Annotated in this window: 52 protein-coding genes and 1 pseudogene; 27 read left to right on the top strand and 26 right to left on the bottom strand. The window is 61.9% G+C overall.

What is annotated here, in order from left to right; genetic code table 11:
* Positions 1-35 precede the first annotated feature (35 nt).
* From rpsP to ffh, 3 genes are all read right to left on the bottom strand, one after another.
* Positions 36-392 (bottom strand): 30S ribosomal protein S16, encoded by a 357-nt coding sequence (gene rpsP, locus ABID16_RS18375; protein ID WP_354557820.1) that lies wholly within the window; start codon positions 390-392, stop codon positions 36-38.
* A gap of 127 nt (positions 393-519) precedes the next feature.
* Positions 520-825 (bottom strand): chorismate mutase, encoded by a 306-nt coding sequence (locus tag ABID16_RS18370; protein WP_354557819.1) that lies wholly within the window; start codon positions 823-825, stop codon positions 520-522.
* A 12-nt stretch (positions 826-837) separates the two neighbouring features.
* Positions 838-2,394: a signal recognition particle protein gene (gene ffh, locus ABID16_RS18365; protein ID WP_354557818.1), complete on the bottom strand. Its 1,557-nt coding sequence runs from the start codon at positions 2,392-2,394 to the stop codon at positions 838-840.
* A gap of 304 nt (positions 2,395-2,698) precedes the next feature.
* On the opposite strand from ffh, the gene ABID16_RS18360 reads away from it, so the two are divergent.
* The 8 genes from ABID16_RS18360 (at position 2,699) to ABID16_RS18325 (ending at position 9,628) form a co-directional block, all read left to right on the top strand.
* Complete coding sequence (locus tag ABID16_RS18360) at positions 2,699-2,944, top strand: type II toxin-antitoxin system VapB family antitoxin (protein ID WP_354557817.1); 246 nt, start codon at positions 2,699-2,701, stop codon at positions 2,942-2,944.
* A complete protein-coding gene (locus tag ABID16_RS18355) occupies positions 2,944-3,381 on the top strand; it encodes a type II toxin-antitoxin system VapC family toxin (protein WP_354557816.1) in 438 nt (145 codons plus the stop codon). The genes ABID16_RS18360 and ABID16_RS18355 overlap by 1 nt, the downstream gene beginning before the upstream one ends.
* Positions 3,382-3,509: 128 nt before the next feature.
* Positions 3,510-4,505: an MBL fold metallo-hydrolase gene (locus ABID16_RS18350; protein WP_354557815.1), complete on the top strand. Its 996-nt coding sequence runs from the start codon at positions 3,510-3,512 to the stop codon at positions 4,503-4,505.
* An 87-nt stretch (positions 4,506-4,592) separates the two neighbouring features.
* A complete protein-coding gene (dapF, locus tag ABID16_RS18345; RefSeq protein WP_354557814.1) occupies positions 4,593-5,486 on the top strand; it encodes a diaminopimelate epimerase in 894 nt (297 codons plus the stop codon).
* Positions 5,483-6,757 (top strand): tRNA (N(6)-L-threonylcarbamoyladenosine(37)-C(2))-methylthiotransferase MtaB, encoded by a 1,275-nt coding sequence (gene mtaB / locus ABID16_RS18340; RefSeq protein WP_354557813.1) that lies wholly within the window; start codon positions 5,483-5,485, stop codon positions 6,755-6,757. Before dapF ends, mtaB begins: the two co-directional genes overlap by 4 nt.
* A 16-nt stretch (positions 6,758-6,773) precedes the next feature.
* Positions 6,774-8,351, top strand: coding sequence for a signal recognition particle-docking protein FtsY (ftsY, locus tag ABID16_RS18335; RefSeq protein ID WP_354557812.1), 1,578 nt, complete (start codon positions 6,774-6,776; stop codon positions 8,349-8,351).
* Between the two features lie 27 nt (positions 8,352-8,378).
* Positions 8,379-9,038 carry a septation protein A gene (locus tag ABID16_RS18330; protein WP_354557811.1) on the top strand — a complete coding sequence of 220 codons (660 nt, stop codon included), beginning with the start codon at positions 8,379-8,381 and terminating at the stop codon, positions 9,036-9,038.
* An 8-nt stretch (positions 9,039-9,046) separates the two neighbouring features.
* Complete coding sequence (locus tag ABID16_RS18325) at positions 9,047-9,628, top strand: DUF2585 domain-containing protein (protein WP_354557967.1); 582 nt, start codon at positions 9,047-9,049, stop codon at positions 9,626-9,628.
* 34 nt (positions 9,629-9,662) lie between these two features.
* Here the strand turns inward: ABID16_RS18325 and ABID16_RS18320 are convergent, their stop codons facing one another.
* From ABID16_RS18320 to ccmA, 5 genes are all read right to left on the bottom strand, one after another.
* Positions 9,663-10,259, bottom strand: a complete 597-nt coding sequence (locus tag ABID16_RS18320) for a DsbE family thiol:disulfide interchange protein (RefSeq protein WP_354557810.1) — start codon at positions 10,257-10,259, stop codon at positions 9,663-9,665.
* The gene (ccmD, locus tag ABID16_RS18315) at positions 10,256-10,462 is read right to left on the bottom strand and encodes a heme exporter protein CcmD (RefSeq protein ID WP_354557809.1); all 207 of its coding nucleotides are present in this window, start codon (positions 10,460-10,462) and stop codon (positions 10,256-10,258) included. The genes ABID16_RS18320 and ccmD overlap by 4 nt, the downstream gene beginning before the upstream one ends.
* 4 nt (positions 10,463-10,466) lie before the next feature.
* On the bottom strand, positions 10,467-11,234 hold the full coding sequence (locus ABID16_RS18310) for a heme ABC transporter permease (RefSeq protein WP_354557808.1): 768 nt from the start codon (positions 11,232-11,234) through the stop codon (positions 10,467-10,469).
* Positions 11,235-11,298: 64 nt separating this feature from the next.
* Positions 11,299-11,958, bottom strand: coding sequence for a heme exporter protein CcmB (gene ccmB / locus ABID16_RS18305; protein ID WP_354557807.1), 660 nt, complete (start codon positions 11,956-11,958; stop codon positions 11,299-11,301).
* A complete protein-coding gene (gene ccmA / locus ABID16_RS18300; RefSeq protein WP_354557806.1) occupies positions 11,955-12,590 on the bottom strand; it encodes a heme ABC exporter ATP-binding protein CcmA in 636 nt (211 codons plus the stop codon). Before ccmA ends, ccmB begins: the two co-directional genes overlap by 4 nt.
* A 278-nt stretch (positions 12,591-12,868) precedes the next feature.
* Here ccmA and acnA point away from each other — a divergent pair, with 278 nt between their 5' ends.
* The 3 genes from acnA to ABID16_RS18280 all read left to right on the top strand — a co-directional run bounded on the left by acnA (position 12,869) and on the right by ABID16_RS18280 (position 19,345).
* Positions 12,869-15,556 carry an aconitate hydratase AcnA gene (gene acnA, locus ABID16_RS18295; RefSeq protein ID WP_354557805.1) on the top strand — a complete coding sequence of 896 codons (2,688 nt, stop codon included), beginning with the start codon at positions 12,869-12,871 and terminating at the stop codon, positions 15,554-15,556.
* 1,751 nt (positions 15,557-17,307) lie between these two features.
* On the top strand, positions 17,308-17,913 hold the full coding sequence (gene recR / locus ABID16_RS18285; protein ID WP_354557804.1) for a recombination mediator RecR: 606 nt from the start codon (positions 17,308-17,310) through the stop codon (positions 17,911-17,913).
* A 22-nt stretch (positions 17,914-17,935) separates the two neighbouring features.
* Entirely contained in the window at positions 17,936-19,345 is a 1,410-nt protein-coding gene (locus ABID16_RS18280) for a lytic murein transglycosylase (protein ID WP_354557803.1), read from the top strand.
* A gap of 56 nt (positions 19,346-19,401) precedes the next feature.
* Here the strand turns inward: ABID16_RS18280 and ABID16_RS18275 are convergent, their stop codons facing one another.
* Positions 19,402-19,839, bottom strand: coding sequence for a metallopeptidase family protein (locus ABID16_RS18275; protein WP_354557802.1), 438 nt, complete (start codon positions 19,837-19,839; stop codon positions 19,402-19,404).
* A gap of 165 nt (positions 19,840-20,004) precedes the next feature.
* On the opposite strand from ABID16_RS18275, the gene ABID16_RS18270 reads away from it, so the two are divergent.
* The 7 genes from ABID16_RS18270 (at position 20,005) to bfr (ending at position 28,818) form a co-directional block, all read left to right on the top strand.
* Positions 20,005-20,904 carry an ImuA family protein gene (locus ABID16_RS18270; protein WP_354557801.1) on the top strand — a complete coding sequence of 300 codons (900 nt, stop codon included), beginning with the start codon at positions 20,005-20,007 and terminating at the stop codon, positions 20,902-20,904.
* The gene (locus ABID16_RS18265; RefSeq protein ID WP_354557966.1) at positions 20,804-22,351 is read left to right on the top strand and encodes a Y-family DNA polymerase; all 1,548 of its coding nucleotides are present in this window, start codon (positions 20,804-20,806) and stop codon (positions 22,349-22,351) included. Before ABID16_RS18270 ends, ABID16_RS18265 begins: the two co-directional genes overlap by 101 nt.
* Entirely contained in the window at positions 22,348-25,740 is a 3,393-nt protein-coding gene (locus ABID16_RS18260) for an error-prone DNA polymerase (RefSeq protein ID WP_354557800.1), read from the top strand. Before ABID16_RS18265 ends, ABID16_RS18260 begins: the two co-directional genes overlap by 4 nt.
* Before the next feature lie 119 nt (positions 25,741-25,859).
* Positions 25,860-26,459 carry a bifunctional nicotinamidase/pyrazinamidase gene (gene pncA / locus ABID16_RS18255; protein WP_354557799.1) on the top strand — a complete coding sequence of 200 codons (600 nt, stop codon included), beginning with the start codon at positions 25,860-25,862 and terminating at the stop codon, positions 26,457-26,459.
* Positions 26,460-26,479: 20 nt separating this feature from the next.
* Positions 26,480-27,784 carry a nicotinate phosphoribosyltransferase gene (pncB, locus tag ABID16_RS18250; protein WP_354557798.1) on the top strand — a complete coding sequence of 435 codons (1,305 nt, stop codon included), beginning with the start codon at positions 26,480-26,482 and terminating at the stop codon, positions 27,782-27,784.
* Between the two features lie 143 nt (positions 27,785-27,927).
* The gene (locus ABID16_RS18245; RefSeq protein ID WP_354557797.1) at positions 27,928-28,233 is read left to right on the top strand and encodes a (2Fe-2S)-binding protein; all 306 of its coding nucleotides are present in this window, start codon (positions 27,928-27,930) and stop codon (positions 28,231-28,233) included.
* A gap of 99 nt (positions 28,234-28,332) precedes the next feature.
* Positions 28,333-28,818, top strand: coding sequence for a bacterioferritin (bfr, locus tag ABID16_RS18240; protein ID WP_354557796.1), 486 nt, complete (start codon positions 28,333-28,335; stop codon positions 28,816-28,818).
* A gap of 64 nt (positions 28,819-28,882) precedes the next feature.
* On the opposite strand, the gene ABID16_RS18235 is transcribed toward bfr, so the two are convergent.
* From ABID16_RS18235 to ABID16_RS18195, 9 genes are all read right to left on the bottom strand, one after another.
* Entirely contained in the window at positions 28,883-29,404 is a 522-nt protein-coding gene (locus ABID16_RS18235) for an RNA pyrophosphohydrolase (protein WP_354557795.1), read from the bottom strand.
* 8 nt (positions 29,405-29,412) lie between these two features.
* A complete protein-coding gene (locus tag ABID16_RS18230) occupies positions 29,413-30,603 on the bottom strand; it encodes a divergent polysaccharide deacetylase family protein (protein WP_354557794.1) in 1,191 nt (396 codons plus the stop codon).
* A gap of 66 nt (positions 30,604-30,669) precedes the next feature.
* Entirely contained in the window at positions 30,670-31,992 is a 1,323-nt protein-coding gene (locus ABID16_RS18225; protein ID WP_354557793.1) for a S41 family peptidase, read from the bottom strand.
* Complete coding sequence (locus ABID16_RS18220) at positions 31,982-33,397, bottom strand: murein hydrolase activator EnvC family protein (protein WP_354557792.1); 1,416 nt, start codon at positions 33,395-33,397, stop codon at positions 31,982-31,984. Before ABID16_RS18220 ends, ABID16_RS18225 begins: the two co-directional genes overlap by 11 nt.
* A gap of 96 nt (positions 33,398-33,493) precedes the next feature.
* Complete coding sequence (gene rlmH / locus ABID16_RS18215) at positions 33,494-33,976, bottom strand: 23S rRNA (pseudouridine(1915)-N(3))-methyltransferase RlmH (protein ID WP_112629711.1); 483 nt, start codon at positions 33,974-33,976, stop codon at positions 33,494-33,496.
* 57 nt (positions 33,977-34,033) lie between these two features.
* On the bottom strand, positions 34,034-34,447 hold the full coding sequence (rsfS, locus tag ABID16_RS18210; protein WP_354557965.1) for a ribosome silencing factor: 414 nt from the start codon (positions 34,445-34,447) through the stop codon (positions 34,034-34,036).
* Between the two features lie 146 nt (positions 34,448-34,593).
* Positions 34,594-36,213, bottom strand: a complete 1,620-nt coding sequence (locus ABID16_RS18205) for an ABC-F family ATP-binding cassette domain-containing protein (RefSeq protein ID WP_354557791.1) — start codon at positions 36,211-36,213, stop codon at positions 34,594-34,596.
* A gap of 140 nt (positions 36,214-36,353) precedes the next feature.
* Entirely contained in the window at positions 36,354-36,998 is a 645-nt protein-coding gene (locus ABID16_RS18200; RefSeq protein WP_354557790.1) for a TetR/AcrR family transcriptional regulator, read from the bottom strand.
* Positions 36,999-37,011: 13 nt separating this feature from the next.
* Positions 37,012-38,028 (bottom strand): LLM class flavin-dependent oxidoreductase, encoded by a 1,017-nt coding sequence (locus tag ABID16_RS18195; RefSeq protein WP_354557789.1) that lies wholly within the window; start codon positions 38,026-38,028, stop codon positions 37,012-37,014.
* A gap of 155 nt (positions 38,029-38,183) precedes the next feature.
* On the opposite strand from ABID16_RS18195, the gene ABID16_RS18190 reads away from it, so the two are divergent.
* Positions 38,184-39,530, top strand: coding sequence for an NtaA/DmoA family FMN-dependent monooxygenase (locus tag ABID16_RS18190; RefSeq protein WP_354557788.1), 1,347 nt, complete (start codon positions 38,184-38,186; stop codon positions 39,528-39,530).
* 81 nt (positions 39,531-39,611) lie between these two features.
* Here the strand turns inward: ABID16_RS18190 and ABID16_RS18185 are convergent, their stop codons facing one another.
* The 4 genes from ABID16_RS18185 to obgE are packed head-to-tail and all read right to left on the bottom strand — an operon-like array spanning position 39,612 to position 43,807.
* A complete protein-coding gene (locus ABID16_RS18185) occupies positions 39,612-40,199 on the bottom strand; it encodes a nicotinate-nucleotide adenylyltransferase (protein WP_354557964.1) in 588 nt (195 codons plus the stop codon).
* 42 nt (positions 40,200-40,241) lie between these two features.
* Complete coding sequence (locus ABID16_RS18180) at positions 40,242-41,528, bottom strand: glutamate-5-semialdehyde dehydrogenase (protein ID WP_354557787.1); 1,287 nt, start codon at positions 41,526-41,528, stop codon at positions 40,242-40,244.
* A 30-nt stretch (positions 41,529-41,558) separates the two neighbouring features.
* Positions 41,559-42,698 (bottom strand): glutamate 5-kinase, encoded by a 1,140-nt coding sequence (gene proB / locus ABID16_RS18175; protein WP_354557786.1) that lies wholly within the window; start codon positions 42,696-42,698, stop codon positions 41,559-41,561.
* Between the two features lie 8 nt (positions 42,699-42,706).
* The gene (gene obgE / locus ABID16_RS18170; protein ID WP_354557785.1) at positions 42,707-43,807 is read right to left on the bottom strand and encodes a GTPase ObgE; all 1,101 of its coding nucleotides are present in this window, start codon (positions 43,805-43,807) and stop codon (positions 42,707-42,709) included.
* A 273-nt stretch (positions 43,808-44,080) separates the two neighbouring features.
* On the opposite strand from obgE, the gene ABID16_RS18165 reads away from it, so the two are divergent.
* The 5 genes from ABID16_RS18165 (at position 44,081) to ABID16_RS18145 (ending at position 49,600) form a co-directional block, all read left to right on the top strand.
* Positions 44,081-45,676 carry an ABC transporter substrate-binding protein gene (locus ABID16_RS18165; RefSeq protein WP_354557784.1) on the top strand — a complete coding sequence of 532 codons (1,596 nt, stop codon included), beginning with the start codon at positions 44,081-44,083 and terminating at the stop codon, positions 45,674-45,676.
* A 74-nt stretch (positions 45,677-45,750) separates the two neighbouring features.
* Positions 45,751-46,755, top strand: coding sequence for an ABC transporter permease subunit (locus tag ABID16_RS18160; protein WP_354557783.1), 1,005 nt, complete (start codon positions 45,751-45,753; stop codon positions 46,753-46,755).
* A gap of 10 nt (positions 46,756-46,765) precedes the next feature.
* Positions 46,766-47,659, top strand: a complete 894-nt coding sequence (locus ABID16_RS18155; protein WP_354557782.1) for an ABC transporter permease subunit — start codon at positions 46,766-46,768, stop codon at positions 47,657-47,659.
* Position 47,660: 1 nt separating this feature from the next.
* Entirely contained in the window at positions 47,661-48,650 is a 990-nt protein-coding gene (locus ABID16_RS18150; protein ID WP_354557781.1) for an ABC transporter ATP-binding protein, read from the top strand.
* Positions 48,647-49,600 (top strand): peptide ABC transporter ATP-binding protein, encoded by a 954-nt coding sequence (locus tag ABID16_RS18145; protein WP_354557780.1) that lies wholly within the window; start codon positions 48,647-48,649, stop codon positions 49,598-49,600. The genes ABID16_RS18150 and ABID16_RS18145 overlap by 4 nt, the downstream gene beginning before the upstream one ends.
* Positions 49,601-49,814: 214 nt before the next feature.
* Here ABID16_RS18145 and ABID16_RS18140 read toward each other — a convergent pair whose 3' ends face one another.
* The 4 genes from ABID16_RS18140 to ABID16_RS18125 all read right to left on the bottom strand — a co-directional run bounded on the left by ABID16_RS18140 (position 49,815) and on the right by ABID16_RS18125 (position 54,275).
* Entirely contained in the window at positions 49,815-51,647 is a 1,833-nt protein-coding gene (locus ABID16_RS18140; protein ID WP_354557779.1) for an ABC transporter ATP-binding protein, read from the bottom strand.
* A 239-nt stretch (positions 51,648-51,886) separates the two neighbouring features.
* On the bottom strand, positions 51,887-52,315 hold the full coding sequence (locus tag ABID16_RS18135) for a hypothetical protein (RefSeq protein WP_354557778.1): 429 nt from the start codon (positions 52,313-52,315) through the stop codon (positions 51,887-51,889).
* Complete coding sequence (locus ABID16_RS18130; protein WP_354557777.1) at positions 52,312-52,566, bottom strand: hypothetical protein; 255 nt, start codon at positions 52,564-52,566, stop codon at positions 52,312-52,314. Before ABID16_RS18130 ends, ABID16_RS18135 begins: the two co-directional genes overlap by 4 nt.
* An 86-nt stretch (positions 52,567-52,652) precedes the next feature.
* Positions 52,653-54,275 (bottom strand): ABC-F family ATP-binding cassette domain-containing protein, encoded by a 1,623-nt coding sequence (locus tag ABID16_RS18125; RefSeq protein ID WP_354557776.1) that lies wholly within the window; start codon positions 54,273-54,275, stop codon positions 52,653-52,655.
* Positions 54,276-54,504: 229 nt separating this feature from the next.
* On the opposite strand from ABID16_RS18125, the gene ABID16_RS18120 reads away from it, so the two are divergent.
* From ABID16_RS18120 to ABID16_RS18110, 3 genes and pseudogenes are all read left to right on the top strand, one after another.
* Positions 54,505-54,906: a BA14K family protein gene (locus ABID16_RS18120; protein ID WP_354557775.1), complete on the top strand. Its 402-nt coding sequence runs from the start codon at positions 54,505-54,507 to the stop codon at positions 54,904-54,906.
* Positions 54,907-55,042: 136 nt separating this feature from the next.
* The gene (locus tag ABID16_RS18115; protein ID WP_354557774.1) at positions 55,043-55,855 is read left to right on the top strand and encodes a hydroxypyruvate isomerase family protein; all 813 of its coding nucleotides are present in this window, start codon (positions 55,043-55,045) and stop codon (positions 55,853-55,855) included.
* A 667-nt stretch (positions 55,856-56,522) separates the two neighbouring features.
* Positions 56,523-57,355: pseudogene (locus ABID16_RS18110) on the top strand (beta strand repeat-containing protein); the annotation flags it as partial.

The raw sequence follows: 57,355 nt of genomic DNA, 5'->3' as shown, positions 1-57,355 counted from the left end.
AGCCGCCCGTCGGATCAAGGTCAAGTCGCTGGAAATTATTCCGCAGCAGCGGCTTCAGCGGCCTTGGCTTCGCGTTCCTTGGCGCGCTCGACGGCCTTCTTGCCCGGCTTTGCCTTTTCCGGGTTGTTGCGGGCTTCGCGCTTGGCAAGGCCGGCATCGTTCAGGAAGCGCAGGACGCGGTCGGTCGGCTGTGCGCCGTTGTCGAGCCAATGCTGGATGCGCTCGTTGTTCAGAACGATGCGGCCTTCTGCGTCCTTGGCGATCATCGGGTTCCACGAACCGACCTTCTCCAGGAAGCGGCCATCGCGCGGCGAACGGGCGTCAGCGATGACGATCTGGTAATACGGACGCTTCTTGGAGCCACCGCGGGCGAGACGAATCTTCAGTGCCATTTCATTTCTCCTTCAGGCATTGATGTGCCGCTTTTGGCGGCGATTTCGTGACATGTCGTTTGCAGCGGGATGCTGCGTATTCTCTTCTCTGCGCATCGGATTTTTCAGACCGATGCGGCATTAGCCTTCACTTGCCGTTATGTTCGGCGGCGATGGCTTCATGATGCCGGATGACTTCCTTGATGATGAAGTTCAAGAACTTCTCAGCGAAATCCGGGTCCAGATTGGCCTCCTTCGCCAGTCGGCGAAGACGTTCGATCTGGTATTCCTCGCGCGCCGGATCAGACGGCGGCAATTCATGCGTGGCCTTCAAGACGCCGACTTCCTTGGTGCAGCGGAAGCGCTCGGCGAGCATGTGGACGAGAGCTGCGTCGATATTGTCGATCGACTGGCGATAGCCGGCGAGCCTGGTCTTGATTTCGGGATCGATCACGAAACGCGCTCCTTACTTCTTCTTCGGCAGGCCAGGCAGTCCGCCAAGACCCGGCAGCTTCATGCCGCCCAGACCCGGCAAGCCGCCCGGCAGCCCACCGGGAAGTCCGCCCATGCCCTTGGTGAGGCCGGAGGCTTCCGCCTGCTTGGCGAGTGCTTCCAGCTGCTTGGGGTCCATGCTGGAGAGGTCCGGCATGCCGCCGCCCATCATGCCGCCCAGCCCCATCTTGCCGGCAAGCCCGCCCATCATCTGCTTCATCATGCCACCCTTCTTGCCGCCCATCATTTTCATCATGTCGGCCATCTGGCGGTGCATTTTCAGGAGCTTGTTGATGTCGGAGGCGTCCGTGCCGGAGCCGCTCGCGATGCGCTTCTTGCGGGAATGCTTGAGAATATCGGGATTGGCGCGCTCTGCCTTGGTCATCGAGGAGATGATGGCGAGCTGGCGCTTGAAGATGCGGTCATCGAGACCGGCAGCAGACATCTTGTCCTTCATGCCGGCCATGCCGGGCATCATCCCCATGATGCCGCCCATGCCGCCGAGCTTTTCCATCTGGCGGATCTGGTCGGCCATGTCGTTGAGGTCGAACTTGCCCTTGGCCATGCGGGCAGCCATGGCGGCGGCCTTTTCGGCATCGATGTTCTCGGCGGCGCGTTCAACGAGCGAGACGATGTCGCCCATGCCGAGAATGCGGTCGGCGATGCGGCGGGGATGGAACTCGTCGAGTTCGTCCATCTTTTCGCCGACGCCGATGAGCTTGACCGGCTTGCCGGTGACGGCGCGCATCGAAAGCGCCGCGCCGCCACGGCCGTCGCCATCCATGCGGGTCAAGACGAGGCCGGTAATGCCGACGCGTTCATCGAAATTGCGGGCGAGATTGACGGCGTCCTGACCGGTCAGCGCATCGGCGACCAGCAGGATTTCATGCGGGGACGACTTCTTCTTGATGTCGGCCATTTCCACCATCAACGGCTCGTCGATGTGGGTGCGGCCGGCGGTGTCGAGGATGACGACGTCGTGACCGCCGAGCTTGGCCGCCTGCACGGCGCGCGCGGCGATATCGACCGGCGACTGGCCTTCAATGATCGGCAGCGTATCGACGCCGGTCTGGACGCCGAGCTGGCGAAGCTGCTCCTGCGCTGCCGGACGGCGCGTGTCGAGCGAGGCCATCAGGACCTTCTTGCGCTCGCGCGTCGTCAGCCGCTTGGCGATCTTGGCCGATGTCGTCGTCTTGCCCGAACCCTGGAGACCGACCATCATGATGACGACGGGGGCGGCGGCGTTCAGGCTGATGCCTTCGCCGTCGGTGCCGAGCATGTCGATGAGCTCGTCATGAACGATCTTGACGACCATCTGGCCGGGCTTGATCGACTTCAGGATCTCCGCGCCGACGGCCTTTTCACGGACGCGATCAGTAAAGGCGCGAACGACTTCGAGCGCAACGTCTGCTTCCAGAAGCGCACGGCGCACCTCACGCAGCGCCGCGGAAACGTCAGCTTCCGAAAGCGCGCCACGTCCGGTCAGCCCATTGAGAATGGAGCCAAGACGTTCCTGGAGGTTTTCAAACATCGTGTCGTCCTTTTCGTTTCGGGTGTCCGAAACGTCGGTATTGTCCGCCGAGAATGCAAGCGTAAAACACTTCAGCACAAAGCAGTGTGGCATCCGGGGGCGCATCGCGCTGCCGGATGTTGACCTCCGGGATCGACGCCCCGGTCAGTGGCTCAAGCTTGCCTTGAGACGGATTTTGTGGGGCTTAAACAGGAAAAGCGGCGGAAAGTCAAGGCGGGGCGCGGCGCGCGTCGTGGCGCGGCATTGTCCCCTCGGGATATTCCTTCTATATTGAGGAATATTCCATCTGCCGAAGGAAGCTGCCATGTCCCTTTATATTCGCGATCCGAGCGTAGATGCACTGGCGACCGAGTTGCAGCAGCGCATGGGTGTGAAGACGAAGACAGAGGCAGTCCGGACTGCGCTGGAAAAGGCCTTGGCCGAAGCGCCCGCGCCTGTGAGCCTTGAAGAGCGCATCCGGCCGATCCAGGACAGGATCAAGGCCATGATGGGGCCGCATAAGGCCGAGTTCGATGAAAAGGCCTTCATGGACGAGATGTGGGAAGTCTGATGTTTCTGAACGCGTCGGCCGCTGTGGCAATTCTCACGAACGAGCCCGTTGCTCAAAGGCTTTCTCGTGAGCTTGAGAATGCCGGGCGACCGGTGCTTTACTCATCCCTCGTTGTTTACGAGACCGTTGTCAGCATAGCGAAGAAGGTGACTGTGTTGCGCCTGGGCGACCACCAGCCGATACCGCCCGGTATATTTGACGAGGTGGAACGACAGGTTCTCGCATTTCTGGCCGAGGTTGGGGCAGTCGAGATGCCGCTCGACATGGGCCTTCATAAATTTGCCCTCAATGCTGCCCGCCGCTACGGGCGCGGGACCGGGCATCCGGCCCGGCTGAATTTCGGCGATTGCTTTTCCTATGCCTGCGCGAAAAGCGCTGGCGTGCCGCTTCTTTTCACGGGTGACGATTTCATCCACACGGATATTGATGTGGCTTGAAACCACCGGACTTTCAGCTTTTTTCAGAAACCACTCAATCTCGCGGGTTTAAATGCAACCAGCAATCACCTACTTGCGTTTATGTTGCAGAGCACAACCCATAGGCAAGCGGCACAGCGGCGTTGAGAATGAGTGGAAATCCCTATTACCAAGGCCCCGTCACGGATCACTTTGACGGAAAGCGTTTTTTCAATCCCGGCGGCGTCGAGCCGGGCGGGTTTTCCAAGGTGCTGCAATGGCGTTTCCGCGAGAAGCCGCAGCCGTGGCCACCTGCGGTGGCTTCAGCCTTTCTGCAGGCATGGCCTGATGCGCGGATCGAGGGCAACCGTTTGCGGGTGACCATGGTCGGTCACGCCTCCATGCTGATCCAGTCCCATGGCTTCTCGATCCTTACCGATCCGGTCTGGTCGGAGCGCGTGAGCCCGTTTTCCTTCGCGGGACCGAAGCGCGCCAATGAACCGGGTATACGCTTCGAGGACTTGCCGCCGATCGATGTCGTGATCGTTTCACACAATCACTACGACCATCTCGACATTGCAACGCTGAAACGGCTGGTGCGGGTTCATAATCCGCTCATCGTCACGCCGCTCGGCAACGATACAATTATCCGCCGTTCGATCGCCAATGCCCGCATCCAGACAATGGACTGGGGTGATCGTTTCGATTTCGGCCTTGGTCTCGTCTTTCATTGCGAGCCGGCGCATCACTGGTCTGCGCGCGGTGTCAACGATCGCCGCTTCGCGCTCTGGGCGGCCTTCGTCATCGAAACGCCCGGCGGGCTGATCTATCATGTCGGCGACACGGGGTTTCATGAGGGCATCAACTATCGGGCAGCGGGTGAGAAGTACGGCCGCTTCCGCCTCGCCATCCTGCCGATTGGCGCCTACGAGCCGCGCTGGTTCATGAAGGCGCAGCACCAGAATCCGGAAGAGGCGGTGGCGGGCATGAAGCTTTGCAATGCCGCCTATGCGGCTGGTCACCATTGGTTCACTTTCCAGCTTACCAACGAGAACATCCATCATCCGGAGCGGGAGCTGCATGCGGCCCTTGAGGCCGTCGGCATCTCGCGGGAACGGTTCCCGGCGCTACAACCGGGTGCCGTTTTCGACGTGCCGCAGGTGTGATAGGGTCGCCTCTGGAAATTGCCGGGTTTTTCCGCCATATAGACGGAAATCCGGCGATGGCCGAAACGGCGATGAGAAAGCAATACAATGTCTGAACGCGTCCCCTTTGCGAAGATGAACGGGCTTGGCAACAAGATTCTCGTCATCGATATGCGCGGCCGCAAGGACAAGGTGACGCCGCAGGCGGCCATCGCGCTCGATGCCGATCCGGCAACCAAGTTCGACCAGATCATGGCGGTTTACGATCCGAAGCTCGACGGCACGGACGCCTATATCGACATCTTGAACTGCGACGGAACGCGCGCGCAGGCCTGCGGCAACGGCACGCGCTGCGTGGTGCAGGCGCTGGCCGCCGAGACCGGCAAGCAGACCTTCACCTTCCAGACCATTGCCGGCATTCTCAATGCGAAGGAGCATGAGAACGGGCTGATCTCGGTCGACATGGGCGAACCCGTCTTCGACTGGGACCGCATTCCGCTGGCGGAAGAGTTTCACGATACGAGCCGGATCGAGCTGCAGATCGGGCCGATCGACAATCCTGTCCTGCATTCGCCGTCGGCCATGTCGATGGGCAATCCGCATGCGATCTTCTGGGTCGAAAACGATGTCTGGTCCTACGATCTGGAAAAGTTCGGGCCGCTTCTCGAAAACCATCCCATCTTTCCCGAGCGGTGCAACATCACCATTGCTCAGGTGACGTCGCCGACCTCGATGACGACGCGGACCTGGGAGCGCGGCGCTGGCCTGACGCTGGCATGTGGCTCTGCCGCCTGTTCTGCTGCCGTCAGTGGCGCTCGCACGGGGCGCACTGGCCGCAAGGTGACGGTGAACGTCGCCAGCGCCATTCCGCCCGGCTCGTTGGACCTGGAATGGCGGCTCGACAATCATGTTGTCATGACCGGCCCCGCCACTTGGGAATGGTCCGGCACGGTCGATCCCGCGACCGGCGATTGGCAGGCCGACGAGGCGGTTGCGGTTTGAGCGCTGTCGAAGTCATAACCTTCGGCTGCCGTCTCAATATCTACGAATCCGAAGTGATGAAGGCCGAGGCCGCCAAGGCCGGGCTGACGGATGCCATTCTCGTCAACACCTGCGCCGTCACCGGCGAGGCCGTCCGGCAGGCGCGCCAGGCGATCCGCCGGGCGCGGCGCGAAAATCCCGCGACCCGCATCGTCGTCACCGGCTGCGCCGCGCAGGTTGCCGCGCATGATTTCGCTGCCATGCCGGAAGTGGATGCGGTGATCGGCAATGACGATAAACTGAAAGCCGAGGCTTACAGAGCGCTGCCCGATTTCGGCGTCTCGGTCGAGGAAAAGGCCCGCGTCAACGACATCATGAGCGTGACAGAGACCGCGCCGCAGATGGTGCGCCTCATCGACGGCCATGTGCGCGCCTTCGTGCAGGTGCAGAACGGATGCGACCATCGCTGCACCTTCTGCATCATCCCTTACGGGCGGGGCAATTCGCGCTCGGTGCCGATGGGCGCGGTGGTCGATCAGGTACGCGAGCTTGCCGCCTCCGGCTATACCGAAGTGGTGCTGACCGGGGTAGACGCAACCTCTTACGGGGGCGATTTGCCGGGCAAGCCGACGCTGGGCCTGCTCGCCAAGACCATTTTGAAACAGGTTCCCGATATTCGCCGGCTCAGGCTTTCCTCCATCGATTCCATCGAGGCGGACCGGCATCTGATGGACCTGATTGCCGACGAGCCACGCTTCATGCCGCATCTGCATCTGTCGCTCCAGCATGGCGATGATCTGATCCTGAAGCGGATGAAGCGGCGGCATTCCCGCGCTGATGCGCTGGCTTTTTGCGCTGATGTTCGCCGGTTGCGGCCCGACATGGCCTTCGGTGCCGATATCATTGCCGGCTTTCCGACCGAGACGGAGGAGGCCTTTGCCAATTCGCTGCGGTTGGCCGAAGAGATCGGCATCGCGCATCTGCATGTCTTCCCCTTCAGCCCGCGCGAAGGGACTCCCGCTGCGCGCATGCCGCAGCTCGATCGGCGGCTGGTGAAGGAGCGGGCTGCGCGGCTGCGCGGACTTGGCGAGCAGCTGAGCCAGACCCATCTTTCCGCCATGGCCGGCACGCGCCAGATCGTACTTGCCGAACGCGGCGGCTTGGCGCATACCGAAAACTTCACGAGCGTCAGGACGCCCGACATGGCACCCGGAACCTTTGCCGAGGTCACGATTTCCGGTCATGACGGCAAGCATCTGATATTCGACACGATTGCCGCCCACGCGGCCTGAACCAGACGGACGAGAAATGGCGCTCGGTTTCATCAAGAAAGTCTTCTCCTTCGGCAAGAAGGACGACGAGACGGCCAAACCGTCCGAGGCGGCTCACTCCGGCCCGCTCTCCCCCCTTGAGGGGGAGATGTCGGCAAAGCCGACAGAGGGGGGTTCCCCAGTCGTTGACGTCCCCGTTGAAGCCCCCGCCGAAGTCCACGATGTCGACCTCAGCAAGGAAGAGGCTGTCGAGCGTACCGAATGGGACGCCGACCTTCCGGACCCCGCGCCCGCACCCGGTATTTCCGAAGAGACGGCGGAAGAATTTGCCGCCGAGCACACACCTGCGCCGGAACCGGCTCACGTTACCGACATAGACCACGAAGATGCCGAGGCTCTTGCCGACTGGGATGCCGGTGTGCCCGAGCCCGAGCCGGAAGCGCCGACGCCCCTCTCCCCCCTTGAGGGGGAGATGTCGGCGCAGCCGACAGAGGGGGGTGTCCCAGGCGATGCCGCCGCTGAAAAGCCAGCTGAAGCCGCGCCCGAATCCCCTGTTGAACCGTCGCCCCCCCATCCGACCCTTCGGGCCACCTTCTCCCCGAGGGGAGAAGAGGCAGGTTCCACACCCGCGCTTCCCAAGGGCTTTGCCTCTGCCGCCGATCGCAAGGTCGAGCCGGCGGCACCCGCCCCGCAGGTCAAGCAATCCTGGTTCCAGCGTCTCAAGGCCGGGCTCTTCCGCACCTCGTCGCAGCTGACGCAGCAGATTTCCTCGCTCTTCACCAAGCGCAAGCTCGATGACGACACGCTGGAGGAACTGGAAGAGCTGCTGATCCGGGCCGATCTCGGCGTCGAAACGGCCATGCGTGTCACCGGCGCGCTCTCCGCCGAGCGGTATGGCCGCGACGTGACGGGCGAGGATGTCAGCCGCATCATGGCGGGCGAAATCGAGAAGGTGCTGGCGCCTGTTGCCAAGCCACTCGAACTCGACCTCAATCACAAGCCGCATGTCATCTTGGTTGTCGGCGTCAACGGCACCGGCAAGACGACGACCATCGGCAAGCTCGCCGCCAAGCTTTCCGGCGCGGGGCTCAAGGTCATGCTGGCGGCGGGCGATACATTTCGCGCGGCGGCCATCGAGCAGCTGAAGATCTGGGCGGGTCGCACGGGCTCCGAATTCATCGGCACACAACTGGGCGCCGACGCCGCGGGGTTGGCTTACGACGCCTACAAAAAGGCGATCGAGAAGCGCTCCGACGTGCTGATCATCGACACGGCCGGGCGCCTGCAGAACAAGGCCGAGCTGATGGCGGAGCTGGAGAAGATTGTCCGCGTGCTCGGCAAGCTTGATCCGGACGCTCCGCATACCGTGCTGCAGACGTTGGATGCGACAACTGGCCAGAATGCTCTGCAGCAGGTGGAAATCTTCCGCAATATTGCGGGTGTCTCCGGCCTTGTCATGACCAAGCTCGACGGCACGGCGCGTGGCGGCATTCTGGTGGCCATTGCCGCCAAGCACAAGCTGCCGGTCTATTTCATCGGCGTGGGCGAAGGGATCGACGACCTCGAACCTTTCGAGGCGAAGGATTTCGCCAGCGCCATCGCAGGCATTGCCTGATCGTTTTGTATTTAAGGAAGCTCGTCAATGGCTGACGAAAGCCTGAACCCGAAGCCCGCTGCTCTTCCCAGGCCGCGCGAAAATCCGGGCCTGAAACTGGCGCTGGAACTCGGGCCGATCCTTGTCTTCTTCTTCGCCAACCTGCGTGGCGAATGGCTGGTGAAGCATTTTCCGGTGCTGGAAAAGCTGGGTGGCCCGCTTTTTGTGGCCACCGCCTTCTTCATGGTGGCGACGGTGATTTCGCTGGTCGTCTCGAAGATCGTGGTGAAGCACCTGCCGCTCATGCCCTTCGTGTCGGGCGCCATCGTGCTCGTCTTCGGCGGGCTCGGCATCTATCTGCAGAACGAGCTTTTCATCAAGATGAAGCCGACCATCATCAATGCGCTCTTCGGTGTGGTGCTGCTTGGTGGGCTCTATTTCGGCAAGTCGCTGCTCGGCTATGTCTTCAACGCGGCGTTCCGGCTCGACGATGAAGGCTGGCGCAAGCTCACCTTCCGCTGGGGCCTGTTCTTCCTGTTTCTGGCGGTCCTCAATGAAGTCGTCTGGCGCAATTTCTCCGACGATGCCTGGATCACCTTCAAGGTCTGGGGCACCATGCCCATCACCATCCTCTTCACGATGTCGCAGATGCCGCTCATCATGAAGCATTCGCTGGAGGATGAGGGGGAGAAGGAAAGCCAGCCGTGACCGCTGCGATGGACCAGCGGCCTGACGCCTTAAAGTCCTCTTTGGCTTGGCTGGGCGTCGCGCTCGCCATTCTTGCCGTTCAGATCCTCAGTGAGCATTATATGGGCCGGCTCTGGATCTGCTCCTGCGGGGAGATCAAGCTCTTCGAGCCTTCGGTGCATTCCGCCGGAAATTCCCAGCATATTTCCGACTGGTATACGCCGTCGCACATCATTCATGGCTTCATCTTCTACGGGCTGGGCTTTCTTCTGCTCAGACGCTATCCGGTGGCGCTGCGCCTGGCGTTCGCGACACTCATCGAAGCCGGCTGGGAAATTCTGGAGAACTCGCCAATCATCATCGAGCGCTATCGTTCTGTAACCGTGTCCTACGGTTATGAAGGCGACAGCATCCTGAACTCGGCAATGGATACCGTGGCCATGGCGATCGGCTTTTTCTTTGCAGCGAGGGCGCCTGTCTGGCTGACGATTATCATCGCCATCGGCTTCGAGATTGCCACAGCCATCATCATTCGCGACAATCTTGCGCTCAATATCATCATGCTGGTCTGGCCGATCGACGCGATCCGGCAATGGCAGTCGGCGCTTTAAGGGCCGTTTGCGCCGCTGCAGCTGGAAGGGAGGATTAACCCTTGCCAGCCAGCGCCTTCTCCACCGCGGGCATCAGCTCCTTCTCGATGCTGACGGGATCGAACGGGCCGACCTTCTTGTAGATGATCTTGCCGGTCGCATCGACGAGATAGCTTTCCGGGATGCCGTAGACGCCCCAGTCGATGGCGGCAGCGCCGTTCGGGTCGGTCCCGATGGCGGCGAAGGGGTTGCCGAAATCGCCGAGGAAGGCGAGTGCGTTGTCGGTCTTGTCCTTGTAGTTGATGCCGACGACGTTGATGCGCGGGTCCTTGGAGATCGCCATGATTTCCGGCGCTTCGTCGCGGCAGGGAATGCACCAGGAGGCCCAGACGTTGACCAGCGTAAGCTTGCCCTTGACCTGCGCGTCAATGAGCGGCGGACGATTGGAGCCTTCGAGCGCGTTGAGGTTCAACGACGGCGCCTGACGGCCGATCAGCGCGGAAGGCAGTGTCGCGGGGTTGCCGCCTGCAGTCAGCTGTTTCCAGAAGATGCCGGCCAGCGCCAGAAAGGTGACGATGGGCAGGAAGGCGATGATGACGCCGATGCGCGAGAGCTTCGGGCGTGCGGGCTCTTCCGTGTGCTGTTCGGTCATGCGTCGATTGTCTTTTCTGTTGCGGCCCCGCCTGAAGCGGCGTTGCGTGCCGAGCGGCGGCGGATGCCGGCCTCTTCCAGCCGTTTCAATTCGCGCTGCCGGCCGCGGCTGTCGATGAGCACCCAGCCGATGATGACGATCATCGCAATGAGCGTGATGGCGTAGGAGGCGAGCACATAGCCTTCGTTATGGGCGAGTTCCATGCGCTCAGACCTCCTGGCCGCGCGCTGCCGAACGGGCGGCGATGCGGCGCATGGCGGCCACGCGGCGGCGCCAGATTTCGGTGCGCATCGCCATCATATGCAGCGTGAAGAAGAGCATGGTGAAGGCAATCGCCATGACGAGAAGCGGGCGCAGGAATTCGCTGTCGACGGCCGGCCCGCCCATGCGCACGACCGAGGCCGGCTGGTGCAGCGTGTTGAACCAGTCGACCGAGAACTTGATGATCGGGATGTTGACGAAACCGATCAGGATCATGACCGCCGAAACGCGCGCCGCGCGCGACGGATCGTCCATGGCGCGGTTGAAGGCGATGAGGCCGAGATACATCAGAAAGAGGATGAAGACGGAGGTGAGCCGCGCATCCCAGACCCACCATGTGCCCCACATCGGCTTGCCCCAGAGCGAGCCGGTGACCAGCGCGACGAAGGTGAAGGCCGCACCCAGGGGGGCTGCTACGCGGGCCGAAACGTCGGCCAGCGGATGCCGCCAGACCAGCGTGCCGACGGCGGATGCCGCCATGATCGTGTAGCACATCATGGAAAGCCAGGCGGCCGGCACATGGATATACATGATGCGGACGGTTTCGCCCTGCTGATAGTCGCCATCCGTGGTGAAACAGAGCCAGAGGCCCGCGGCGAAGAGGATGGCCGTCACGCCCGCCAGCCAGGGAATGAGCTTTCCCGCCAGCGCAATGAACTTGGCCGGGTTGGCGAGGTCTGAAAAGCTTCTGATCGCAAGGCTCGTGTCTGTCATGGCGCCCTTTTACCGTCTGGCCCTGCAAGCTGCAATTGATCTTGGTCAACTCAAGAAGTTTTGATCAGTCCGAGGAGGCTCGAAGCGCCAAGGCTGCGGCCAGCGGTCCGATGACCGCGAAGATCAGCGTCAGCGCGATCAGATAGAGAAAGGGCGGCAGGAAGGGTGAGGGGTCCTGCGTCGCCGCATAGGCCGCGCCCGCACCGAAGATCAGCACCGGAATGGTCAGCGGAAGCACGAGAATGGACACCAGCAGCCCGCCGCGCGGCAGCGATACGGCCACCGCCGCACCGGCCGCACCAATGAAGGTGATCGCCGGCGTGCCCACCAGCAGCGTCAGCGCCGTGGCTCCCACCGACAGCGCATCCATGTTCATGAAGAGTGCCAGCAGCGGTGAGGCGATCACCAGCGGCAGGCTGTGCGACAGCCAATGCGCCACGCATTTGACGAAGACCGTCATGACCAGCGGCGTCTCCTGCATCAGCATCAGATCCAGCGACCCGTCCTCGCGGTCGGCCTGGAACAGCCGGTCGAGCCCAAGCAGCGAGGCCAGCAGTGCGCCGATCCAGAGAATCGGCGGACCGATGCGGGAGAGGAGGTTGAGGTCCGGCCCGACGCCGAAGGGAATGACGGCCACGACCGCCATGAAGAAGAGGACGCCAATCAGTGCGCCACCGCCGGAGCGGATGGAGAGACGGAGATCGCGCAGGAGGAGGGCGGTCATGCCAGCGCCTCCCCATACTCAAACCCCTTCATCACCAGCGACTTGACGCTCTCGATCCCCAGCGGCTGATGCGTCGCCGCAACCAGCATTCCGCCCGCCGCCAGATGCGCCTGACACAATCCCGCAAACATCGCATCCGCCTTCACATCCAGCGCCGCGGTCGGCTCGTCCAATATCCAGACCGGCCGATGTGCGACGAGGAGTTTGGCAAACGCCATGCGGCGCTGCTGGCCGGCGGAGAGGTAGCCGAAGGGGAGGTGGGCGATGCCGGCAAGGCCGACCGATTCGGCGGCTTCGTCTATGTCCATGCCGGGGGCGGCGCCCTCTTTCGCCATGAACTCGGCCCAGAAGGTGAGGTTCTCCTCCACGGTCAGTTCGCGCTTCATCGCGTTGCGGTGGCCGAGATAGTGGCAGGCCTCGCGGGCGGGGCGGTCTTCGGTTCCGTCCACGAATCGCACCGTGCCCTCTTCCTGCGGCAGGAGGCCGGCCAGCACGCGCAGCAATGTCGACTTGCCCGAACCGTTCGGGCCCGTCACGACCAGCGCTTCGCCGTCTGAAAGCGCGAAGGAAATGTCGCGGAAGAGGAGGTCTTCGCCCCGCCTCGCCGAAAGCGCTTGCGCCTCGAACCGCATGTCCCACCGCCTCAACTGCAAGTGCTTCGCCGCACTGCAAAAAAATTACACGCTTCGACCTTCGCAGGTCTGGAACCTTCTTTAGAAAACATCTATAACGCCCGCAACACGCCAGCGGCCGGCGTGATCATTATCCTTGCGCCGAACGTGAATTCTTGAGGAAGATATTCTCGTGCGGACAGCGGAAATGGCCGTACCCGCATCCCATTTGCGCGAATTTCAAGCGCTCGGGCGTCCGCACGTCAAATTTGGCGAACAGACGAAACGGGGTTCTATCCGTGGCTACATCTCTTGACAGTTTCAAGTGCCGCTCGACGTTGACCGTCAACGGCAAGGACTATGTCTATTACAGCCTGCCCACCGCCGAGAAAAACGGCCTCGCCGGCATTTCCAAGCTGCCCTATTCCATGAAGGTGGTTCTGGAAAACCTGCTGCGCAACGAAGACGGCCGCTCCGTCACCAAGGCCGATATCGAAGCCTGCGCCGCATGGCTCGTCAACAAGGGCAAGGAAGAGGCTGAAATCGCCTATCGCCCGGCCCGCGTTCTCATGCAGGACTTCACCGGCGTTCCCGCCGTCGTCGACCTTGCCGCCATGCGTGACGGCATCAAGGCGCTCGGTGGCGATCCGGAAAAGATCAACCCGCTCGTTCCCGTCGACCTCGTCATCGACCACTCGGTCATCGTCGACGAATTCGGCACGCCGCGCGCTTTCGCCCGCAACGTGGAACTCGAATATGAGCGCAACGAAGAGCGCTACAAGTTCCTCAAGTGGGGCCAGCAGGCGTTCAAGAACTTCCGCGTCGTTCCGCCCGGCACCGGCATCTGTCACCAGGTGAACCTTGAGTACCTCGGCCAGACGGTCTGGACCAAGGAAGAAGACGGCGAAACGATCGCCTATCCCGACACCTGCGTCGGCACCGATTCGCACACCACGATGATCAACGGCCTTGGCGTTCTCGGCTGGGGCGTGGGCGGTATCGAAGCGGAAGCTGCCATGCTCGGCCAGCCGGTTTCCATGCTGCTGCCGGAAGTCATCGGCTTCAAGCTGACCGGCAAGCTCAAGGAAGGCGTCACCGCGACCGACCTCGTTCTGACCGTCGTGCAGATGCTGCGCAAGAAGGGCGTTGTCTCCAAGTTCGTCGAATTCTTCGGCCCCGGCCTCGACGCCATGTCGCTCGCCGACCGTGCGACGATCGGCAACATGGGTCCGGAATATGGCGCGACCTGCGGCTTCTTCCCGGTTGACGGCGAAACCATCAACTACCTCACCATGTCTGGCCGCGACACCGACCGCATTGCGCTCGTCGAAGCCTATTCGAAGGCGCAGGACATGTGGCGCGTGGGCGACGGTTCCGATCTCGTCTTCACCGACACGCTGGAACTCGACCTCGGCGACGTCGTGCCCTCGATGGCCGGCCCGAAGCGTCCGGAAGGCCGCCTGCCGCTCGAAACGATCGCGCCGAATTTCGCCGCCGCGCTCGAAAACGACTACAAGAAGCCGGGCCAGCTTTCCAACCGTTACGCGGTTGAAGGCACGGATTACGATCTCGGACATGGTGACGTTGCCATTGCCGCCATCACGTCCTGCACCAACACGTCCAACCCGTCCGTGCTGATCGCTGCCGGCCTGCTCGCCCGCAATGCGGTCGCCAAGGGCCTGAAGACGAAGCCGTGGGTGAAGACCTCGCTGGCGCCCGGATCCCAGGTTGTTGCCGAATACCTCAACAATTCGGGTCTCCAGAAGGAGCTCGATGCGCTCGGCTTCAACCTCGTCGGCTTCGGCTGCACGACCTGCATCGGCAACTCGGGTCCGCTTCCGGCCCCGATCTCCAAGACGATCAACGACAAGGGCCTGATTGCCGCCGGCGTTCTCTCCGGTAACCGCAACTTCGAAGGCCGCGTGTCGCCGGACGTTCAGGCAAACTACCTCGCCTCTCCGCCGCTGGTCGTTGCCTACGCGCTTGCCGGTTCGGTCCAGAAGGACCTGACCAAGGAGCCGATCGGCGAAGGCAAGGATGGTCCGGTTTACCTGAAGGACATCTGGCCTTCGACGAAGGAAATCCAGGAATACATCATGAAATACGTGACCCGCGAAATCTACGCGGCGAAGTATGCCGATGTGTTCAAGGGCGACGCCAACTGGCAGGCCGTTCAGGCCCCGACCGGTCAGACCTATGCCTGGGACGATTCGTCCACCTACGTGCAGAACCCGCCCTACTTTGTCGGCATGGGCATGCAGCTCGGCGGCATTTCGGACATCAAGGGTGCGCGCGTGCTCGGTCTCTTCGGCGACAAGATCACCACCGACCATATCTCGCCGGCCGGCTCCATCAAGGCGGCTTCGCCCGCTGGTGCCTACCTGACGGGCCATGGCGTGGCGGTTGCGGACTTCAACCAGTACGGCACGCGTCGCGGCAACCATGAGGTCATGATGCGCGGCACGTTCGCCAATATCCGCATCCGCAACCACATGCTCGGCCCGAACGGCAAGGAAGGTGGCTACACCATCCACTATCCGTCGAAGGAAGAGATGTCGATCTACGATGCGGCCATGCAGTACAAGGCCGAGGGCGTTCCGCTCGTCATCTTCGCCGGTGTCGAATATGGCAACGGCTCGTCGCGTGACTGGGCTGCCAAGGGCACCAACCTGCTCGGCGTCAAGGCCGTGATCGCGCAGTCGTTCGAGCGCATCCACCGCTCCAACCTCGTCGGCATGGGCATCGTGCCCTTCGTCTTCGAGGACGGCACGACCTGGGAAACGCTCGGCCTCAAGGGCGACGAACTCGTCACCATCGAGGGCCTCGCCGACGTCAAGCCGCGCGAGAAGAAGATCGCCAAGGTCACCTATGGCGACGGCACGGTGAAGGACATCCCGATCATCTGCCGCATCGATACGCTCGACGAAGTCACCTACATGAACAACGGCGGCATCCTGCAGACGGTGCTGCGCCAGTTGGCTGCGTGACACCTTTCCTCTCCCCTTGTGGGAGAGGAAGCGATTTCAACATCTTAGCCAAAGGCTAAGTGTTAGAAATCGCAGGTGAGGGGGCCGTCTGGCTCCAGAGTTTGAACCGCCGGATGAGAGATCTTCCGGCGGTTTTTTGTTTGTTTTGGCTTACGTATTCCCTCCGTCATACCGGCCTTGAGCCGGTATCCAGTGCGCGATGCCCATCGCGCGGGAGGCTCTTTGCAACGAGTCTTTTCAGCCCACAGACGCGGGCTGGCTGGATGCCGGATCTAGTCCGGTATGACGGAGTGTGGGGTTGCGCCGGTGCGCCCCGAACCCCCTCTCTTGCGATTTCTGATGTTTAGCCTTCGGCTAAGCCATCGAAATCGCTTTCTCCCCCACCAGGGGGGAGATTGGAGGATGAAGTTGCCGCGAACTCCCATCTCCCCCCTGGTGGGAGAGAAAGGAATTTCAGCATCTTAGCGGAACGCTAAGTGCTAGAAATTCCAAGAGAGGGGGTCTCTTCGCCCATATTTCATCCCCCGATTTCCCCACTCCCGAATCCTGCCTCATCATAATCCCGTCCCATCACGGATACACCGCAGGGCGCTGCGGCGAGGTGGGGCCGGTTCCGGGTTCGAGGGTCAGACGCAAGCTCTCGGATATTCGCCCCCGCAAGGGTGGTGGATGGAGGGTTCGGTCTTCGGATCGTACACTTGCCGGCGCTTGACGAGAGACGGTGACCCGGAGGGCAAGCGGAGGCAGGCCGCACCCGAAGCGCTGGCCTGGCCAGCATAAGCAATCGCGGTCCACTGCCAGTAGCCTCGACATGACGAGGAACGGCATGACGAGGGCGGACCGGGCGTTGAGATCCAAGTTCGTCGAGTGACAAGGACTGAAACGGGGCGTCTGGGACGCCATACTAATTATACCATTACGAGGTGTTGCAGACGCCCCGGCCGATCTTCTGAGAACGAGGATCATGAGAATGAGGCATAACCCGGAGGATTTGTCCTGCCGGGGTTTTGGTGCGCAGGGCAAGGGCCCCCTCTGCCTGCCGCCATCTCCCCCACAAGGGGGGAGACGGCATGAGGCGAGTTCGCTGCCTCAATCGAACGAAGTGGGTGCAGCACGCGGAAGGGTGATTGGGGGACGACGGCGCGGCAGGGTCTCCCTCCCCCTTGTGGGGAGGGTGGGGAGGGGTCTTTTGGCAGGGGCTGCGTTGATTTGTCCGAGGCAATGATCCTCCCCACCGTTTGCAACTATCACCCCATCCATGACATACGAAGCCATGCAAAGCGTGTGACCCGACCGGAAATCGAGAAACGCATTCAGATTCTGGTGAAGGTGCCGGGACCGCGTTCGGCGCGCCGCTTCAGAGAAAGAAAAGTCTGAAACTATGGATTGGGTTCCCTTATCACTCATGGCTTTCAAGCTTATCGTTTTGATAGCTGGGATGTTTTATTCGATAAAGTGGCATTACGATAAAGATAAGTCCTCTCAGCCCGTGAAACTATCCCGGCTAAGCTTGGAATTTTCTTTATACGCTGTGGCCATGGTTGCCGTTCTCGCTTCGATGTATTTTCTGTTCCGTTATCTGCATTTGCTTCCTGTTGGTATGGATTTTATTTGATGCGCTGAAGCGCACCTTCGGCGCTCTTCTTTGCCGCGTTTGGGGAGGAGAAGGGGCCATTACAATCCCCCGAAATGTCTGATCGAAACCCGGCCCGCTGTTTGCAAGAATCAACCCATCCACTACATACGAGACCATGGCAAAGCGTGTGACCGGACCGGAAATCGAGAAACTTATTCAGTTGCTGGCGAAGGTGCCGGGACTGGGGCCACGTTCAGCGCGCCGCGCGGCCCTTCATCTCGTCAAGAAGAAGGAACAGCTGATGGCGCCGCTGGCGCATGCGATGGGCGAGGCGGTCTTGAAGGTTGGCATCTGCTCGCGCTGCGGCAATGTCGACACATCTGACCCTTGCACCGTCTGTACCGACCCGACGCGCGATCATTCCGTCATCATCGTGGTTGAGGATGTTGCCGATCTCTGGGCGCTGGAGCGGGCGGGCGCGATGAATGCGGCCTATCATGTGCTCGGCGGCACGCTCTCTCCGCTCGATGGCGTCGGGCCGGATGATCTCAACATCCGTGCGCTGGTCGACCGGGTGGCGGAAGGCGGCGTGCGCGAGGTGATCATCGCCGTCAACGCCACCGTCGAGGGGCAGACCACGGCGCATTACATCACCGACCGGCTGGCCGGGCTCGAGGTCAAGATCAGCCGTCTGGCGCATGGCGTGCCGGTCGGCGGCGAGCTGGACTATCTCGACGAGGGCACGCTGACCGCGGCGCTTCGGGCGCGCACGGCGATTTGAGGGAATGAGGGAGATTAGCCTGATGATGAGCGTTTTCATTCGTGGCAAGAACCCCTCCCCAACTCTCCCCACAAGGGGGAGGGAGAGCAACGTCGGCGCATCGTTCAGCCCCTCATTGAGGCAGGCGGGTGCCACGGATCGTCTCCCCCCTTGTGGGGGAGATGGCCGGCAGGCCAGAGGGGGAATCTTCACCCGCACCCTCGCCGCACTAGGAATCCTTTCCTCACTCCTCCTCGCCCAGCCCGCCGTCGCTCTCGACAAGCCTGCTGTCGAGGCGCAATTCCGCGCCTGGCTTGAAAAAACCGTCTGGCCCGAAGCGCAGAAGAACAAGGTGCCGCGCGAGACCTTCGACGCAGCCTTCAAGGGCGTGACGCTCAACTGGTCGCTGCCCGATCTCGTGCCGCCCGGCGAAAAGCCGCCGCCGGAGCAGAAGCAGAGCCAGGCGGAGTTTGCGACGCCGGCCCCCTATTTCGACGACAAGAAGATGGCGACGCTGGCGCTGAAGGGCCAGCAGCTCAAGGCGCAGCATGCGAGCCTGCTGGCGCGGCTGGAAAAGACCTATGGGGTTCCGGGCGAGATCGTGCTGGCGCTCTGGGGCCGCGAGACAGGTTTTGGCGCGGCCGCTTCGCCCTATCCGGCCATGCAGGTTCTGGCCACCAAGGCCTTCATGTCGACCCGCAAGGATCTGTTTCTCAAGGAGCTGGTCGCCGCGCTGCAGATTTCGGCCGTCGACAGGATCGATCCGAAGGCGATGAAAAGCTCCTGGGCCGGCGCGATGGGCCAGCCGCAATTCATGCCGTCGAGCTTCTTGCAATATGCGGTGGATTTCGATGGCGACCACAAGGTCGATATCTGGAATTCCGTGCCCGACGCGCTTGCCTCGATTGCCAATTACATGGCGCAGAAGGGCTGGCAACGCGGCCGCGGCTGGGGTGTGGAGGCCAACATTCCCGACAGCGTGTCCTGCGCCCAGGAAGGGCCGGATCTCGCGCGGCCGATCTCGAAATGGGTGGCGGCGGGCGTGACCCGCATCGACGGCAAGCCGTTTGCCGCCTCGGAGTTGAAGAGCGACGGCATGATGATGATGCCGGCCGGTCGCTTCGGGCCGGATTTCATCGTCACGCCGAATTTCTACGTGCTGAAGGAATATAACAATTCCGACCTCTATGCGCTCTATGTCGGCAATCTCGCCGACCGCATCGCCAATCCGCGCGCCGGCGGCTTTGCCGGCAAATGGGGCGATGTGGGCAAGATGCTGCGCTCCGACGTGCAGGCCATGCAGGAGGCGCTCGTTAAAAAGGGCTATGATGTCGGCAAGGTGGACGGGCTGCCCGGCTACAAGACGCGGCGCTCCATCGGCGATTTTGAAGCGAAAAACGGGCTCAAGCAGACCTGTTATCCGGATTCCGCGCTGAAGGGGAAGATTAAGTAATTTTTGTTTGCCGCAATTCCGGACGAAAAACCGCTTCGCACTTTTTCTGGAATTGCTTAGCTCGTCCGCATCTCGTCGGCGCGGTCTTCTATCGCCTGCATGTCGTCGTCCGAAAGGCCGAAATGGTGGCCGATTTCGTGGATCAGGACATGGGTGATGATGTCGCCCAGCGTTTCCTCGTTCTCGGCCCAGTAGTCGAGGATCGGGCGGCGATAGAGCAGGATCTTGTTCGGCATGTCGCCGCTTTCGACCGAGAAACGCTCGGTGATGCCGCGTCCCTCGAACAGACCCAGCAGGTCGAAGGGCGTTTCCAGCGCCATGTCCTCGAAGACGTCGTCGTCGGGAAACTCCGCCAACTCGATGATCAGGTTGCCCGTGAGCATGCGGAACTCCTCCGGCAGATGGCTGAAAGCCTCCTGCGCGAGCGATTCCATTGCTTCCATGGAGGGCGAGTAGCGATCACGCCAGTCGTCCGACCTGTCGATATTGGCCATGAGGATCCTTTCTGCCGTTCCATATAGAGATTCGGAGCGCGCATTTCGAGGTGTTTCTCGCGTCACGGTTAAATCAGGAATAAATTCTTATAAGTCACCCGTTGACTCTTGCGTGAAGCTCTGGAATCCATAGGAACATAACAGGAACAATTTGGAGTGAACGCCATGGCAAATGCCGCTTTGGCGAAGGCGAACCTGCATGCCTTGCGTCAGGTCGTCGCCGCTATTGAAGAGGGGCGCCAGCATACCGGCAAGCTGGACGAGCCGCCTGCCGCCGACGCGGCGGCGGGGCGGCTGGCGCTGGGGGTCGAGGCGTTTGATGCCTGGCTGGAAGGCGGTGTGTCGCTTGCCGGGCTTTGCGAATTGCGCGCGGCGCTGACCATGGATGCAGGTGCTGCCACGGGTTTTGCGCTGGCTCTCTCGTCGCTCGTTCAGGAACGGGTGCGTCCCGAACGGCCGATCCTCTGGATTTCCGAGCGGGAGGCGGGGCGTGAGGCAGGCCTTGCCCATGCGGCCGGTCTCGTCAGCTTCGGTCTTGCACCGTCGAGCCTCATCACGGCCCATCCGCGCCGCCTCGATGAGGCGCTGTGGGTGGCAGAATCAGCCCTTCAGACGGAGGCTTTTTCGGCGGTCGTTCTGGAAGTGCGCGGCAATCCGGCCAAGTTCGGGCTGACGGAAAGCCGGCGGCTGCATCTGAGGGCGCGGGAGGCGCGCCTGCCGCTCCTGCTGCTGCGCCAGGCCGGCGAGGAGGAGGCAAGCTCCGCCCAGCTGCGCTTCCTCGTTGAGGCCGCCCCTGCCGGTCTTCGCCGCATCGGCCGCTATTCAGCCCCCGGCACGATCGGCCATCCCGCCTTTCGCATCACCGTCGAAAAGAGCCGCAATCCCGCACCCTTCGCCTTCACCATGGAGTGGAACGCCGATGACCGTCAATTTTACCCCGCCGGACACGACACTCTTCACACATCTGGGCCAGCGCATCCTCACGGTTCTCCTGCCGCGCCTGCCAACGGACCGGATCGCGCGGATCAGATGGGGCGCCTCCTGGCGTTCAGCCGGGCGTCCTGAGCACCCACCGGTCGTCATCTCGGCGCGCATCCGCAATGCCATGCGGCTCTCGGCCCTCGATGAGCTGGCGGCACGCGTCGGTTTACGCGTTGGTCAGGGCGTGGCGGAGGCGCGGGCCTGCCTGCCGGAACTCGACGTCATTGAGGCGGACGCGGCGGCGGATGCGCGGCTGCTCGCCAGCCTTGCGGACTGGTGTGGGCGCTATACGCCGCTGGTCGCCCTTCATGGCGACAACGCCCTCTTTCTCGACGTGACCGGCTGCTGTCATCTCTTTGGCGGGGAGCGTGCGCTGTTCGACGATCTGGCGGCGCGGCTCTTTCACATGGGTTTCGAGGCACGGCTTGCCCTTTCTGCGACGCCCGGCCTTTCCTATGCTATGGCCTTTGCGGGCCGGCAGCAGGTATTGCCCACGGGTGAGGAAGCCGCCATGCTACGCGGTCTGCCGCTGGCGGCGCTACGGCTGTGGCCTGCGACACTCGACGGACTTGCGCAGGCCGGGCTGAAGCGCGCTGGCGACATTATGGACCTGCCGCGTGCGCCGCTGGCCCGCCGCTTCGGGCCGGATGTTCTTACCCGTCTCGATCAGGCTCTGGGACGTGAAGGTGAGCCGGTCTCACCGCGTCTGCCGGTCGCGGCCCTGTCCGCTGAGCGGCAACTGGCCGAGCCGGTGACGGGCGAGGAGGATATTCTGGCGCTGGCCGCACATCTCGGCGGCAATCTGGAAGAGGTGCTCACCCAGCGCGGTCTGGGCGGCCTCCGTTTCGCGCTGACGCTTTATCGGGTCGATGGCAAGGTCGTCTCGATCGTCGTTCGTGCACCGGCACCGCTGAAGGCCACTGCCCGCATTGCCGGGCTTTTCCGCGAGCGCCTTGCCGCCATTCACGACGATTTCGATGCCGGTTACGGGTTCGAGACCGTGCGGCTTTCGGTTCTGGCGACCGGGCCGCTTGACCCGGTGCAGCCGGATTTCGCCAGTGCCGGACGGTCCGATCTGTCGCTCGACGATTTCGTCGGCAAGGTCGAGGCACGCCTTGGCGGCGGCGTGATCCGCGTTCCGGTCCTCAACGAGAGTCACGTTCCGGAACGCGCCTCGGCGCTTGCTCCTTTCAGCCACGACGCCATGGCCGGTTCGGCGGCCGCGCATTGGCCGACGCGGCTTCGGCCCATGCGGTTGTTTCCCCATCCAGAGCCCGTGGAGGCGATCGCCGAAGTGCCGGAAGGCCCGCCGATCACGTTTCGCTGGCGGCGCACGTTCCACCGCGTCAGCCGTGCGGAAGGGCCGGAGCGGATCGAGGCGGAATGGTGGATCGATGGTGAGACGGCAAGCCCGCGCGATTATTTCCGCATCGAGGATCAGGGCGGTCGGCGCTTCTGGCTTTATCGGGAGGGGCTTTATGGAATGGGTGCGCTTCCCCCGCGATGGTTCATGCACGGGGTCTTCGCATGACAACCTTCCCCGAACTTGCCTTTACAGAACTGGGCGCGCGCAGCAATTTCTCCTTTCTCGAAGGGGCGTCCCACCCGGAGGAAATGGTGGATGCCGCGAGGGCAGCAGGTCTGTCGGGCCTTGGCCTTGCTGACCGCAACACGGTGGCGGGTGTCGTCAGAGCGCATCTGACCGCCAAGGAGCGCGGCTTTCCCTACAAGCCCGGCGCGCGGCTGGTCTTCAGCGATACGACGCCTGATATCCTCGCCTATCCGATTGACCGTCCCGCCTGGGGTCGTCTCTGCCGCATGCTGAGCGCTGGAAATATGCGGGCCGAAAAGGGTACCTGCCGCCTCTTCGAGGCTGATCTGATGGAATGGAGCGAAGGACTTCTGCTGATCGTCCTGCCGCCGGCCGATCAGGAAAGCGAGCCGCTGGCCGCCTTTCTCGCCCGCCTCAAGGCGCGCTTTGGCGATGCCGTGCATCTCGGCCTTTCTGCGCGCTATGACGGAAATGACCGGCTGAGTTTCGGCTGGTTGTCGGTGCTGGCCGAAAGCTGCGGTGTGCCCCCGGTGGCGCTCAACGAGCCCTTCTATCACGATCCAGTACGCCGTCCTCTTGCCGATATCGTGGCGGCAATCCGCCATCGGGTGAAGGTTGCGGATGCGGGGTTCCTTCTCGCCGCCAATGCCGAGCGGCATTTGAAAGGGCCTGCGGAGATGGCGCGGATTTTCCGCGACTATCCTCATGCCATCCAGAATGCGCAGAGCTTCTTCACACGGCTACGCTTTTCGCTCGATGAACTGAAATATCAATATCCGGACGAGTCTTTTCCCGGCGAAACACCAAGCGAGACGCTACGTCGGTTGGCATGGGAAGGAGCTGCAAAACGCTATCCGGGTGGTGTTCCTGAAAAGGTTGCCGGACAGATCGAGTACGAACTGGCGATCATCGCCAAGCTTGAATACGAGCCCTATTTTCTCACGGTGCACAATCTGGTGAATTTTGCCCGTTCAAAGAATATCCTTTGCCAAGGTCGAGGATCGGCAGCCAATTCCACCGTCTGCTATTGCATCGGCATTACGGAGGTCAATCCCAGTTTGACGGACCTTCTCTTTGAACGGTTCATTTCGCCAGACCGCCGGGAACCGCCCGATATTGATGTCGATTTCGAGCATCGGCGGCGAAGCGAGGTCATTGAATATATCTACGATCGTTACGGACGCGATCACGCAGGGCTTGCGGCGGCGGTGACGACCTACAGGGCGCGTTCGGCGGGACGCGAGACTGCCAAAGCACTCGGGCTTTCGGAGGATGTGCAGTCGGCGCTGTCTGGGGCGATCTGGGGCTGGTCAACCAAGGAATTGAGCGAACGGGAAGCGCGCGCAGCCGGTCTCGATATTCGCGATCCGCTGACGCGCCGGGTACTCGATCATGCCTCGACGCTCATGGGCTTTCCGCGGCATCTGACGCAGCATTCCGGCGGTTTCGTCATCACGCGAGACCGGCTCGATGAGGTCGTCCCGATCATGCCGACCGCTATGGACGAGCGCACCATGGTGGAGTGGGACAAGGATGATCTCGATGCATTGGGTATTCTCAAGATCGACGTGCTGGCACTCGGAATGCTCACCTGCATTGCCAAGGCCTTTGAACTTCTGGAAAATCATTACGAGCGGCCGCTGACCATCGCTACAATCCCCCAGCATGAAAGCTTTGTTTATGAAATGGCCAGCCGGGCAGACACGATCGGCGTCTTCCAGATCGAAAGCCGGGCGCAGATGTCGATGCTGCCACGGCTGAAGCCGAAGGAATTCTACGATCTCGTGATTGAGGTGGCGATCGTCCGGCCCGGTCCGATTCAGGGCGGCATGGTGCATCCTTACCTGAAGCGGCGGCAGGGGAAAGAGGATGTCACCTATCCGAAAGAGGAGTTGAAGGCTGTGCTCCATAGAACCCTCGGCGTGCCGCTCTTTCAGGAACAGGCGATGAAGATCGCCATTGTCGCTGCCGGGTTCACGCCGGCAGAGGCCGACAAACTGCGCCGCGCCATGGCGACCTTTCGCCGGCTCGGCACGATCCACGAGTTCCGCCACAAGATGGTCGCCGGCATGGTGGCGAACGGCTATGAGGCCGAGTTTGCGCTACGCTGCTTCCAGCAGATCGAGGGGTTCGGGGATTACGGCTTTCCGGAAAGCCACGCGGCCTCCTTTGCGCTTCTCGTCTATGCGTCCTGCTGGCTGAAGGCAAAATATCCGGATGTGTTCTGCGTTGCCATCCTCAATTCCCAGCCGATGGGTTTTTACGCGCCAGGCCAGCTTGTCCGTGATGCCCGCGAACATGGTGTCGAGGTGAGGCCGGTGGACGTGAACCTGTCGGATTGGGATTCGACGCTGGAAGAGGCCGTGTTCGAGCCGCGTCACATCGCACCGGCGCACCGGTCCATGGCGGGGGTCATCGCGACGACGCGGGCGGTCCGGCTCGGATTTCACCAGATCAAGGGGCTTGGCGAGGAGGATATGAAAAGACTCGTGGCGCATCGCGGCGCGGGCTATCCCTCGATCCGGGCGCTCTGGCTGCGGTCTGGGCTGACGCGCAGCACGATCGAGCGGCTGGCGGATGCCGATTGCTTCCGCTCCATGGGCCTCGACCGGCGTCAGGCGCTCTGGGAGGCGCGGGCGCTCGACAAGAAGTCCGCAGCCGAGGCCATGCCGCTTTTTGAAGCGGCGAAGGGGCGGGCGGAGGTTGTTGGAGACATTCAGGCCGAGCCGCAGGTTCTTCTGCCGAAGATGCGCGACAGCGAACATGTGGTGCAGGATTACCGTTACCTGACACTCTCCCTGAAGGCGCATCCGCTTTCCTTCCTGCGCGAAAGGCTTTCCGGCATGGGGGTTGGAACCTCCGAGCGGGTCAAGACATCGATCAATGGCAAGCGGCTGACGGCGGCGGGTCTGGTGCTCGTGCGCCAGCGGCCGGGCACCGCCAAAGGCGTGATCTTCATGACACTGGAGGACGAGACGGGCGTTCTGAATGTCATCGTCTGGCCGAAAGTGTTCGAGCAGTTCCGGCCAGTCGTCATGGGCGCACGGCTCGTGAAGGTACGCGGACGCTTACAAAGTGCGGAGGGCGTCACCCATCTCGTGGCGGAGCATATCGAGGATATCTCGCCTCTGCTCGGTCTTTTGGAGGCCCAGGGTGCCGATCTTGATAGTCTGGCGCGTGCGGATGAGGTGCGCCGGCCGGGTATTGATCCGCGTGAAAAGCGCAGCGAGGATTATTGGCGACGGGGCGGTTCGCCGGATTCGGCAGCTGTTCCAGGCCCCGGACCGGGATCCGTATTGCCGCCTGTGTTAGTGCCGCGCCACATTCCGGCAGCGGACGTGATGCCGAAGGGGCGCAATTTTCATTGAACGCGCCTTGTGGCGCGGGGCGAACTGTGATTTCCCTTCGATACGCAAATTCAAAATGTTAGAGCACCTTGGTGTATCCGCAAGGATTTCGAGGCGCTCGCGGTGCCAAGGAGAGTGGCATGAGCGGCAAGGCGTTGATCGTCATCGACATGCAAAACGATTTCTGCCCGGGCGGTAAGCTCGCCGTGGCTGATGGCGACGCGATCCTGCCTGCCGTCAACCGGCTGATCGGCGAATTCGAGCATGTCGTGCTCACACAGGACTGGCATCCGGCCGGACATTCCAGCTTTGCCTCGTCGCATCCGGGCAAGGCGCCGTTCGAGGATATCGACATGCCCTATGGTCGTCAGACGCTCTGGCCCGACCATTGCGTGCAGGGGACGGAGGGTGCGGCGTTTCATCCGGCGCTCGTCTGGACCAAGGCCGAGATGGTGATCCGCAAAGGTTTCCGCGCCGGGATCGACAGCTATTCGGCCTTTTTCGAGAACGATCACAGGACGCCGACGGGCCTTGGCGGCTATCTGAAGGAGCGCGGCATCGACACGGTGACGCTCTGCGGGTTGGCTACGGATTATTGCGTGGCCTACTCGGCGCTCGATGCCGTCTCGCTCGGTTTCAAGGCGGATGTCCGACTAGAGGCCTGCCGTGGCATCGACCTTGGCGGCTCGGTTGCCACGATGGTCGGCCGCATGCGCGCCGCCGGCGTTATCATCGCCTGATTGCGACCGGGGAGGCTATCATGACCAAGACCGATCTGGCGCGCCGCGTCTATAATCACGCCTGGAAGCTGGACCCGATCATCCGTAGTCTGCTCGATACGGATTTTTACAAGCTGCTGATGCAGCAGATGATCTGGCAGCAATATCAGGACGTGAATGTCGAATTCTCGCTGATCAACCGGACGAAGACCGTGCGCCTCGCCGATGTGATCGATGAAGGCGAATTGCGCGAGCAGCTTGATCATGCCCGCACGCTGCGCTTCTCCAAGAAAGAAATGATCTGGCTGGCGGGTAACACATTTTATGGCCGCAAGCAGATTTTCTCGCCAGATTTCCTGCAGTGGCTGACCGATTTCCGCCTGCCGGAATATCAGCTGGAAAAGCGTGATGGTCAGTATGAACTTACGTTCTCCGGTCCGTGGGCCGAGACGACCATGTGGGAAATTCCGGCTCTCGCCATCATTAACGAGCTTCGTTCGCGCGCCGCGCTCAAGGGTTTCGGGCGCTTCGAGCTTGACGTGCTCTATGCCCGCGCCAAGGCGCGGATGTGGACGAAGGTTGAGGCGCTGAAGCAATATCCGGCGCTGAGGATTTCCGATTTCGGCACACGGCGGCGGCATTCCTTCCTCTGGCAGCGCTGGTGCGTCGAGGCTCTCAAGGAAGGGATCGGCGCTGGTTTCTCCGGCACGTCCAACGTGCTGCTCGCCATGGACACCGATCTCGAAGCGCTGGGCACCAATGCGCATGAACTGCCGATGGTGGCGGCAGCGCTCGCCGAGACCGATGCGGCTCTCACCTATGCGCCGTACAAGGTTCTGGAAGACTGGCGCCAGCTTTATGGCGGCAACCTTCTGATCGTGCTGCCGGACGCCTTCGGCACGGCCTCCTTCCTGCGCAATGCGCCGGACTGGGTGGCCGACTGGACAGGTTTCCGCCCGGACAGCGCGCCGCCGATCGAGGGCGGCGAGAAGATCATCGAATGGTGGGAAAAGAAGGGGCGCGATCCGCGCAGCAAGCTCCTCGTCTTTTCCGACGGTCTCGACGTCGAAACGATCATCAAGACCTACCGCCACTTTGAACGTCGTGTGCGCATGAGCTTTGGCTGGGGCACCAACCTTACGAATGACTTTGCCGATTGTGCGCCACGTGACACGCCCGGCCTTCTACCGATCTCTGTCGTCTGCAAGGTGTCGCATGCCAATGGCCGGCCGGCGGTGAAGCTATCGGACAATCCGCGCAAGGCGACGGGCGAACCTGCCGAGGTGGAGCGTTACAAGCGCTTTTTCGGCACCGAGGACTTCGCCGAACTCGAGCTGAAGGTCTGAAGATGCCTCTGGGTGCCGCCTGGTTCACGGTGCGGACGCAGCGTTCACAAAAGCTTGCGAATTCAGCGCCTGATCTATCTTGACAAGCACTCTCCGGTTTTGATTAAAGTGGAGCTCAGAAGATAGGTTTAGAGACGCCTGCCATGCTGGTCTGTAGCTGCAATTTCATCACCGACACCGAGATCCGCGATGTCATCAACGCGTTTCTCGAGGAGGATTGCTGGCAGCTCATCGTGCCCGGCAAGGTTTATCACGCCATGCAGAAGCGCGGTCGTTGCTGCGGCTGCTTCCCGAACGTCGTGGATATCATCGTATCGACGACGGAAGAATTTCATCGCAAGCGCAATTTCGCCGACGAGAAAGTGGTCGATTTCATGGAGCGGCTACGCCGCTTCGAGGAAGAGCAGAAGACCGCGCTGCGTGAACGGCGCAATCCCCGCGTTGCCTGATTTCAACCGCACGTTTCCCGTAAAATTACTTGATGACCGTCAAGGACACCGATTCACGGGAATCGGGGCGGCCCTATTTTTTATCCAGAGGAGATGCATATGAAAGGCGACCAGAAAGTCATCGAACGGTTGAACGAGGCACTGTTCCTTGAGCTTGGTGCTGTGAACCAGTACTGGCTGCATTATCGCCTGCTGGAAGACTGGGGCTATCAGAAGCTCGCCAAGAAGGAGCGTGCCGAATCGATCGAGGAAATGCAGCACGCCGACAAGATCGTCGCCCGCATCATTTTCCTGGAGGGCCATCCCAACCTGCAGACGGTCGCGCCGCTACGCATCGGACAGAACGTCAAGGAAGTGCTCGAGGCTGATCTCGCTGGCGAGTATGACGCCCGCACCTCCTACAAGAAGTCGCGCGAAATCTGTTACGAAGCCGGTGACTACGTCACCATGCAGCTTTTCGAAGGGCTGCTGGCGGATGAGGAGGGCCATATCGACTTCCTCGAAACGCAGCTGGAGCTTCTCGGCAAGATCGGCGAAGAGCGCTACGGCCTGCTCAACGCGGTATCTGCCGACGAAGCGGAATAAGCGCTTTCCCGAAAATCAGAAGGCCTCTTCGCGATAAGCAAAGGGGCCTTTTTCGTGTGTGGCTTCACGCCCCGAGATGCCGGAAGGCTTCGACGACCTTCAGATAGACATCCCGCTTGAAGGGAACGATGAGCTCGGGCAGCTCCTCCATCCGCTTCCATTCCCAGGCGTCGAATTCGGCGGAATGGCCGCCGGGCGGCGGGTTGATGGCGATCTCGTCTTCAGAGCCCTCGAAGCGGAAGGCGAACCAGCGCTGGGTCTGGCCGCGATATTTGCCCTTGAGGCCGATCCCGATGAGCTGCGGCGGCAGGTCATAGTTGATCCAGTCCGGCGCTTCGGCCAGCAGGCTCGCGCTCTTGATGCCGGTCTCTTCGTAAAGCTCGCGCCAGGCGGCCTCCAGCGGCTCCTCGCCCTTGTCGATACCGCCCTGTGGCATCTGCCAGAGCTGCGGCGAACCGTCATATTCGGAATTCTCTTCCGGGATGCGTCGTCCGGCCCAGACGAGGCCGTCGCGGTTGATCACCATGACGCCGACGCAGGGGCGATAGGGCAGATCTTCCGCCCTGAGAATTTTATGCTCTTTCATGGGGCTGCTCAGTTCTTTGCGGGTGTGTCGGCGAGGGCTGAAACGCCGACGATTTCTATCCCGCGGCCTTGCGCATCGTCCACCCATTTCTTGATGGCGGCGATGCTTTCATCGAAGCCGGCGGCGACGCCGATCGCAGTTCCGTTGCGGGCCGCCATGCGTTCCAGATCGTCCAGCTTCTTCAGGATGGCGGTCTGGTTTACTTCGGTGTCGAGCGTCAGGCTTGCAAAGGCGTGAGGCATGGAAAGCGCGCCTGCGAGCTGCCCGCTGAGCGACTGGGCCGTGGAGCCGTCATCGAGGAACATCAGCCCGCGCGCCGCAATATCGCGCATCACCGGCTCCAGCGCATCGGGATCGGCCAGGAACTTGCCGCCGAGATAATTCATGATGCCGGTGTAGCTGTCCATCCGCGCCATGTCCTGGTGCAGGTTGGCCATGTTGGCCGCTGTTCCCTTTGAGGTCACCAGCGTGCCGGGACCCGGATTATTATCCGGATAATCAAATGGTTCCATCGGAACTTGAAGCAATACTTCGTGGCCGTTGCGGCGGGCTTCCGGAACCCAGCGCGAAAGGCTGTTGCCATTGGCGGCGAAGGCGAGCGTCACCTCTTCCGGCAGATCGCGAACCGCGCGCATCGTGCCGGTCTGGCTGATGCCCAGGCCCGAGACGACGATTGCAATACGCGTGCCGCGCGCCCCGGACCATGGGCGGGCATAAAACTCGAAGGGCCGCAGGCCGTCCGCGCCGATCTTGGGCAATCGCCCTTGCGGTGTGTCTTCGATGAGATCGAGATTGGGCATGCCGGCCAACCGGCGTTCCTGCGTCTTGCCGGCATTGATCATCACCGGGCCGGAGCCGTCGCGCGCCTTGGGCGAGTAGGTGGTGACGACAGAGCCGTCGTCCATCGTCTGATTGACCACGTTGGCGCCCTCCTGACCGTGGCTCTTCGACAGGCCGCTGACATTGGCGCCGGGATTGCCGCCTGGGTTCAAGGGCTTCGTCGCTGCCTCTTTCGGCGGTGCGGGCATACGTGCATCGGGCAGTTTTTCGCCGTAGAACCAGGGCCAGGCCGAAATTCCGCCTATGATCACAAGGCCGGCAAGCCAGCCTGCGCCCGTCAAAATACGTCGAAAGGGGATACCGTCTTTCGACGTCCCCTTGCGATTCTGTCCGAGCGGCGCATGAAAGTCGCTGTTCACGATAGCTCTTGCCTGGCTGGAAGCCATGCCCGGATCGAGGTGTTCCTCCATCCGGGCAGGCTTGCATTACTTGGCCATCGTGACCTTGGTCGGGTCCGGCGGGAAGGACGGGTCGGTCTTGACGCCGCGCAGCAGGTCGAGCGCGTAGTGAAGCTGGACGTCGTCCTTCGGATCCGGCGGCACATAGGCGATGGAGCCGGAGCCCTCGGTCGTCTCGCTCTGGCCCTTGATATGGCCGGAGAGGCTCGATTCACCCTCGACCTCGACCTTACCCTTCAGATCGTCCGGAACCGGTTCATCGACCTTGATATCCGGCGTGATGCCGGTGCCCTGGATCGAGCGGCCGGACGGCGTGTAGTAGAGCGCCGTCGTCAGGCGCAACGCGCCGCTGTCGCCGAGCTGGATGATCGTCTGCACCGAGCCCTTGCCGAACGAACGCGTGCCGACAACGGTCGCGCGCTTCAGATCCTGCAATGCGCCAGAGACGATTTCCGAGGCAGAAGCCGAGCCACCGTTGATCAGCACGATCAGCGGCTTGCCATGCGAGAGATCGCCTTCGGTCGCGTCGAAGCGGCGGGTTTCGCTGGCCTCGCGGCCACGGGTGGAGACGATTTCGCCCTTGTTCAGGAAGGCGTCGGAGACGTCGATCGCCTGGTCGAGCAGACCACCGGGGTTCAGTCGAAGGTCGAGCACATAGCCCTTGAGCTTGTCGTCCGGCACCTGCGCCTGGATCTTGTCCATGGCCTTCTTCAGGTCATCGAAGGTCTTTTCGGTGAAGGAGATGATGCGGAGATAACCGACATCGCCCTCGACGCGATACTTGACCGCCTGAACGGCGATGATGTCACGCTTGACGGTGAATTCCAGCGGCTTGTCGGCGCCCTGGCGGATGACTTCGAGCTTGATCGCCTCACCGACCTTGCCGCGCATCTTTTCAACCGCCTGGTTCAGCGTCAGGCCGCGTACGTCGGTGCCGTCGATCTTGGAAATATAGTCGCCGGAGAGAATGCCTGCCTTGGCGGCCGGCGTGTCCTCGATCGGGGTGACGACCTTGACGAGATCCTTGTCCATCGTGACTTCGATGCCGAGCCCACCGAATTCACCCTTGGTCTGGGTGCGCATGTCGGCGGCCTGATCGGCGTTCATGAAGCTCGAATGCGGATCGAGCGACGAAAGCATGCCGTTGATGGCCGCTTCGATCAGCTTCTTCTCATCCGGAGGCGTCACATATTGCGCCCGAACCCGTTCGAACACATCGCCGAATACCGACAGTTCCTTGTAGGTGGCGTTGCCGGCGGCAGAGGCGGGAACGCCGGCCGAATAGATGACGCTCATCGCCGTCGCGCCGAGAAGCGCACCCGCGACAAGAAGTGAAGCCTTACGTATCATTGCGAGCCTTTCCAATCTGTGGAGCGGTCCACCAGGGACGGGAATCAACCGGTTTACCGTTTTGCCTGAATTCAATGTAAATGCTTGGCCTGTCCGTGACCAGCGCCAATGCAGCGGCACTTGCTACTCTTTTTTCACCCATGACCGCCAAGGGCTCGCCCGCCACAACGAACTGGCCCGGCCGCACAGAGACAGCTCCCATGCCCGACATGACGACATGATAGCCGTCGCCGGGATTGAGGATGACCATCTGGCCGTAGCTGCGGAACGGCCCGGCATAAACAACCCAGCCATCCGACGGCGCGGTCACGACGGCGGCCGGCGCGGTTGCCAGTGTGAGGCCCAGGGCGACGTGTCCGGTACCGTCCGGATCGCCGAAATTGCGCACCACCTCGCCCGTCGCCGGAAGCACGAGTTTGCCGGTCAACTTGGCAAAGGCATATGCGGGCGCAATGCGGTTTTTATCGGGCGGCATCTGGCCGGGGGCCGTCCCTGAATTGGCCTGTGCCTTGGCGGCGGCAGCCGCATCGCGCACGGAGCCGATCTGGTCTTCCAGCGAACCGATGAGGTCCTGAAGCGTGGCGGCCTTCTTCGCCAATTGTTCCGATTTCGCCCGTTCGTCGGCCAGCTGCTGTTCGGTCTGGGCGGCGTTTTTCTCGTTTTCCGCAATCAGCAGGTTCATGCGCCGCTGTTCCTCCAGATTGGAAGTCATCAGGGTCGCAAGCGAGGCGCGTTCGTCGCCGATCTTCTTTTGCGTCTCCGCGAGCTTCGAGAGGTCGGCAATCAGCTTGTCCGTCTCGTGGCGGATGCCGGGCACGACCGCGCCGAGCAGAATGGCGCTGCGGACGGATGAAAGCGCGTCTTCGGGTGTTACCAGCAGGGCCGGCGGGGGGTTGCGGCCCATGCGTTGCAGCGCGGCCAGCACTTCCGCAAGAAGGCCGCGCCGCTCATGCAACGAGGCTTTGGCATTTGTCTCGTCGGAGCGCAGCCGCGCGAGCGATTTCTCGCCTTCGGCGATCTTCATCTCCAGCTCCTTGCGGCGTGTAGCGGAGATGACAAGCGCGTCGCGAATGCTCGCCGTGTTCTGCTTGAGATCGGCAATACCCTTTTTCAGCGTCTCGACACGCTCGTCGGAGAGCGTGATTGTCTTGGAAAGCGTTTCCAGTTCCTGGCGGGTGGCTTCGCGGCGGGCGGCGAGGTCGGCGGTCGGGTCGGCGGTGCCGGCATTCGGCGCGGCGCCTGCGGCCGTGCGATCCTGTTTGGGTGCCGTTGCCGCATCCTGCGCGCCGGATCTGTGAATATCCACCGGGGCAAGGACGAGACCAAGAGCCAGCGCCGGCAAGACAAGCACATACGCGGCGCGGTGCGCCGTTGCTGCTCCTCGTGTCGCCTGTTCCGTTGTCATGAGACCTTTGGTCGCTCCCGGCCTGTTCATTGGCGCGGAAGCCTAAAGAACCAACCCTTCGGCAAGCTTGTGTTCAGGGATTGTGTCAGAAGTCGGTCACGCCCGGTGATAGGGATGGCCCGACAGGATGGTGACGGCCCGGTAAAGCTGTTCGGCGGCCATGATGCGCACGAGCTGGTGCGGCCAGGTCATCTTGCCAAAGCAGATCTGCGCGTCGGCCCGCGCCACCAGATCCGGGTCGAGCCCGTCCGCGCCGCCGATGGCGATCATCAGGTCGCGCTTGCCGTCGTCGCGGTAGCGGCCGATGAGGTTGGCGAAATCCTCCGAGCCCAGCGCCTTGCCGCGCTCGTCGAGCAGAATGAGGACCGCGCCCTCGGGCAATGCCTTGTCCAGCATCCCGGCTTCTTCGCGCTTGCGGCCTTCGGGCTGCGGCAGGCGGCTTTCCTGGACTTCGACAACGCGGGAGAATTCCAGGCCGATGGCAGGTCCGGCCTTTGCAAAGCGGTCGAGATAACGCGCCGCAAGATCCTTCTCCGGTCCGGCTTTCAGCCGTCCCACAGCGAAAAGTCCAACCCGCATAACGCCCACCTCACATCGTCATGTGACTGCGACGAGGAGGACGCGATCCGCGCCGACCTAGTGCAGCCTGCCGTCTTCCATATCCGGAGCCTGCCACATCTTTTCGATGTTGTAGAACTCCCGGATTTCCGGACGGAACACATGCACGATAATGTCGCCCGTGTCGATCAGGACCCAATCGCCCGTCTCGAGACCCTCGACCCGGGGTGACCCGAAGCCTTCGTCCTTGAGATCGGTGATGAGGTGATCGGCAATGGCGCTGACATGGCGGTTTGATCGCCCGGAGACTACAATCATGTAATCTCCCAGCGCCGATTTCCCGGCAATGTCGATGGTGACGATATCTTCGGCCTTGGAGTCTTCGAGACTGCCAATAACCAGTTGAAGAGCGCGGGCGGCGGCTTCGACGCCAGTTTCCTTGCTCCGTGGGAGGCTGCGGGGGGCAGTTCCCTTGATATGTACTGTTGTCAGAGGTTTGCCTTTCTATCCAAAAACACAGCACGTCACGTTGCGATTCACAATCGCAACAGGATGATACGCACCAAATTGCGAAGCTTTCAAGAAGTCAGTTCTGCGGATACAGAACTTGGCCTGTGCCGTCTTTGTTCCTTGGGCCTTCAATTAAGCCGCGACGAACTCTTTTCAAGCAAAATCCGCCGCGAAACACCGATGTTCTCGAGAAATGTGCCGTCGTGACTGACGGCGATGAAGGCGCCGCGATAGGCGTTGAGCGCGTCTTCCACGGCCTCCACTGATTCGATGTCGAGATGGTTCACCGGCTCGTCGAGCAGCAGAAGACCGGCCGGGTCTTCGCCGCCGATGGCGCAGGCAAGCGCCGCGCGCAGCCGTTCGCCGCCGGAAAGTGTTGCCGGCGTCAGCCGCGCCGCCTCGTTGCGGAAGTGGAAACGGGCAAGTGCGGCATAGGCTGCATTGTCGGTGGCGCCCGGATTGAGGCGGCGGAAATTGTCGACAAGGCTCGCGCCAAAATCGAGGATCGCCGCCGACTGGTCGAGATAGGCTAGCCGCACCGGGCAGCGGATGAGGCCCGAGGCGGGCTGAAGCTCTCCGGCAATCAGGCGAAGCAGCGTCGTCTTGCCCGCGCCATTCTGGCCTTCCAGCGCAATGCGTTCGGCCCCGGTGACGGTCAGCGAGAGCCTGGCGATGACGCGCGGGTTTTGCGGCGGGCCGCCGGTGAGATTTTCCAGCGACAGAACGATCTTTCCGGAGGGGAGTTCTGCGCCGGAGAGGTGGAAATCGAGTTTGCGGGCGCGCTCCACGGCGTCTTTGGCGACGGTCAGACGCTCTTCCGCCTCTGATTGCTGGCGCAATGCCAGCCGCCCGAGACCGCCGGCAGAGCCTTCGGCGCGTTCCTTGGCGGCATCAAGCAGGATTTTCGGCTGACCGGCGCTGGCGCGGCCCTTCCTGCCGGCTGCATCGCGTTTTTCCTTGCGCTGGCGGGCGGCTTCGATGTCGCGGGCTGTGCGTTCGGCTTGCTGCCGGGCGGAGGACAGCTCGCCTTCGGTGCGCTCTGTCGCGCGGACTTTTTCGTTGCGGTAGAAACAGTAATTGCCGCCCCAGACGGTGACGCCAAGCGTGGTGATCTCGACGATACGGTCCATGCGGTCGAGCAGGTCGCGGTCGTGGCTGACGATGAGGAGGCCGCCTTTGAAGCTTTCCACGATGTCGCCGATGAAGGCGCGAGCAGCGCGGTCGAGATGGTTGGTCGGCTCGTCCATCAGTAGGAAATCCGGCTTATCGGTGAGAAGGCCGGCCAGCCGGGCGCGGGTCTGCTCGCCACCGCTCAAGGCTTTGAAGGGGTGATCCGGGTCTAGGCCGGCAAGACCGAGGCGGGCAAGCGATGCCTCCATTTCGGCCTCTATGGCCCAGTCGATCTGCTCCAGCTCGTCAGCTGTCGCCTCGCCGGAAAGGCCGCGGCGGAAGAGGGCGAGTTTGCCGGCAAGGCCGATGCCTTGCGCTACGGTCGCGTCATCCGGCATGTCCGGCCATTGGCGCAGATAGCCGATCTTACCGCGCCGCTGGACGGTGCCGGCGAGCGGTTCGCGAAGGCCGACAATCAGTTCCAGCAGCGTCGTCTTGCCGGTGCCGTTGCGACCGACAAGGCCGGTGCGTTCGGAGCCGAAGCTCAAGTCGAGATTTTTGAAGAGGGTGTGACCGTCAGGCGCTGCGGCGGAAAGACCGGTGAGCGTGATGGCGGGTGTGTTGGAGCGCGTGGACATGATGAACCTTGAAGGCGGATGCAAAGACGGGCGAAAGCGGGGTCTTCGGCATCATGTTCATCGGTCTGGCTCCTGTTGGGGACAGGGGTAAGATAGGGGGCAATGCTCTGTCGGGCAAGGGGAGAGGCGTGGGTGCGCCGCTATGCGGGCCGCTTCAACAAAGGCAAAAGCGCCTCGTCGACGATGCGCTCAAACTCGCGATGGGTCAGCGGGTGGCCAGTTATATGCGGGAAATTGATGAGCAGCCCAACGACCACCGCAAGCTGGATCGGCTCTTCGCCGGGGGAGCCTGCGCTTGTTACATTTGCATCGAGCTCGCCGCGCGCGACGGCCCGTTCGATCGCGCCGTTGATGGCAGTCTTGACGCATCGGATAAAGCGCGATCGCAGCCCCTCGACGGAGTGCGTGCCGCGAAGCGATGCCTCCAGAACCGTCGAAATGATCCTCTGGCGGTGCGGGTCGAGGCAGCCTGTGGCCTCGATCAGGCTTTCGATCAGATCGTTGCGCAGTGAGCCCGAGCGGGCGCCGGCCGGACTGGCTGGAAAGACCAGCGTGTCCGTCGCATCGGCAATCAGGTCGGCAAGCGTCGCCCATCGGCGATAGATCGTGGCTTTGCCGACACCAGCCCTTGCGGCGACGGCTTCCATGCTCAGCGCTTCGGCCCCCACTTCGCTCAGCAGCGCGAGAACGGCTTCATGGATCAGCCTGTCCCGGCCGGCATCGCGTGTTCGGCCGGCCGTTCCTGCCGGCTTCTGCCGCGACGAGCCGGGAACCTCATTCTGCATCGGCTAGCTCCATTCAGGCCCGCATTGCGACCCGTTCGGCTGCAATGACATCGGCAATGATTTCAAGGCTGCGCTTGTGATCTTCAAATCCATGGATGGTCGCGTTGATCATCAACTCATCGGCTCCGGTTTCTCGTACCAGCGCGCGAAGTTTCTGTCCAACGCTCGTGCCGTCGCCAACGATATGGTCCGCTGAAAAGGCGTCGGCGGCTGCGATTTCTTCCTGGATCCAGGGATGCTCCGCCGCCTCTTCAGGACTTGGAAGCGGCCCAAGCATGCCGCGCGCATGGCGGATATAGCCGAGCTTGCCGGAGCGCGCGACCCATTCCGCCTTCTCTTGCGTGTCCGCGGCAACCACATTGGCCGCCAGGATCGCATAGGGGCTCGCGGTCGCGCCCGGCACGAAATGCTGTTTGTAGGCGCGGATGGCGGAGGCTGCCAGTTGCAACGAGAAATGCCCGGCAAAGCCGAAGGGATAGCCTTGTGCTGCGGCGAGTTGGGCGCTGGCCAGGCTTGAACCCAGGACGATAAGCTTCGGGCGGCTTGCGCCTTTCGGCATCGCCGATATCTGCGCGTAGGGGTGGTTTGCCGGAAATCCGTCATGGAGAAAGCAGTCGAGTTCGGCAAGCTGTTGCGCGTAATGCGCCGCGTCGGACCGCCGCAAGGCATGGGCGGCGACGCCATCGGTTCCCGGCGCCCGGCCCACGCCCAGATCGATGCGGTCCGGGTGAAAGGCCTCAAGCGTCAGATAGCGTTCCGCGACGGAAAACGGCGCGTGGTTGGGCAGCATGACCCCTCCGGCGCCGACCTTGATATACGTGGTCCTGTCCGCAATCCGCATCGCGATCAGATCCGGGGCCGTGGAGGCGACCGAGGCCATGTTGTGATGCTCTGAGGTCCAGAAGCGCTGGTAGCCAAGCGCTTCTGCGTGTCTTGCCAGTTCGACGGACTGGTTGAGAGCGGCAGCCTCGCTTTGTCCAGTGCCAATGACGGCAAAGTCGAGAACGGAAAGGGGGATCGGGCGGGACAAGATGGCCTCCATAAAACGATACGATTGCGTATCGAAACGATATCGTATAGGAATGGCGCTGGCAACGTCCTTTTGCGCGATGCGTGGCATGCTCGCCCAAAGTGCTTTCTTCATCGATCAGCCGGCTTCGCGCCCAGATTTCAGAGCAGTTCGCAATGACCCATCATGTCACCGACGTCACGAAGGCCCCCCGCCGCAAGATGCTGCTGGGCGGCCAGATCATCAATCACGGCTCGGCCGATGGCGCCTGGCGCTGGCCCGGCAACACGCCAGGCCTCCATTACGATCTGGACGCCATGACCCACATCGCCAGGGTTGCCGAACAGGGAAAATTCCAGCTCATTTTCATCGCCGATCACCCGGCCATGCGCGAAGACATATCGCATTCCCCGCCCACAGCAACGATCGAGCCGCTCGTGATCACCAGCCACCTGATCGGCCAGACGAAGCATCTCGGCTTCGCCCTCACGCAGTCGACGACATTCAACTTTCCCTACACGGTGGCGCGGCAGATGAAGGCGCTGGACGTGCTGAGCGGCGGCCGCATCGGCTGGAACGCCGTCACCACCAACGATCCGACCATTGGCGCCAATTATGGCTCCCATATCGATGACCGCGAAACGCGCTATGCCCGGGCGCACGAATTCATTCAGCTTGTGAAGGCGCTTTGGGACAGCTGGGGCAAGGACGCGCTGAAACTCGACGTCGAGCGCGGCATCTATGCCGATGTCAGCCAGATCCAGCCGATAAACCTCGGCGGTCAATTCGTGGCCTCTCGCGGCCCGCTGCCGACACCGCCGTCGCCGCAAGGCCAGCCGATCATCTTCCAGGCCGGCGGTGGTGCGGAGGGGCTTCAGCTTGCCGGCATGTATGCGTCAGGCGTCTATTCGATGGTCACGGATATTGCGACCGGGCGGGCGCATCGGCAGGCACTCGACCGCGCGGCTCTGGCCGCCGGACGCGATCCGAGCGCGGTGAAACTCTTCATGGGGATCTTCACGACGGTCGCGGAGACGGAGGAAGCGGCGCTGGCCCGCCGGGAGGCCCTGCTTCAATTCGCCTCGATCCCGCTGGCTGCGAAACTGCATCATCTGTCCGTTCTGGTCGGCATGCGGCTGACGATGGACACGATGCGCGAGCCGCTGTCTGCCGATCGCCTGGCCGCACTCAGGCCGAACTTCAGCTATCCGCATGCCGAAAGGGCCACAAAGCTTCTTCAGGATGGAAAATCGCCATACGAAGTTCTGCTGCGCGATGTGACCGGCTTCCATACGACCGTCATCGGGTCGCCAACTCAGGTCGCAGATCAGCTTCAGGAACTCTTCGAGGCAGGCGCTGCCGACGGGTTCTTCATCATGCCCGATGTCATCAGCGATGGTCTGCCAGCCTTTGTCGAAGGTGTGGTGCCGATCCTCCAGAGCAGGGGTCTTTTCCAGTCCGACTACGAGGGAAGCACGCTGCGGGAGAATTTTGAAGCAACCTCTTCGCTGGCGACAGCCTAAGCCTGGTGTTCGTCAGTCAAGGCTTACGGTGAGGGTCAATGTCTGGCGGTCACGCCAAACGGTCCGAAAGCTGCGACAGGCTCACTTGCCGTTCTTCTCGCGGATCAGCGTCGAACTCAGCGTCGAGCGGGGGCCGTGGATGAAGGTCCAGGCGGGGGCCTTGCGGAAGGGGAGCGCGCGGGCTTCCTGCTCGTCGACGCGGGCGTAGTCGAAGGTCTTGGCCATCTTGGAGGAGAGATAGGCAAGCGTCGAACCCGGCCGGTCTATGACGGCGATGGGGTAGGTTGCGGCGATCTCCTGCCATTTCTGCCAGCGGTGGAAGCTCTTCAGATTGTCGGCACCCATGATCCAGACGAAATGGCAATCCGGATTGCGCGCCTTCACGGCCGCGAGCGTCTCGGCGGTGTAGCTGTTGTTCATCCGTTTCTCGAATGCCGTGACCTGAATGCGCGGATCTGTCGCCATCTGCTCGCAGGCCGCGATGCGCTCGGCAAGCGGGGCGAGGCCATTGTGGCTTTTCAAGGGGTTGCCGGGAGTCACCATCCACCAGAGCCGGTCAAGGCCCAAGCGTTTCAGAGCGATTTCGGCGACCAGCTTGTGTCCCTCATGCGGCGGATTGAACGAGCCGCCGAACAGGCCAATGACCATGCCGCGCTCGGTGTGCGGCATGGTGAGATAGCGATCGGAAAGAGCCGCTTCTGTCTCCACGCGTCAGCCCGGCCTTACCTGGCCATTGCCGCGCACCCGGTATTTAAACGAGGTGAGCTGCTCGACGCCGACGGGGCCGCGGGCATGCATCTTGCCGGTGGCGATCCCGATTTCCGCGCCCATGCCGAACTCGCCGCCATCGGCAAATTGCGTCGAGGCGTTGTGCAGCAGGATGGCGCTGTCGATCTCGTTGAAGAAGCGTTCGACGGCGCTGACATCTTCCGCAACGATGGCCTCGGTGTGGTTGGACGAATAGCGGGCGATGTGCTCGATGGCCCCGCCGATGCCGTCCACAAGCGCCACGGAGATGATGGCGTCGAGATATTCGGTCGACCAGTCTTCTTCCGTTGCGGCTTTCAGGTTCGGCACGAGGGCCATCACCGCTTCGGACGCGCGGATTTCGCAACCCTTTGCGGCCAGTGCTTCGAGGATCGGCTTCAGATGGGTGGAAGCGCAGGCGCGGTCCACGAGCAGCGTTTCGGCAGAGCCGCAGATGCCGGTGCGGCGCATCTTGGCGTTGACAGCGATCTCGACCGCCATGTCGAGCTTCGCGGTCTTGTCGATATAGAGATGGCAGATGCCTTCCAGATGCGCGAAGACCGGTACGCGGGCTTCCGACTGCACGCGGGCCACGAGGCTCTTGCCGCCGCGCGGGACGATGACGTCGACATTGCCGTTGAGGCCCGAAAGCATCGCGCCGACGGCAGCGCGGTCGGTCGTCGGCACCATCTGGATCGCCGCTTCCGGCAGGCCGGCATCCTTCAGCCCGCGCGTCAGGCAGGCGTGGATGGCTTGCGAGGAGTTGATCGAGTCCGATCCGCCGCGGAGAATCACGGCATTGCCGGCTGCGAGGCAAAGCGCGCCGGCGTCCGCCGTCACGTTCGGGCGGCTTTCGTAGATCACGCCGATGACGCCGAGCGGCGTGCGGACGCGCTCGATATGCAGACCGTTGGGACGGTCCCATTCGGCGATGACTTCACCGATCGGGTCCTTCAGTTCGGCAATGGCGCGGATGCCGTTTGCCATGTCGCGGATTCGGCTTTCGGTCAGCGTCAGCCGGTCGATGAAGGACGCGGCCATGCCGGTCTCGCGGGCATTTTCGAGATCAAGCGCGTTGGCGGCCAGGATCTTGTCCATGCCGGCGATGATATAGGTGGCCATGGCGATAAGCGCCGCGTGCTTGCGCTCAGGCGATGCGATGCTCAACGGTCGGGCGGCGGCGCGGGCCTTTTGCCCGATTTCGAGCATCAGCGTCTCGACTGCGGCCTTGTCCGTGGTTCCGTCCAACATCGTCTCATCCTTTCGCTTGAAGATGTCGTCTCAAGCCTTTTCCCGCGCTGCGGTCATCACGAGATCGTCGCGATGGACCATGGCAGAGCGGCCTGCATAGCCGAGAATCTCGGCGATTTCACTGCTTTTCTTGCCGAGGATCTGGCGGGCCTCGTCCGCGTCATAGGCGGAAAGGCCGCGCGCGATCTCGGTACCGGTGAGGGTGACGATGGCCACCGTGTCGCCACGGCTGAAATCGCCTTCCAGCTCCCGCACACCGGCGGCAAGCAGGCTCTTGCCGGAGAAAAGCGCCTTTTCGGCCCCCTCGTCCACCCGAATCCTGCCCGCCGGTTGCAGCTTGCCGGCAATCCAGGTCTTGCGCGCCGTCGAGGGGTTGCCGGAGGCGGCGAACCAGGAATGGCGGCCGCCGGCCTCGATGAGGGCGAGCGGATGGTCGGGTTTGCCAGACGCGATGATCATGGCGCAGCCGGCCGATGTGGCGATCTTGCCGGCATCGATCTTGGTGCGCATGCCGCCGCGCGACAGTTCCGAGGCCGGCCCGCCGGCCATGGCGTCGATCTCGGGGGTGATCGCGGGGATTTCTTCGATCAGCTTCGCGTCCGGATCGAGATGCGGCGGAGCAGTGTAGAGACCGTCGATGTCTGAGAGAAGAACCAACAAATCCGCGCCGACCATGGTGGCGACGCGGGCGGCGAGGCGATCGTTGTCGCCATAGCGGATTTCGGTCGTGGCGACGGTGTCATTCTCGTTGATGATCGGAACGGCGCCGAGCTTGAGAAGCTGGTTCATCGTCTCGCGGCCGTTGAGATAGCGGCGGCGCTCTTCCGTATCGCCGAGCGTCAGCAGGATCTGGCCGGCGACGATGGAATGGAAGGACAGGCTTTCTGTCCAGGCGCGGGCAAGTGCAATCTGCCCAACGGCCGCTGCCGCCTGGCTTTCCTCCAGCTTCAGGATGCCCGGGGGAAGATCAAGCACCGTGCGGCCCATGGCAATCGCGCCGGACGAGACGACGAGGACTTCGACGCCCGCCTTGCGGAGCGCCGCGATATCCTCGCAGACGGCATCGAGCCACGCCTTCTTAAGTCCCGACTTACGATCAACCAGCAGCGCCGATCCGATCTTGATGACGATGCGTTTGCAGGCGGAGGGTTTCTTACGCTTTACGGGCATTGCTCAACTCAGTCCCAGTCTTCTTCGTCACCGTCTTCGTCGTAGATCGGCTCCTGCTTCGGCTTGCGGCCCGAATGGCCATGCGCCGTGGTAGCCGATTGCACGCCCGGATCGGCGCGGCGGGCCTCGTCGATGATACGGGCCAGCTCGCGCTGCACTTCGCGCATGCCGAGGCCGGTGATGGCGGAAATGGCCAGCGGTGTCTGGCCCGAAGCGCGCTTCAGCGAGGCCATCTTCTTCTTCAACTCATCGGGAGCGACCACGTCGATTTGCGACAGCGCGACGATTTCGGTCTTGTCGGTGAGCCCGCCGCCATAGGCGTCGAGCTCCTTCTTGACCGTCTTGTAGGCCTTGCCGGCATTCTCTTCCATGGCGGAGACGAGATGCAGGATCACGCGGGTGCGCTCGATATGGCCGAGGAAACGGTCGCCCAGCCCCGTGCCTTCATGCGCGCCCTCAATCAGGCCCGGAATGTCGGCGATGATGAATTCGCGCCCGTCCACGGTTGCCACGCCGAGGTTCGGATGCAGCGTCGTGAACGGATAATTGGCGATCTTCGGCCGGGCGCGGGTCACGGTCGACAGGAACGTGGACTTGCCGGCATTCGGCAAGCCGACGAGGCCGGCATCGGCGATGAGCTTCAGGCGCAGCCAGAGTGTCTTTTCCTCGCCCGGAAGGCCGGGATTGGCCCATTGCGGGGCCTGGTTGGTCGGCGACTTGAAATGCGTGTTACCGAAGCCGCCATTGCCGCCGGCGGCGAGCCGGAAGCGCTGGCCTTCCGTCACCATGTCGACGATCAGCGATTCACCGTCTTCCTCGAAGATCTGTGTGCCGACCGGCACCTTCAACGTCACTTCCGCGCCCTTGGCGCCGGTGCGGTTGCGGCCCATGCCGTGGGTGCCCGTGCCGGCCTTGAAGTGCTGCTGAAAGCGGAAATCGATGAGCGTGTTCAGGCCGTTGGCGGCCTCGACCCATACGTCGCCGCCACGCCCGCCGTCACCGCCGTCGGGGCCGCCGAATTCGACAAATTTTTCGCGGCGGAAAGACACCGCGCCTGCGCCACCGTCACCCGAACGGATGTAAACCTTGGCTTCGTCCAGAAATTTCATAACTTACGTCTCAAAATGAGGGCCGGCGCTCGGCATCACAGCAACAAGCGCACTCGATTGCGCCTTGCAATACAGGGGCTTGGCCGCAAGGTCAAAGGCAATCGTCAGGGTTTGCGCCGGGGACAGGTCAAGCCGCGCCTGCCAATTGTCAAATTTTGTCCAGCCGGAAAATTTTCGAAACGGGCGAGTTGCTTTCGTGGCCTAAATACGCTTTTCTTGCGCCAAGCCCGAGGCAACGGGCGAAACCAAAAATAGAACTGGGAAAAAATCGCCATGAAAAAATTGGCTCTTCTGCTGGCCGCTTCGGCGCTGGCCTCCGCCTTTGCAACCTCCGCTTGGTCCAAGACGCTGGTCTACTGCTCCGAAGCCTCGCCCGAAGGCTTCGACCCGGCGATCTACACCGCCGGCACGAGCTTCGATGCGTCAAGCCGCACGGTTTACAACCGTCTGGTGGAGTTCAAGCACGGTTCGACAGAAACCGAGCCGGGTCTTGCTGAAAGCTACACGATTTCGCCGGATGGCACGGTCTATACGTTCAAGCTGCGCAAGGGCGTGAAGTTCCAGAAGACGGATTTCTTTACGCCGACGCGCGATCTGACTGCTGACGACGTGATCTTCTCCTTCGAGCGCCAGCTCAAGGCCGACAATCCGTGGAACAAGTATGTTGCCGGTGCATCTTACGAATATGCCGACGGCATGGGCTTCCCGAAGCTGATCAAATCCATCGAGAAGGTTGACGATCTGACGGTCAAGTTCACGCTGAACAAGCCGGAAGCGCCTTTCCTCGCCGACCTCGCCATGGACTTCGCCTCCATCGTGTCGAAGGAATATGCTGACAAGCTCGCCGCCGACAACAACATGGTGCAGATGAACCAGAAGCCGCTCGGCACCGGTCCGTTCACCTTCGTCGGCTACCAGCAGGACGCCGTCATCCGCTATCAGGCCAATCCCGACTATTGGGGTCCGAAGCAGAAGATCGACGATCTCGTCTTCGCCATCACGCCCGATGCCTCGGTGCGCGCGCAGAAGCTGAAGGCCGGCGAGTGCCACATCGCCTCCTACCCGAATGCTGCCGACGTTGCCGGCCTCAAGGCCGACGCCAACCTGAAGGTTGACGAAAAGCCGGGTCTCAACATCGCCTATCTCGCCTACAACACGATGCAGGCCCCGTTCGACAAGCCGGACGTGCGTCGGGCGCTCAACATGGCGATCAACAAGAAGGCCATTGTCGAAGCCGTCTTCCAGGGTGCCGGTCAGGTGGCCAAGAACCCGATCCCGCCGACCATGTGGTCCTATAACGACAAGGTCGAGGACGACAAGTACGATCCGGCTGCTGCCAAGGCCGCTCTGGAAAAGGCCGGCGTCAAGGATCTTTCGATGAAGATCTGGGCCATGCCCGTTTCGCGTCCGTACATGCTGAACGCGCGGCGCGCGGCCGAACTCATGCAGGCGGACTTCGCCAAGGTTGGCGTCAAGGTCGAGATCGTCACCTATGAATGGGCCGAATATCTGAAGCTCTCCAAGGCCAAGGATCGCGACGGTGCTGCCATGCTCGGCTGGACCGGCGACAATGGCGATCCGGACAACTTCCTCGACACGCTGCTCGGCTGCGATGCCGTCGGCGGCAATAACCGCGCGCAGTGGTGCAACAAGGACTTCGATGCGCTGGTGAAGAAGGCCAAGGTCACGTCCGACCAGGCCGAACGCGCCAAGCTCTATGAAGAGGCGCAGGTCGTCTTCAAGAAGGAAGCCCCCTGGGCGACGCTGGACCATTCGCTGGAAATCATGCCGATGAGCAAGAAGGTTTCCAACTATTACATGGATCCAGTTGGCGTTCATCGCTTCAACGACGTCGATATCGCTGAATAATCGCAGGTCATGACGTTCACGGCCGGGAGTCCGCCTTGCGGGCTGCCCGGTCGTAACCATTCGGAGTATTGCCGATGCTGCGTTTCATCCTCGGCCGGATTGCGATCCTCATTCCGACATTTGTCGGGGTGGCGCTGATCGCGTTTTCCTTTATCCGCCTGCTTCCGGGCGATCCTGTCATGCTCATGTCGGGCGAACGGGTGATGTCGGAAGAAAAACACGCCCAGATCATGCACGATCTCGGCTATGACAAGCCCATCGCCCTTCAGTTCGTCGATTATCTCGACAAGATCGTGCACGGCGATCTCGGCCGTTCGGTCGTGACGAAAAAACCGGTGCTGGACGATTTCAGGGCGCTGTTTCCGGCCACGCTGGAACTGTCCATCTGTGCCATCATCTTGGCCGTGCTGCTCGGTATTCCGGCGGGCGTGATCGCGGCGGTGAAGCGCGGGTCGTGGCTCGACCAGACGCTGATGGGCGCGGCGCTTGTCGGCTATTCCATGCCGATCTTCTGGTGGGGTCTGCTGCTCATCATCTTCTTTTCCGGCTACCTCGGCTGGACGCCTGTGTCAGGGCGCATTTCGCTGATGTATTTCTTCAAGCCGGTGACGGGCTTCATGCTGATCGACAGTCTTCTGTCGGGGCAGAAGGGCGCCTTTTCCTCGGCACTCAGCCATCTGATCCTGCCGACCATCGTTCTCGCGACGATCCCGCTTGCGGTCATTGCGCGCCAGACGCGTTCGGCCATGCTGGAAGTTCTGGGCGAGGATTATGTGCGCACGGCGCGTTCCAAGGGGCTTTCGCCGTTTCGCGTTGTCGGCTTCCATGCGCTGCGCAATGCGCTGATCCCGGTCGTCACCACGATCGGCCTGCAGGTTGGCGTGCTGCTGGCCGGCGCGATCCTGACCGAAACGATCTTCTCCTGGCCGGGCATCGGCAAATGGATGGTCGATGCCGTGTTCAAGCGCGACTATCCGGTCGTGCAGGGTGGCCTTCTTCTGATTGCCGCCATCATCATGATCGTCAACCTGATCGTTGATGTCACCTACGGGTTCATCAACCCGCGGATCAGGAAATAGGAGGCGGGACATGGCTGAAGCAACAAACAACGCCGTCAAGCCGCAATCCGCGCTCGGCGAATTCTGGTATTATTTCACCCGCTCCAAGGGGGCGGTGATCGGGCTCGCGGTCTTCGTCATCGTCGTTCTGATGGCGATCTTCGCGCCGCTGATCGCACCGCATCTGCCGAACGAGCAGGACCGGGCCATTCTTCTGTTGCCGCCGTCCTGGATGCAGGGTGGAAATGCGTCCTATCTGCTCGGCACGGATCCTGTGGGTCGCGATATCTTCTCGCGGCTGGTCTATGGCGCGCGCTTCTCGCTGTTCATCGGCGTCGTGGTCGTGTCGCTGTCGGTGGTCTTAGGCGTGGTGATCGGACTGATCGCCGGATTTGCCGGCGGCAAGACCGATATCGTGATCATGCGGGTCATGGACATTGTTCTGGCCTTCCCCTCGCTGCTTCTGGCGCTCGTGCTGGTCGCGGTGCTGGGGCCGGGTCTCATGAATGCGATGATGGCGATCGCGCTCGTCAACCTGCCGCATTTCGTGCGGCTGACGCGCGCCTCGGTGATGACGGAAAAGACGAAGGAATACGTGATCGGCTCGCGTGTTGCCGGCGCACGCTGGCCCAGATTGATGTTCATCACCATCCTGCCGAACTGTCTTGCGCCGCTGATCGTGCAGGCGACGCTCGCCTTTTCTGCAGCGATCCTCGATGCCGCAGCGCTCGGCTTTCTCGGCATGGGCGCGCAACCGCCGACGCCGGAATGGGGCACGATGCTGGCGGAAGCCCGCGAGTTCATCAGCCGAGCCTGGTGGGTCGTCACCTTCCCCGGTCTCGCCATCCTCATCACGGTTCTGGCAATCAACCTCATGGGCGACGGGCTGCGCGATGCGCTCGACCCCAAGCTGAAGAGGTCGTGACATGGCGCTTCTCGAAATTTCAAACCTCACGGTGGAATTCCAGACGGCGAGCGGTGTGTTCCGCGCGGTCGATGGCGTTTCGCTGACCTGCGACAAGGGCGAGATCCTCGCGATTGTCGGCGAGAGCGGTTCTGGCAAGTCGGTGGCGATGCTGGCCGTCATGGGGTTGCTTCCCTGGACGGCGAAGATCACTGCTGATCGCATGGCCTTCGACGGTCAGGACCTGGCGAAGATGAGTGCGCGAGAGCGCCGCAAGATCATCGGCAAGGACATTGCCATGATCTTCCAGGAGCCGATGTCGAGCCTCAATCCGTGTTTCACCGTCGGCTATCAGCTCGGCGAGACGCTGAAGCTGCATATGGGCCTCAACCGGGCCGAGCGGCGGGCGCGCTCGATCGAGCTGCTGCAGCTCGTTGGTATTCCCGCGCCCGAGGAGCGGCTGTCCAACTTCCCGCACCAGATGTCGGGCGGCATGAGCCAGCGCGTCATGATCGCCATGGCGCTGGCCTGCAATCCGAAGCTTCTGATTGCCGACGAACCGACCACGGCGCTCGACGTCACGATCCAGGCGCAGATCCTCGAACTGCTGGTTCGCCTGCAGCGCGAGAAGGGCATGGCGCTGGTGCTGATCACCCATGACATGGGCGTGGTTGCTGAGACCGCCGAGCGCGTGCAGGTGCAATATGCAGGGCAGAAGGTGGAAGAGCAGCCGGTGAAGGCGCTGTTTGCCGATCCGCATCATCCCTATACGGCCGGACTTCTGGCCTCGCTGCCGGAGCGCGCCGTTGAAGGCGCGCGGCTGCCGTCGATCCCGGGCGTGGTGCCCGGCCAGTTCGACCGGCCGCCGGGCTGTCTCTTCGCGCCGCGCTGCACATTTGCGGATGCGGCCTGTCAGACCAAGCCGCCAAGGCAGGGCCCGGCATTGGGCAATGCGCTCTGTTTCTATCCGCTGGTTGGTGGCGAGCCGCAACGTCTGGGAGGTGCGGCATGAGCGATGTCGTGATGGAAGGCCGCGACCTCAAGCGGTATTACGAGGGGAGCCGCAAGCTCTTCAAACCGGCGACGAGCGTCAGGGCGCTGAACGGCGTCAGCTTCAAGCTTGAACGCGGCAAGACGCTGGCCGTGGTCGGCGAGTCCGGCTGCGGGAAATCGACGCTGGCCCGCCTTGCGACCATGATCGAGACTCCGTCGGAGGGTGAACTGACGATCGGTGGCAAGCCGGCGCTGGTGGGCGATGCGTCGCTGCGCTCGCGCGTGCAGATCGTGTTCCAGAACCCCTACGGCTCGCTCAATCCGCGCCAGAAGGTCGGCGCGATCCTGGAAGAGCCGCTGAAGATCAATACGCAACTTTCGGCGGCCGAACGTCGCGCGAAGGTCGAGGAGATGATGAAGCGCGTCGGGCTCCGGCCTGAACATTACGGGCGCTACCCGCACATGTTCTCCGGCGGCCAGCGCCAGCGCATAGCCATTGCCCGCGCGCTGATGCTGAACCCGGATATTCTCGTGCTCGACGAGCCGGTTTCGGCGCTCGACCTGTCGATCCAGGCGCAGGTGCTCAACCTGCTGATGGACCTGCAGGAGGAGATGGGCCTTGCCTATCTCTTCATTTCGCACGGGCTTTCGGTGGTGAAGCATATTTCCGACGATGTCATGGTCATGTATCTCGGCCGGCCGGTGGAGGAGGGGGCGGCAGACCAGGTCTTCGCCCATCCGCGACACCCTTACACTGCAGCGCTTCTATCGGCGACGCCCGTTGCCGATCCGGGTCGCGAGAAGACGCGCATCAGCCTGACCGGCGAATTGCCGTCACCGCTCAAGCCGCCGTCCGGCTGTCCGTTTCATCCGCGTTGCTGGCGGGCGACGGATGTCTGCAAGGCAGAGATGCCGCCGCTGACGGGGGATGCGGGCCACAGGTTTGCGTGTCATCATCCGCTGGATTGAGGGGCGTGCCTTGGGGCGCCCCCTCTGCCCTGCCGGGTATCTCCCCCACAAGGGTTGAGAGTGACCCGCGGCGCTGCCCCACCCGTCTCCCCCCTTGTGGGGGAGATGGCGGCAGCCAGAGGGGGTATTTCCCGCGAACTCTGAGCAAACGGACAGAAAGACCCCTCCCCAACCCTCCCCACAAGGGGGAGGGAGAGTGACCCGCGGAGCAAGTCTACCCCTCCGGATCCAGAAACCCCCCCGACTGCCGATCCCAGAGCCGGGCATAGTGCCCACCCAGCGCCAGCAATTCGTGATGCGTGCCCTGTTCCACGATCTGGCCGCGATCCAGCACGACCAGGCGGTCCATGGCGGCGATGGTCGAGAGCCGGTGGGCGATGGCGATCACCGTGCGGTCCTGCATCAGGTTTTCGAGGCTCGACTGGATGGCGGATTCGACTTCGGAGTCGAGCGCGCTGGTCGCCTCGTCCAAAATCAGGATCGGGGCGTTCTTGAGGATCACGCGGGCGATCGCAATGCGCTGGCGCTGGCCGCCGGAGAGCTTGACGCCGCGTTCGCCGACATGGGCGTCGAAGCCGGCCAAGCCGTTCCAGTCGGTCAGATGCTCGATGAACTCCACCGCATGGGCCTGTTCGGCGGCGGCGATGACCTCGGCGCGGGTCGCATTGCTGCGGCCATAGGCGATGTTTTCGTGGATCGAGCGGTGCAGCAGCGAGGTGTCCTGCGTCACGACCGAGATATGCCGGCGGATGCTTTCCTGCGTGGCGTCGGCAATGTTCTGGCCGTCGATGAGGATGCGGCCGGATTCCAGATCGTAGAAGCGGAGCAGCAGGTTGACGAGCGTCGATTTGCCGGCGCCGGAGCGGCCGACGAGGCCGATGCGCTCGCCCGGCTTGATGTCCAGCGTCAGGTTCTCGATGATGCCGCCCTTGCGGCCGTAGTGGAACGAGATGTTGTCGAAGCGAATGCCGCCCTTTTTCACGACCAGCGGCTTGGCGTTTGCCTTGTCGGTGAGGCCGATCGGCTGGGCGATGGTCTCCATGCTTTCATGCACGGTGCCGAGCTGTTCGAAAATGGTCGAGATTTCGAGCGCGACGCGCGATGAAATGCTGGAAATCTGCAGGGTCATCGGCAACACGATGGCGACGATGTCTATGCCGACCTTGCCCTGCGACCAGAGCCAGATCGCCATCGAGGCCGTGCCGGCAATCAGTAGGCCGGAGAGCAGCGACAGGCCGATGCCGAAGAGCGAGAGCCAGCGATGCTGCGTCGTCATGCGGCCGGTATGCACATCGACCGATTCGCGCACGAAGGCGTCTTCGTCCTCGGCGCGGGCGAAGAGCTTGACCGTCATGATATTCGTGTAGCTGTCGACGATGCGGCCGACCATGTCGGAGCGCGCATAGGCGATGTTGCGCGAGCCGCGGCGGATCTTCGGGACGATGAAGGCGAGGAAGCCGACATAGGCGATTGTCCAGCCGAGAACCGGGATCACCAGCCAGAGGCTGGCGGTCGCCAGAAACAGTGCACCGACAAGGCCAAGCGCTGCCAGATACCAGACGACGGAAATGACCGAAACGGCGGAGTTTCTCAGCGCAAAGCCCACTTCCAGCACGCGTGAGCCGATGCGGCCGGCGAAATCGTTCTGGAAGAAGGTGAGGTTCTGGCGGATGACATGCCAATGGCTCTGCCAGCGAACAAGGTTCGTCATGCCCGGCGCAATCGCCTGATTGAGCACAAGTGCCTGAAAGGCCATGACCAGCGGCTTGACGGCGAGCACGAGGATGACAAGGCTCAGGACCAGATGCTGGCTGTTGCCGACCACCAGTTCCGGCGCGCTCGTCGTCAGCGCCTTGACCAGCCGGCCCATGAAGATCGGGATCGCCGCATCGGTGACGGCGACGAGAAAGCTCGCCACCAGCAGCATGATGAAGAGGCCCTTCGCCTGGCGGATGAAGAACCAGTAGAAGCTCAGGATTCCCTCCGGCGGATTGCCGGGGGTCTCTTTGGCCGTGGGGATGATGAGATTTTCGAAATAGCGAAGCATGGGGGCGGGGGTCCTGAAGCATATCACGCAAACGTGCTGAGCGGTTTTGCGATCACGACATGCGGATAAAAGAAGGGCATGCAACTTTTCAAAGAGTGGGCGTTTGGTGCACCTCGAATGTGGTGCAATGAAGGTCAGCTAGGACTTTCGAATGATGCCTATTCAGCGCCTGTTCGTTGAGTCGAACAAGGGCGAATGCGTCATGCGGGCTTCAGGAATTTTGATGGATGGGGTTACGTTCAGTCTCTTTTTGTCAGACTGACCATGCTCTGCTCGACCAGGGCGATCACCTGAGACAGGACGTGCTCGAAGAAATCCCTCGGAAGCATCCCATAATGCACTCTCGACGGATCGGACGGCAAAGGTCGCAAGTGGGAACCCGGCCAGGTAAACCTGTTTGTTTCTCCCAGTCGGATGTAGTTTCGGCCGTCGTCCAGACCGCATTGCCTGCAAATCTCGACGGGGATCTCGATCGAAAGATGCTGTTCGCCCGGCTCCGGCGGCGAATGCGTGATCGGTATCAGTGTGACTTTTCCAGTTTTGCTGGAAGACAAGATGATGGCGCAGGGGCGATCCTTGTCGCCTTGCGAGAATCCTTGCAGCTCATCCCTGCGCCAGAGATAGTTGTAGCGGACGACGAGACCAGGGACGGGTTCCGGCAGGATCACTCAGAGACGGTGCCCCATTTCGTGGTCTTGAGTTCCGAGAGCATGTCATCGTCAAACTCGCTGAAAGCGATGACTTCCCGCTCGTTGTTCTTGAGACGGCGATAATTCTCGAGTTCCTTGGCGCTCAGATAGCCGCCGATCACGCGGTCATGCGACGTCACTTCAATGACGCCAACAGAATGAGCCTCGTCCTGATAGCGGGCGAAGCTCCGCGAAAACTTGGTTGCCGAAACTTGCAGCGTGTCAGCCATGCGCGCTCTCCTGTTGGTGTGTAAAATACGTAATCTGCGTATTTTTTCAAGAGGCGAGGCTGATGGCAGTCAAAAGCGCTGCGGTGTCAGCTATGCAGACCCGGTGCTTCCTGGCCCGTACGCTCGACATATTCCGTATATCCCCCATCATACCGATGCACGCCTTCCGGCGTCAGTTCCAGCACGCGGTTTGAAAGGGCTGCGAGGAAATGGCGGTCGTGGGAGACGAAGAGCATGGTGCCTTCGTAACTCTGCAGCGCCTTGATCAGCATTTCCTTGGTGTCGAGGTCGAGGTGGTTGGTCGGTTCGTCGAGGACGAGGAAGTTCGGCGGATCGAAGAGCATGGCGGCCATGACGAGGCGGGCCTTTTCGCCGCCCGACAGCACACGGCATTTCTTCTCGACATCGTCGCCGGTGAAGCCGAAAGCGCCTGAAAGCGCGCGAAGCGGGGCCTGGCCGGCCTTGGGGAAGCGCTCCTCCAGCCATTGCAGGATGGTGAGATCGCCGGTCAGCACGTCCATGGCGTGCTGGGCGAAATAGCCGAGCTTGACGCTGGCGCCGATCGTCACCGTGCCTGAATCCGGCTTGGCATCGCTGGCGATGAGCTTCAGCAGCGTCGATTTTCCGGCCCCGTTGATGCCCATGATGCACCAGCGCTCGCGGCGCTTGATCATGAAATCGAAGCCGTCATAGATGATCTTCGAGCCATATTGCTTGTGGACGCCCTTGATGTTGACGACGTCGTCGCCTGAGCGCGGCGCGGGCAGGAAGTCGAAGGCGACCGTCTGGCGGCGGCGCGGCGGCTCGACGCGCTCGATCTTGTCGAGTTTCTTCACCCGGCTCTGCACCTGGGCGGCATGCGAGGCGCGGGCCTTGAAGCGCTCGATGAATTTCAGCTCCTTGGCGAGCATGGCCTGCTGGCGTTCGAACTGCGCCTGCTGCTGCTTCTCGTTCTGGGCGCGCTGGCCCTCGTAGAATTCATAATCGCCCGAATAGGAGGTGAGTGAGCCGGCGTCGATCTCGATGATCTTGTTGACGATGCGGTTCATGAATTCGCGGTCATGCGAGGTCATGAGCAGCGCGCCGTCATAGCCCTTGAGGAAGTTTTCGAGCCAGATCAGGCTTTCGAGATCGAGATGGTTCGACGGTTCGTCGAGCAGCATGACATCGGGGCGCATCAGCAGGATGCGGGCAAGCGCCACGCGCATCTTCCAGCCGCCCGAAAGCTTGCCGACATCGCCATCCATCATTTCCTGCGAAAAGGAGAGGCCGGCCAGCACTTCGCGGGCGCGGCTTTCCAGACCGTAGCCGTCGAGTTCCTCATAGCGGCCCTGCACCTCGCCGTAGCGCTCGATGATCTCGTCCATTTCGTCCAGACGATCCGGATCGACCATGGCGGCTTCGAGCGCATGGAGTTCTGCGGCGATCTCACTGACCGGGCCTGCGCCCGCCATGACCTCCTCGACCGCCGAGCGGCCGGACATTTCGCCGACATCCTGGTCGAAATAGCCGATGGTAACGCCCTTTTCGGTGGAGATCTGGCCTTCGTCGGGCTGTTCCTCGCCGGTGATCATGCGAAAGAGGGTGGTCTTGCCCGCCCCATTCGGACCAACCAGGCCGATCTTCTCGCCGCGGTTCAATGCGGCTGAGGCCTCGATATAGAGGATGCGGTTGCTGTTCGACTTGCTGACATTTTCGATGCGAATCATGAGGGCGGTCCGGGGTGGGGCGGTTCCCTAAAATCCGATGCGGATTCCTGCGGAACTGCGCTTGAAACGAGTTGCCGCCCCTATGCCACGGCGCGGGTCGCATGTCACGCGAGGAGAAAATGTCAACCGAGCGCATTCCTGAATGGCTCGTTCAGCCACGGTTCAGGCTGGCAGACATAGATTGCTATCAACACGGCAAATCACTTCGCCGATCTGAAAGGAAAATCACATGCGTACGTTTCTGAAGGTTGTTGCAGTCTCGAGCGCCCTCCTGGTGGCCGCACAGGCAGTTCCGGCCGCCGCACGCGACCATGGTAACAATGACGACATGCTCGCCGTCGGTATTGCCGGTCTTGCCGCAGGCGTGATTGCAGGCGCCATCGTTTCCGGCTCGCAGGACAACGGTCCTCGCGAAGTGCAGACCTATGACGATGCGCCGCATTATCGCGAGCGTCCGGCCTATTACAACAATGGTGGTGACTATGGTTATCGCCCGGCCAGCTATCAGCGCGTTCGTCCATGGTCCGCCGCCTGGTACCAGGCCTGCGAAGATCGTTACGACAGCTTCGATCCGCAGACCGGCACCTATGTTGATGGATATGGCAACGAGCACTTCTGCAAGATTCGTTAATCCGCACAGCGAATGACCCCAATCAACCGGAGACCGCATGGTCTCCGGTTGAATTGTTTTTGGAAACCGGCAAGTTCTGATCAAGGATTCAGCGGCCGCTTTGGCCCGTCTCCCTCGTTTTTTTGGAGCGGCTATCATGGCGAAATTCTCTGCCAATCTTGGACTGCTCTGGCGCGAGCTTGCGCTGCCTGATGCTATCCGTGCGGCCGCCCGCGCCGGCTTCGATGCGGTTGAATGTCATTGGCCCTATGACGTGCCCGCGGATCAGGTTCGCGCCGCGCTTTGTGAAACCGGCCTTGCCATGCTGAGTCTCAATACTGTCCGAGGCGATGTTGAGCAGGGCGAAACCGGGTTGGCGGCGTTGCCTGGCCGCGAGACGGAAGCGCGCTCCGCGATCGATCAGGCGGTCGACTATGCGCGTGCTGTCGGTGCGCATTCCGTCCATGTGATGGCGGGCAATGCCGAAGGTGTCGATGCGAGGCAGACTTTCCTGTCAAATCTCGCCTATGCCGGCGACCGCGCCGCGCCTTATGGGATCAGCATCCTCATCGAGCCGTTGAACCGTTTCGACTGGCCAAGCTATTTCCTGCGGACGACGGATCAGGCGTCTGAGATCATCGCGAATACCGGCGCAAGCAATCTGCGGCTCATGTTCGACTGCTATCACGTGCAGATCACGGAAGGGGATCTCACCCGCCGGCTCAGGGCGCTGATGCCGATCATCGGGCATGTGCAGATCGCCGCGGTGCCGGATAGAGGGGCGCCCGATCATGGAGAAGTGGACTATCGCCACATCCTCGCTGTTCTCGAAAGCCTTGGCTACGAGCGTCCGATCGGTGCCGAATATCGCCCGGCAGGGCCGACGCAACCGGAACTGGGCTGGCTGGATGCCTTTCGAGGCGCTTCTCGCCTCTCGGCGGATGAACGTGGCGTACCCGTCAAGCGTTAAGCTTTGGACAGGCCCTGTGCAGGTCCTTTCAGCATCGATTTTCCAGAAGCAGACGTGTCCGACGCCCAGACATACTTCGCAATTTTTTCAATATTTTTCGTGGGCCTTTATTAGTATTCTACCTGTGTGCCCGATAAGACGAATATTCTGTATCGTAATGTCACAAATGTAATGCGTGCGTATTTTATATTGTCATCATTTGGTCTGACGCCGGTTGGCCGGCTCAATCGCACCGCGTCATCCAAGTCCATCCTGCAAAGGGCGATGGTTTCTCACGAAAGTTAATGAGAGGCGTCGATATCTTTTCGGGTTGTAAAGCAAAAATTAACCGCTATGGTCTCAAGATTGTAAGTGGATCGCTTTATGCTTGCTTGCCGCAGTCTATTTCGGGCACGATCAACCCGTCACAAGAGGCAAACGAGGTGACCGATCCACGAGGGGCGGGGTCTGGTGTTTCGGCACCACTTGCATGATGCGCGATTTCCCCGAGGCTTCCAAAGCCATGTTTCTCTGAAAGACTATCCCTGCGCGCTTATTCGGCTGAGCCTCGAACTGTGGCCAACGCGCTGGAGAGTTTGATTTTCCCGTCGGGACCACTGTTTGCAACGGCAGCAGGGCACGACAGGAAAAGAAGCGTAAATGGGCAAATTGGAAAGCGACGGCGCAGATGGTTTCGATTATTTCTTCTCTGACGACAAGCCAGATCAAAACTCTCGCTACGAGCACGATCGCAGTACTCAACACAGCAGACGCGGCCGCGTTCAGCAGCGCGCAAATCGCGGCTCTGTCTTCGACGCAGATCGGCGCTTTCCTAAGCTCGACTATCCAGGCCTTTTCAACCAGCCAGATGGATGCGATCTCCACATCTGCGATTGTAGGCCTCAACGCGACGCAGCTGGCGGGTATCCAGTCTGGTGTGATCGCGGGATTGACGAGCGCGCAGATCGGTAGCCTGACAACGACGCAAATCGCAGCGCTCCATACAGATCAGGCCGAAGCGCTTGGACCCGCTCAAATCGGCAGTCTGGGTTCTGCGGCGGTGGCGGCGCTGAATTCAGCCGATATCAATCTTTTCTCGGCTGCTGACATCGGGGCAATTTCGTCGAAGGCTATCAGCGGGATGGGGACCGATTCCCTGAGCGCCCTTAGCGGAGCGAAGCTGCAGGCCTTGACATCCGCGCAGCTCGGAAACCTCAAGACATCGCAGATCGCGGCCATGACGAGCGCCCAGTTCGCCGCACTGAGCTCGACGCAGATCGCCGGGTTTACCTCGACGCAAATTGCCGCGATGAGCGCAAGTCAGGTTACGGCGATGAGTACGCAGATCGCCGGTCTCACCTCGAGCGCTGCCGTTGGTCTGACCAGTGCGCAGATCGGTGGATTGGATACGGCTCAGGTTGCGGTGCTTTCGACGGGTGTCGTGGGTGCTCTGAACTCCACGCAGGTTGCTGCATTGACCGGGGGCGATCTGACTGCGCTTTCGACGAACATCGCCGCGAT

The organism is Limnomicrobium aquaticum, assembly GCF_040545545.1.
In the GTDB taxonomy this organism is placed as follows: Bacteria; Pseudomonadota; Alphaproteobacteria; order Rhizobiales; family Rhizobiaceae; genus Ensifer_A; species Ensifer_A aquaticum.
The sequence above is the reverse complement of the archived record's forward strand: the minus strand, read 5'-3'. Positions and strand labels throughout refer to the sequence as shown.

Coding starts and splice junctions, on each gene's coding strand:
- ABID16_RS18325 (WP_354557967.1), top strand. CDS start 9,047: ATGGACCAGCGGCCTGACGCCTTAAAGTCCTCTTTGGCTTGGCTGGGC.
- ABID16_RS18245 (WP_354557797.1), top strand. CDS start 27,928: ATGCTGGTCTGTAGCTGCAATTTCATCACCGACACCGAGATCCGCGAT.
- ABID16_RS18275 (WP_354557802.1), bottom strand. CDS start 19,839: ATGGCCAATATCGACAGGTCGGACGACTGGCGTGATCGCTACTCGCCC.
- ftsY (WP_354557812.1), top strand. CDS start 6,774: ATGGCGCTCGGTTTCATCAAGAAAGTCTTCTCCTTCGGCAAGAAGGAC.
- proB (WP_354557786.1), bottom strand. CDS start 42,698: ATGCCCGTAAAGCGTAAGAAACCCTCCGCCTGCAAACGCATCGTCATC.
- ccmA (WP_354557806.1), bottom strand. CDS start 12,590: ATGCGGTTCGAGGCGCAAGCGCTTTCGGCGAGGCGGGGCGAAGACCTC.
- ABID16_RS18260 (WP_354557800.1), top strand. CDS start 22,348: ATGACAACCTTCCCCGAACTTGCCTTTACAGAACTGGGCGCGCGCAGC.
- obgE (WP_354557785.1), bottom strand. CDS start 43,807: ATGAAATTTCTGGACGAAGCCAAGGTTTACATCCGTTCGGGTGACGGT.
- ABID16_RS18220 (WP_354557792.1), bottom strand. CDS start 33,397: ATGACAACGGAACAGGCGACACGAGGAGCAGCAACGGCGCACCGCGCC.
- rlmH (WP_112629711.1), bottom strand. CDS start 33,976: ATGCGGGTTGGACTTTTCGCTGTGGGACGGCTGAAAGCCGGACCGGAG.
- ABID16_RS18130 (WP_354557777.1), bottom strand. CDS start 52,566: ATGGCTGACACGCTGCAAGTTTCGGCAACCAAGTTTTCGCGGAGCTTC.
- ABID16_RS18200 (WP_354557790.1), bottom strand. CDS start 36,998: ATGCAGAATGAGGTTCCCGGCTCGTCGCGGCAGAAGCCGGCAGGAACG.
- bfr (WP_354557796.1), top strand. CDS start 28,333: ATGAAAGGCGACCAGAAAGTCATCGAACGGTTGAACGAGGCACTGTTC.
- ccmB (WP_354557807.1), bottom strand. CDS start 11,958: ATGACCGCCCTCCTCCTGCGCGATCTCCGTCTCTCCATCCGCTCCGGC.
- ABID16_RS18225 (WP_354557793.1), bottom strand. CDS start 31,992: ATGATACGTAAGGCTTCACTTCTTGTCGCGGGTGCGCTTCTCGGCGCG.
- ABID16_RS18235 (WP_354557795.1), bottom strand. CDS start 29,404: ATGAAAGAGCATAAAATTCTCAGGGCGGAAGATCTGCCCTATCGCCCC.
- ABID16_RS18180 (WP_354557787.1), bottom strand. CDS start 41,528: ATGTTGGACGGAACCACGGACAAGGCCGCAGTCGAGACGCTGATGCTC.
- ABID16_RS18330 (WP_354557811.1), top strand. CDS start 8,379: ATGGCTGACGAAAGCCTGAACCCGAAGCCCGCTGCTCTTCCCAGGCCG.
- ccmD (WP_354557809.1), bottom strand. CDS start 10,462: ATGGAACTCGCCCATAACGAAGGCTATGTGCTCGCCTCCTACGCCATC.
- ABID16_RS18320 (WP_354557810.1), bottom strand. CDS start 10,259: ATGACCGAACAGCACACGGAAGAGCCCGCACGCCCGAAGCTCTCGCGC.
- ABID16_RS18140 (WP_354557779.1), bottom strand. CDS start 51,647: ATGCTTCGCTATTTCGAAAATCTCATCATCCCCACGGCCAAAGAGACC.
- pncA (WP_354557799.1), top strand. CDS start 25,860: ATGAGCGGCAAGGCGTTGATCGTCATCGACATGCAAAACGATTTCTGC.
- pncB (WP_354557798.1), top strand. CDS start 26,480: ATGACCAAGACCGATCTGGCGCGCCGCGTCTATAATCACGCCTGGAAG.
- ABID16_RS18205 (WP_354557791.1), bottom strand. CDS start 36,213: ATGTCCACGCGCTCCAACACACCCGCCATCACGCTCACCGGTCTTTCC.
- ABID16_RS18155 (WP_354557782.1), top strand. CDS start 46,766: ATGGCTGAAGCAACAAACAACGCCGTCAAGCCGCAATCCGCGCTCGGC.
- ABID16_RS18350 (WP_354557815.1), top strand. CDS start 3,510: ATGAGTGGAAATCCCTATTACCAAGGCCCCGTCACGGATCACTTTGAC.
- ABID16_RS18185 (WP_354557964.1), bottom strand. CDS start 40,199: ATGCCGCACACCGAGCGCGGCATGGTCATTGGCCTGTTCGGCGGCTCG.
- ABID16_RS18150 (WP_354557781.1), top strand. CDS start 47,661: ATGGCGCTTCTCGAAATTTCAAACCTCACGGTGGAATTCCAGACGGCG.
- ABID16_RS18115 (WP_354557774.1), top strand. CDS start 55,043: ATGGCGAAATTCTCTGCCAATCTTGGACTGCTCTGGCGCGAGCTTGCG.
- ABID16_RS18360 (WP_354557817.1), top strand. CDS start 2,699: ATGTCCCTTTATATTCGCGATCCGAGCGTAGATGCACTGGCGACCGAG.
- rpsP (WP_354557820.1), bottom strand. CDS start 392: ATGGCACTGAAGATTCGTCTCGCCCGCGGTGGCTCCAAGAAGCGTCCG.
- ABID16_RS18145 (WP_354557780.1), top strand. CDS start 48,647: ATGAGCGATGTCGTGATGGAAGGCCGCGACCTCAAGCGGTATTACGAG.
- recR (WP_354557804.1), top strand. CDS start 17,308: ATGGCAAAGCGTGTGACCGGACCGGAAATCGAGAAACTTATTCAGTTG.
- ABID16_RS18355 (WP_354557816.1), top strand. CDS start 2,944: ATGTTTCTGAACGCGTCGGCCGCTGTGGCAATTCTCACGAACGAGCCC.
- dapF (WP_354557814.1), top strand. CDS start 4,593: ATGTCTGAACGCGTCCCCTTTGCGAAGATGAACGGGCTTGGCAACAAG.
- ffh (WP_354557818.1), bottom strand. CDS start 2,394: ATGTTTGAAAACCTCCAGGAACGTCTTGGCTCCATTCTCAATGGGCTG.
- ABID16_RS18280 (WP_354557803.1), top strand. CDS start 17,936: ATGATGAGCGTTTTCATTCGTGGCAAGAACCCCTCCCCAACTCTCCCC.
- ABID16_RS18125 (WP_354557776.1), bottom strand. CDS start 54,275: ATGATTCGCATCGAAAATGTCAGCAAGTCGAACAGCAACCGCATCCTC.
- ABID16_RS18270 (WP_354557801.1), top strand. CDS start 20,005: ATGGCAAATGCCGCTTTGGCGAAGGCGAACCTGCATGCCTTGCGTCAG.
- ABID16_RS18160 (WP_354557783.1), top strand. CDS start 45,751: ATGCTGCGTTTCATCCTCGGCCGGATTGCGATCCTCATTCCGACATTT.
- ABID16_RS18310 (WP_354557808.1), bottom strand. CDS start 11,234: ATGACAGACACGAGCCTTGCGATCAGAAGCTTTTCAGACCTCGCCAAC.
- ABID16_RS18165 (WP_354557784.1), top strand. CDS start 44,081: ATGAAAAAATTGGCTCTTCTGCTGGCCGCTTCGGCGCTGGCCTCCGCC.
- ABID16_RS18120 (WP_354557775.1), top strand. CDS start 54,505: ATGCGTACGTTTCTGAAGGTTGTTGCAGTCTCGAGCGCCCTCCTGGTG.
- ABID16_RS18190 (WP_354557788.1), top strand. CDS start 38,184: ATGACCCATCATGTCACCGACGTCACGAAGGCCCCCCGCCGCAAGATG.